51 protein-coding genes and 3 pseudogenes (1 of these 54 running past the window's edge) are annotated in these 55,406 nt (G+C 72.6%); 20 read left to right on the forward strand and 34 right to left on the reverse strand.

The window, feature by feature from the left end:
- A pseudogene (locus IE274_RS23425) lies at positions 1–818 on the reverse strand (hypothetical protein); the annotation flags it as partial.
- Between the two features lie 724 nt (positions 819–1,542).
- On the opposite strand from IE274_RS23425, the gene IE274_RS23430 reads away from it, so the two are divergent.
- Positions 1,543–3,660 (forward strand): PhoX family protein, encoded by a 2,118-nt coding sequence (locus IE274_RS23430; protein ID WP_190117840.1) that lies wholly within the window; start codon positions 1,543–1,545, stop codon positions 3,658–3,660.
- Positions 3,661–3,742: 82 nt separating this feature from the next.
- On the opposite strand, the gene IE274_RS23435 is transcribed toward IE274_RS23430, so the two are convergent.
- Positions 3,743–4,969 carry a hypothetical protein gene (locus tag IE274_RS23435; RefSeq protein ID WP_190117841.1) on the reverse strand — a complete coding sequence of 409 codons (1,227 nt, stop codon included), beginning with the start codon at positions 4,967–4,969 and terminating at the stop codon, positions 3,743–3,745.
- 176 nt (positions 4,970–5,145) lie between these two features.
- Positions 5,146–6,291, reverse strand: coding sequence for a LysR family transcriptional regulator (locus IE274_RS23440; protein WP_190117842.1), 1,146 nt, complete (start codon positions 6,289–6,291; stop codon positions 5,146–5,148).
- A gap of 209 nt (positions 6,292–6,500) precedes the next feature.
- Here IE274_RS23440 and snpA point away from each other — a divergent pair, with 209 nt between their 5' ends.
- Both snpA and IE274_RS23450 read left to right on the forward strand, forming a co-directional pair.
- Positions 6,501–7,175, forward strand: coding sequence for a snapalysin (gene snpA, locus IE274_RS23445; RefSeq protein ID WP_190117843.1), 675 nt, complete (start codon positions 6,501–6,503; stop codon positions 7,173–7,175).
- Positions 7,176–7,364: 189 nt separating this feature from the next.
- Positions 7,365–9,389 carry an FUSC family protein gene (locus IE274_RS23450; RefSeq protein ID WP_372446970.1) on the forward strand — a complete coding sequence of 675 codons (2,025 nt, stop codon included), beginning with the start codon at positions 7,365–7,367 and terminating at the stop codon, positions 9,387–9,389.
- 24 nt (positions 9,390–9,413) lie between these two features.
- Here IE274_RS23450 and IE274_RS23455 read toward each other — a convergent pair whose 3' ends face one another.
- Entirely contained in the window at positions 9,414–9,962 is a 549-nt protein-coding gene (locus tag IE274_RS23455) for a flavoprotein (RefSeq protein WP_190117845.1), read from the reverse strand.
- A complete protein-coding gene (locus tag IE274_RS23460) occupies positions 9,959–11,173 on the reverse strand; it encodes a helix-turn-helix domain-containing protein (RefSeq protein WP_190117846.1) in 1,215 nt (404 codons plus the stop codon). The genes IE274_RS23455 and IE274_RS23460 overlap by 4 nt, the downstream gene beginning before the upstream one ends.
- A 132-nt stretch (positions 11,174–11,305) precedes the next feature.
- Here IE274_RS23460 and IE274_RS23465 point away from each other — a divergent pair, with 132 nt between their 5' ends.
- Positions 11,306–11,773: a hypothetical protein gene (locus IE274_RS23465; protein ID WP_190117847.1), complete on the forward strand. Its 468-nt coding sequence runs from the start codon at positions 11,306–11,308 to the stop codon at positions 11,771–11,773.
- A gap of 290 nt (positions 11,774–12,063) precedes the next feature.
- On the opposite strand, the gene IE274_RS23470 is transcribed toward IE274_RS23465, so the two are convergent.
- The 4 genes from IE274_RS23470 to IE274_RS23485 form a co-directional block, all read right to left on the reverse strand.
- Positions 12,064–13,086 (reverse strand): endonuclease/exonuclease/phosphatase family protein, encoded by a 1,023-nt coding sequence (locus IE274_RS23470; RefSeq protein WP_190117848.1) that lies wholly within the window; start codon positions 13,084–13,086, stop codon positions 12,064–12,066.
- Positions 13,087–13,123: 37 nt separating this feature from the next.
- The gene (locus tag IE274_RS23475) at positions 13,124–14,104 is read right to left on the reverse strand and encodes a hypothetical protein (protein ID WP_229909751.1); all 981 of its coding nucleotides are present in this window, start codon (positions 14,102–14,104) and stop codon (positions 13,124–13,126) included.
- A 155-nt stretch (positions 14,105–14,259) separates the two neighbouring features.
- Positions 14,260–15,105, reverse strand: a complete 846-nt coding sequence (locus IE274_RS23480) for an ABC transporter permease (RefSeq protein WP_190117849.1) — start codon at positions 15,103–15,105, stop codon at positions 14,260–14,262.
- Positions 15,102–16,169: an ATP-binding cassette domain-containing protein gene (locus IE274_RS23485; RefSeq protein WP_190117850.1), complete on the reverse strand. Its 1,068-nt coding sequence runs from the start codon at positions 16,167–16,169 to the stop codon at positions 15,102–15,104. Before IE274_RS23485 ends, IE274_RS23480 begins: the two co-directional genes overlap by 4 nt.
- 342 nt (positions 16,170–16,511) lie before the next feature.
- Between IE274_RS23485 and IE274_RS23490 the strand changes: the two genes are divergently transcribed.
- Positions 16,512–16,916 carry a hypothetical protein gene (locus IE274_RS23490; RefSeq protein ID WP_190117851.1) on the forward strand — a complete coding sequence of 135 codons (405 nt, stop codon included), beginning with the start codon at positions 16,512–16,514 and terminating at the stop codon, positions 16,914–16,916.
- A gap of 129 nt (positions 16,917–17,045) precedes the next feature.
- On the opposite strand, the gene IE274_RS23495 is transcribed toward IE274_RS23490, so the two are convergent.
- Complete coding sequence (locus IE274_RS23495) at positions 17,046–18,350, reverse strand: SGNH/GDSL hydrolase family protein (protein ID WP_190117852.1); 1,305 nt, start codon at positions 18,348–18,350, stop codon at positions 17,046–17,048.
- A 189-nt stretch (positions 18,351–18,539) separates the two neighbouring features.
- Here IE274_RS23495 and IE274_RS23500 point away from each other — a divergent pair, with 189 nt between their 5' ends.
- A complete protein-coding gene (locus IE274_RS23500) occupies positions 18,540–19,448 on the forward strand; it encodes a LysR family transcriptional regulator (protein WP_190117853.1) in 909 nt (302 codons plus the stop codon).
- 67 nt (positions 19,449–19,515) lie between these two features.
- Here the strand turns inward: IE274_RS23500 and merB are convergent, their stop codons facing one another.
- The 3 genes from merB to IE274_RS23515 form a co-directional block, all read right to left on the reverse strand.
- Entirely contained in the window at positions 19,516–20,136 is a 621-nt protein-coding gene (gene merB, locus IE274_RS23505) for an organomercurial lyase (RefSeq protein ID WP_190117854.1), read from the reverse strand.
- A complete protein-coding gene (locus tag IE274_RS23510; protein ID WP_229909752.1) occupies positions 20,133–20,600 on the reverse strand; it encodes a DUF7144 family membrane protein in 468 nt (155 codons plus the stop codon). The genes merB and IE274_RS23510 overlap by 4 nt, the downstream gene beginning before the upstream one ends.
- A gap of 101 nt (positions 20,601–20,701) precedes the next feature.
- Positions 20,702–21,457, reverse strand: a complete 756-nt coding sequence (locus tag IE274_RS23515) for a TetR/AcrR family transcriptional regulator (protein ID WP_190117855.1) — start codon at positions 21,455–21,457, stop codon at positions 20,702–20,704.
- A gap of 156 nt (positions 21,458–21,613) precedes the next feature.
- Between IE274_RS23515 and IE274_RS23520 the strand changes: the two genes are divergently transcribed.
- Positions 21,614–23,230: an MFS transporter gene (locus IE274_RS23520; RefSeq protein ID WP_190117856.1), complete on the forward strand. Its 1,617-nt coding sequence runs from the start codon at positions 21,614–21,616 to the stop codon at positions 23,228–23,230.
- A 426-nt stretch (positions 23,231–23,656) separates the two neighbouring features.
- Here IE274_RS23520 and IE274_RS23525 read toward each other — a convergent pair whose 3' ends face one another.
- From IE274_RS23525 to IE274_RS23540, 4 genes are all read right to left on the reverse strand, one after another.
- On the reverse strand, positions 23,657–24,436 hold the full coding sequence (locus IE274_RS23525) for an SDR family NAD(P)-dependent oxidoreductase (protein WP_229909753.1): 780 nt from the start codon (positions 24,434–24,436) through the stop codon (positions 23,657–23,659).
- Positions 24,426–24,920, reverse strand: a complete 495-nt coding sequence (locus tag IE274_RS23530) for a cupin domain-containing protein (RefSeq protein ID WP_190117857.1) — start codon at positions 24,918–24,920, stop codon at positions 24,426–24,428. Before IE274_RS23530 ends, IE274_RS23525 begins: the two co-directional genes overlap by 11 nt.
- Before the next feature lie 199 nt (positions 24,921–25,119).
- Complete coding sequence (locus IE274_RS23535) at positions 25,120–25,941, reverse strand: hypothetical protein (protein ID WP_190117858.1); 822 nt, start codon at positions 25,939–25,941, stop codon at positions 25,120–25,122.
- Positions 25,942–26,159: 218 nt separating this feature from the next.
- On the reverse strand, positions 26,160–27,209 hold the full coding sequence (locus tag IE274_RS23540) for a hypothetical protein (protein WP_190117859.1): 1,050 nt from the start codon (positions 27,207–27,209) through the stop codon (positions 26,160–26,162).
- 225 nt (positions 27,210–27,434) lie between these two features.
- Between IE274_RS23540 and IE274_RS23545 the strand changes: the two genes are divergently transcribed.
- Both IE274_RS23545 and IE274_RS23550 read left to right on the forward strand, forming a co-directional pair.
- Entirely contained in the window at positions 27,435–28,028 is a 594-nt protein-coding gene (locus IE274_RS23545) for a dihydrofolate reductase family protein (protein ID WP_190117860.1), read from the forward strand.
- A 93-nt stretch (positions 28,029–28,121) separates the two neighbouring features.
- Positions 28,122–28,988: an LLM class flavin-dependent oxidoreductase gene (locus tag IE274_RS23550; RefSeq protein WP_190117861.1), complete on the forward strand. Its 867-nt coding sequence runs from the start codon at positions 28,122–28,124 to the stop codon at positions 28,986–28,988.
- 71 nt (positions 28,989–29,059) lie between these two features.
- Here the strand turns inward: IE274_RS23550 and IE274_RS23555 are convergent, their stop codons facing one another.
- Together IE274_RS23555 and IE274_RS23560 are read right to left on the reverse strand one after the other, a co-directional pair.
- Positions 29,060–29,728: a TetR/AcrR family transcriptional regulator gene (locus IE274_RS23555; protein WP_229909754.1), complete on the reverse strand. Its 669-nt coding sequence runs from the start codon at positions 29,726–29,728 to the stop codon at positions 29,060–29,062.
- Positions 29,729–29,830: 102 nt separating this feature from the next.
- Entirely contained in the window at positions 29,831–31,885 is a 2,055-nt protein-coding gene (locus IE274_RS23560) for an ATP-binding protein (protein ID WP_190117862.1), read from the reverse strand.
- A gap of 176 nt (positions 31,886–32,061) precedes the next feature.
- Between IE274_RS23560 and IE274_RS23565 the strand changes: the two genes are divergently transcribed.
- Positions 32,062–33,144 (forward strand): PP2C family protein-serine/threonine phosphatase, encoded by a 1,083-nt coding sequence (locus IE274_RS23565; protein ID WP_190117863.1) that lies wholly within the window; start codon positions 32,062–32,064, stop codon positions 33,142–33,144.
- 284 nt (positions 33,145–33,428) lie between these two features.
- Complete coding sequence (locus IE274_RS23570) at positions 33,429–34,382, forward strand: esterase/lipase family protein (RefSeq protein ID WP_190117864.1); 954 nt, start codon at positions 33,429–33,431, stop codon at positions 34,380–34,382.
- Between the two features lie 104 nt (positions 34,383–34,486).
- Here the strand turns inward: IE274_RS23570 and IE274_RS23575 are convergent, their stop codons facing one another.
- On the reverse strand, positions 34,487–34,849 hold the full coding sequence (locus IE274_RS23575) for a hypothetical protein (RefSeq protein ID WP_233102583.1): 363 nt from the start codon (positions 34,847–34,849) through the stop codon (positions 34,487–34,489).
- A 5-nt stretch (positions 34,850–34,854) separates the two neighbouring features.
- Positions 34,855–36,492: an aa3-type cytochrome oxidase subunit I gene (ctaD, locus tag IE274_RS23580; RefSeq protein ID WP_229909755.1), complete on the reverse strand. Its 1,638-nt coding sequence runs from the start codon at positions 36,490–36,492 to the stop codon at positions 34,855–34,857.
- Between the two features lie 106 nt (positions 36,493–36,598).
- On the opposite strand from ctaD, the gene IE274_RS23585 reads away from it, so the two are divergent.
- A complete protein-coding gene (locus IE274_RS23585; RefSeq protein WP_190117866.1) occupies positions 36,599–37,144 on the forward strand; it encodes an RNA polymerase sigma factor in 546 nt (181 codons plus the stop codon).
- The gene (locus IE274_RS23590) at positions 37,137–38,090 is read left to right on the forward strand and encodes a CU044_5270 family protein (protein ID WP_229909756.1); all 954 of its coding nucleotides are present in this window, start codon (positions 37,137–37,139) and stop codon (positions 38,088–38,090) included. Before IE274_RS23585 ends, IE274_RS23590 begins: the two co-directional genes overlap by 8 nt.
- A gap of 24 nt (positions 38,091–38,114) precedes the next feature.
- On the opposite strand, the gene IE274_RS23595 is transcribed toward IE274_RS23590, so the two are convergent.
- Positions 38,115–39,110: an SGNH/GDSL hydrolase family protein gene (locus tag IE274_RS23595; protein WP_190117868.1), complete on the reverse strand. Its 996-nt coding sequence runs from the start codon at positions 39,108–39,110 to the stop codon at positions 38,115–38,117.
- Between the two features lie 264 nt (positions 39,111–39,374).
- Here IE274_RS23595 and IE274_RS23600 point away from each other — a divergent pair, with 264 nt between their 5' ends.
- Complete coding sequence (locus IE274_RS23600; protein ID WP_190117869.1) at positions 39,375–39,752, forward strand: nuclear transport factor 2 family protein; 378 nt, start codon at positions 39,375–39,377, stop codon at positions 39,750–39,752.
- 87 nt (positions 39,753–39,839) lie between these two features.
- Here the strand turns inward: IE274_RS23600 and IE274_RS23605 are convergent, their stop codons facing one another.
- The 3 genes from IE274_RS23605 to IE274_RS23615 all read right to left on the reverse strand — a co-directional run bounded on the left by IE274_RS23605 (position 39,840) and on the right by IE274_RS23615 (position 41,223).
- A complete protein-coding gene (locus IE274_RS23605) occupies positions 39,840–40,172 on the reverse strand; it encodes a putative quinol monooxygenase (protein WP_190117870.1) in 333 nt (110 codons plus the stop codon).
- A 117-nt stretch (positions 40,173–40,289) separates the two neighbouring features.
- Positions 40,290–40,655, reverse strand: a complete 366-nt coding sequence (locus tag IE274_RS23610) for a PH domain-containing protein (protein ID WP_164322675.1) — start codon at positions 40,653–40,655, stop codon at positions 40,290–40,292.
- A gap of 82 nt (positions 40,656–40,737) precedes the next feature.
- Positions 40,738–41,223 carry a MarR family winged helix-turn-helix transcriptional regulator gene (locus IE274_RS23615; protein WP_190117871.1) on the reverse strand — a complete coding sequence of 162 codons (486 nt, stop codon included), beginning with the start codon at positions 41,221–41,223 and terminating at the stop codon, positions 40,738–40,740.
- Between the two features lie 242 nt (positions 41,224–41,465).
- Between IE274_RS23615 and IE274_RS23620 the strand changes: the two are divergent.
- A pseudogene (locus IE274_RS23620) lies at positions 41,466–42,809 on the forward strand (MFS transporter); the annotation flags it as partial.
- A complete protein-coding gene (locus IE274_RS39595) occupies positions 42,783–43,367 on the forward strand; it encodes a TIGR03618 family F420-dependent PPOX class oxidoreductase (protein WP_229909792.1) in 585 nt (194 codons plus the stop codon). The pseudogene IE274_RS23620 and the gene IE274_RS39595, both read left to right, overlap by 27 nt.
- A 41-nt stretch (positions 43,368–43,408) precedes the next feature.
- Here the strand turns inward: IE274_RS39595 and IE274_RS23625 are convergent, their stop codons facing one another.
- The 3 genes from IE274_RS23625 to IE274_RS23635 form a co-directional block, all read right to left on the reverse strand.
- Positions 43,409–44,095 carry a hypothetical protein gene (locus IE274_RS23625; RefSeq protein WP_190117873.1) on the reverse strand — a complete coding sequence of 229 codons (687 nt, stop codon included), beginning with the start codon at positions 44,093–44,095 and terminating at the stop codon, positions 43,409–43,411.
- 114 nt (positions 44,096–44,209) lie between these two features.
- Positions 44,210–45,841 (reverse strand): outer membrane protein assembly factor BamB family protein, encoded by a 1,632-nt coding sequence (locus IE274_RS23630; protein WP_190117874.1) that lies wholly within the window; start codon positions 45,839–45,841, stop codon positions 44,210–44,212.
- Positions 45,842–45,982: 141 nt separating this feature from the next.
- Positions 45,983–47,590: an outer membrane protein assembly factor BamB family protein gene (locus tag IE274_RS23635; protein WP_190117875.1), complete on the reverse strand. Its 1,608-nt coding sequence runs from the start codon at positions 47,588–47,590 to the stop codon at positions 45,983–45,985.
- Between the two features lie 89 nt (positions 47,591–47,679).
- Between IE274_RS23635 and IE274_RS23640 the strand changes: the two genes are divergently transcribed.
- A complete protein-coding gene (locus IE274_RS23640; protein ID WP_190117876.1) occupies positions 47,680–48,276 on the forward strand; it encodes a TetR/AcrR family transcriptional regulator in 597 nt (198 codons plus the stop codon).
- Between the two features lie 36 nt (positions 48,277–48,312).
- Here the strand turns inward: IE274_RS23640 and IE274_RS23645 are convergent, their stop codons facing one another.
- A complete protein-coding gene (locus IE274_RS23645) occupies positions 48,313–48,699 on the reverse strand; it encodes an STAS domain-containing protein (protein ID WP_190117877.1) in 387 nt (128 codons plus the stop codon).
- A 573-nt stretch (positions 48,700–49,272) separates the two neighbouring features.
- Between IE274_RS23645 and IE274_RS23650 the strand changes: the two genes are divergently transcribed.
- Positions 49,273–49,668, forward strand: coding sequence for a DUF5994 family protein (locus IE274_RS23650; protein WP_190117878.1), 396 nt, complete (start codon positions 49,273–49,275; stop codon positions 49,666–49,668).
- 95 nt (positions 49,669–49,763) lie between these two features.
- Here IE274_RS23650 and IE274_RS23655 read toward each other — a convergent pair.
- Positions 49,764–50,108: pseudogene (locus tag IE274_RS23655) on the reverse strand (MerR family transcriptional regulator); the annotation flags it as partial.
- Between the two features lie 175 nt (positions 50,109–50,283).
- On the opposite strand from IE274_RS23655, the gene IE274_RS23660 reads away from it, so the two are divergent.
- Positions 50,284–50,676: a GvpU-like protein gene (locus tag IE274_RS23660; protein ID WP_190117879.1), complete on the forward strand. Its 393-nt coding sequence runs from the start codon at positions 50,284–50,286 to the stop codon at positions 50,674–50,676.
- Between the two features lie 75 nt (positions 50,677–50,751).
- On the opposite strand, the gene IE274_RS23665 is transcribed toward IE274_RS23660, so the two are convergent.
- The 4 genes from IE274_RS23665 to IE274_RS23680 form a co-directional block, all read right to left on the reverse strand.
- The gene (locus IE274_RS23665) at positions 50,752–51,081 is read right to left on the reverse strand and encodes an SCO5918 family protein (protein WP_190117880.1); all 330 of its coding nucleotides are present in this window, start codon (positions 51,079–51,081) and stop codon (positions 50,752–50,754) included.
- Between the two features lie 137 nt (positions 51,082–51,218).
- On the reverse strand, positions 51,219–52,712 hold the full coding sequence (locus IE274_RS23670; protein ID WP_190117881.1) for a DEAD/DEAH box helicase: 1,494 nt from the start codon (positions 52,710–52,712) through the stop codon (positions 51,219–51,221).
- A 322-nt stretch (positions 52,713–53,034) separates the two neighbouring features.
- The gene (locus IE274_RS23675) at positions 53,035–53,238 is read right to left on the reverse strand and encodes a cold-shock protein (protein WP_030362120.1); all 204 of its coding nucleotides are present in this window, start codon (positions 53,236–53,238) and stop codon (positions 53,035–53,037) included.
- Between the two features lie 331 nt (positions 53,239–53,569).
- Positions 53,570–54,127: a tellurite resistance TerB family protein gene (locus tag IE274_RS23680; RefSeq protein ID WP_190117882.1), complete on the reverse strand. Its 558-nt coding sequence runs from the start codon at positions 54,125–54,127 to the stop codon at positions 53,570–53,572.
- A 233-nt stretch (positions 54,128–54,360) separates the two neighbouring features.
- Here IE274_RS23680 and IE274_RS23685 point away from each other — a divergent pair, with 233 nt between their 5' ends.
- On the forward strand, positions 54,361–55,406 hold the 5' portion of the coding sequence (locus IE274_RS23685) for a hypothetical protein (protein ID WP_190117883.1). It continues 562 nt past the right edge of the window; only the first 1,046 of its 1,608 coding nucleotides appear in the window; its start codon is at positions 54,361–54,363; the stop codon falls past the right edge of the window.

A 55,406-nucleotide genomic window follows, 5' to 3' on the forward strand; every position in this document is an offset into this window, starting at 1 on the left:
GGGGTGGTGGGCTTGGCCTGGGTGTTGGGTTCCGGGGTGGCCGGGGTGGTGGGCTCTGCCGGGGTGTCGTGTTCCGAGGTGGCCGGGGTGGCGGGCTCGGGCGCGACGGGTGCGGGAGCCTGCGGCTCGGTCTCGGGGGCTGCCTGCGGGTCGACGACGGTGGGCGGCTCGGTGGCCGCCTGTGGGTCGGCGTCGGTGGGTGCCTCGGTGGCTGCCGGGGTCTCGGCGGCGGTGGGCGCCGGGGCTGCCGGGGTCTCGGCGGCGGTGGGCGCCGGGGCTGCCGGGGTCTCGGCGGTGGCGGTTGCCTGGTCGGCTGGGGCCTCGGCGGTGGCGGTTGCCTGGTCGGCTGGGGCCTCGGCGGTGGCGGTTGCCTGGTCGGCTGGGGCCTCGACGGCGGTGGTTGCCTGGTCGGCTGGGGCCTCGACGGCGGTGGTCGCCTGGTCGGCCGGGTGCTCGGCGGTGGCGGTTGCCGGATCTGTGGAGGTCTCGGCGGCGGTGGTTGCCTGGGCTGCCGGGTGCTCGGCGGTGGCGGTTGCCGGGCCTGCGGAGGTCTCGGTGTCGGTGGCTGCCGGGTCGGCCGGGGTCTCGGTGTTGATGGGTGCCGGGTCGGCCGGGTGCTCGGTGTTGATGGGTGCCGGGTCGGACGGGGGCTCGGGGGCCGTCACGTCGGTGGGAGCCTCGGCGGCTGCGGTGGGCTGGGTGGGTGTTGCCGTGGGGTCACCCTGATGTTGGGAGTCACGGGTGGGCGGGTGGGAGTCATCCGCCGCGGAGCGGCGGGCCGGGACACGCACCGACACGTTGTCGAAGGCCTCGGCCACCAGCGCCTCCGCGGCCGAGCGCCGACCGACGGCCGACCTGGGCGCACCCTCCGCCGAGGCCCCCAGAAGCGCCCCCGAATGCGCCGCCGAGACTTCCGCCGGACTGGCCGACGCCGAAGCAGAAGCCGACGGAGCCCCCGAAGCAGCCCCCGACGTCAAGCCCTCCGCGGCAGCGGAAGCCTCCGTCGACCGGGCCGAGCCCGACGCCGAGCCCGACGCCGAGCCCTCCGCGGCAGCGGAATCCGCCGAGCCCGCGCCAGGCGTGGGCGAGCCGGACGCCGGTTCGCTCGGCGACGCGGAAACCGCAGAGGCCTCCGCCGACCCCGAGGCCGCTCCCGACCCCGAGGCCGAGTCGGCCTCAGAAACCGTAGAGGCAGAGGCGGACTTCCGTCGGAAGACAGCTCGCAGACGTCCCAGAATGCCCATATGCCCAACCCTTCGCATGACTTGTTCCCGGCGCCAGCCCCTGGCCATGAGGGACACGTAAGGTTAGCGGCCGCCTCCCGGGACGAGCAGACGGGCCGGACGGGGCGGCCTCCGGGGCCGGGCGGCCGGGCCGGTGCGGGCGGAGCCCGGGCGGGGTGGGTGGGCGGGAACGGACATGGATTCACCCTCCGTTCACCCGCAGTCCCCCAGCGGGCAGACCCCCACCCTTAGCCTCCAGCCGGAATCACCGGCAAAAAGAAGCCAAAGCGCCGTCAACCGGCCACCCATGGAGGACCCCGTGCGCAAGCTGCTGCCCCTGATCACCTCACACCCGGGCGGCTCCGGCGGCCGCTCGGCCATGACGTGCCGGTTCCGCTGTGGCGACGCCTGCTTCCACCCGGTGCCCAACACCAGCGACAACGAGTACTTGGGCGATGTCATAGCGGGCGCGCTGAGCCGCCGCTCGATGATGCGCGCCGCGGCCGTCGTCACGGTCGCGGCGAGCGCGACGGGCGGCCTCGCCCTGGCCCCGGGCGCGGCGGAGGCACAGGCGGCCCCCGCCGCCGAGGCGACCCGGAGGAAACCCGCGGCCAAGAAAGCGGCCCGGGGCCTCCGCTTCACCCCCGTCGCGCCCAACACCGCGGACACGGTCACCGTCCCCGGCGGCTACGGCCAGAACGTGGTGATCCGCTGGGGCGAGCCCATCCTGCGCGGCGCCCCGGCCTTCGACCCGGACAAGCAGTCGGCCAAGGCGCAGGCGGGCCAGTTCGGTTACAACAACGACTTCCTGAGCCTGCTGCCGCTGCCCGGCGAGCGGCACGGGGAGGACCACGGCCGCCAGGTCCTCGTGGCGAACCACGAGTACACGGACGAAATCCTCATGTTCAAGGGGTACGACGCCAAGAACCCCACCCGCGAGCAGGTGGAGATCGCGTGGGCGGCCCACGGCCTGTCCGTGGTCGTGGTCGAGGGCGAGCGCAAGAGCGGCGCGCTGCGCCCCGTGCCGCGTCACCACCTGAACCGCCGCCTCACGGTGACCAGCAAGTTCCACCTCACGGGCCCCGCCGCCCGCAGCGAGTTCGTCCGCACGAAGGCGGACCCGCGCGGCGTCACCGTCTTCGGCACCCTCAACAACTGCTCGGGCGGCACCACTCCGTGGGGCACGACGCTGCACGGCGAGGAGAACTTCAACCAGTACTTCGCCAACGCGGAGAAGGTCACCGACCCGACGCAGGCCGCGCGCCTGAAGCGCTACGGCGTCGCGGGCGGGGAGTCCGAGCGCAAGTGGGAGCGTTTCGACGACCGCTTCGACCTCACCAAGGAGCCGAACGAGCCCAACCGCTTCGGCTGGGTCGTCGAACTCGACCCGTACGACCCGGACTCCGCCCCGCGCAAGCGCACCGCGCTCGGCCGCTTCAAGCACGAGGGCGCCCAGCCGCGCCTGACCCGCGACGGCCGCCCGGTCGTGTACATGGGCGACGACGAGCGCTTCGACTACGTCTACAAGTTCGTCAGCAGCAAGCGCATGGCCAAGGGCAACTCCCGCTGGGCCCGCGAGCACAACCTGACGCTCCTCGACGAGGGCACCCTGTACGTCGCCAAGTTCACCGGTGACTCCCCGGCCGCGGAGATCGACGGCACGGGCAAGCTGCCGTCCGACGGCGAGTTCGACGGCGGCGGCAGGTGGATCCCGCTGGCCACCGCGTACGCGGGCGGCAAGGCCGTCTCGCACGTCGACGGCATGACCGCCGACGAGGTGTACGTCTTCACGCGCCTCGCCGGTGACAAGGTCGGCGCCACGAAGATGGACCGCCCCGAGGACATCGAGCCCTCGCCGGCCACCGGCAAGGTGTACGTCGCCCTGACGAACAACACCGACCGGGGCAAGCCCGGCAAGGACGGCGCCGACGAGGCCAACCCGCGCAACCTCAACAAGCACGGCCAGGTCCTGGAGCTCACCGAGTCCCGCAACCGCCCGGAGGCCACCCGCTTCGGCTGGAACCTCTTCCTCGTCGCGGGCGACCCGAACGACCCGGCCACCTACTTCGCGGGCTTCCCCAAGGACAAGGTCAGCCCCATCTCCTGCCCCGACAACGTCGCCTTCGACCCGCACGGCAACCTGTGGATCTCCACCGACGGCAACCAGCTCGGCTCCCACGACGGCCTGTTCGGCGTCGCCACGAAGGGCGGCCGGCGCGGTGAACTGAAGCAGTTCCTCACCATGCCGAAGGGCGCGGAGACCTGCGGCCCGCTCGTCCAGGACCGCCGCGTCCTGGTCGCCGTGCAGCACCCGGGCGAGGTCGACGGCGCGTCCGTCGAGAAGCCCGCGAGCGCCTGGCCCGACGGCCCCGGCAAGCTCGTCCGCCCGGCGGTCGTGTCGGTGTGGCGCGAGGACGGCTGCGACATCGGCGTCTGAGCAGGCGTTCTGTACGTGGCGTGAGTACGTGGTCGGGGCGCCCCTCCACCGGAAGGGCGCCCCGACCACGTATCAGATCCTGCTAGTTGCCCTGCTGCTTGCGCCGGTACATCGCGAAGCCCAGGCCCGCCGCGCCGAGCGCCGCCATGCCGCCGCCCGCGGCGACCAGCGGGGTGCCGTGCGAGGCGGGGGAGGCGTTCTCGGCGCCCGCGCGCACGCCGCCCTGCGGGACGGTCCGGTCGGCGCCGGTCCCCGCACCGGAGCCGGTGTGGTGGGTGGGGTGCGGCTTCGGCTTGGCGCCGCCCTCGACCCAGCCCTTCATGGTGCCGTCGGGGTTGAGGACGAAGTGGGCGCCGTTGTGCTGCCCGTACGCGGCCTTGTCGCCGCGCTGCTTCAGGGTGTCCCAGACGATCTTCTTGCCGCCGCCGGGCGCCTTGGCGATCAGGTCGGCCTCGTACCCGCCCTTGGTCCTGTAGACCTTGGCGTCGAAGCCGGTCTTTCCGAGGTTCGGGTACTCGCGCACGAAGGTGCGCTTCTTCGCGGGCCCCGGCTTGGGCTTCGGCGGGGTCGGCTTGCCGGTCTTGGTGAGCGTGCCGTCGGCGGTGAGGGTGAAGACGCAGCCGCCGATCTTCGTGGACGCGGGCTTGATGTACGCCTGCACGGAGCCCTTCGGGGCGCCCTTCCGGAAGATCTGGGCCTTGGCGCTGCGGGCGGAGGCGTTGACGTCGACCTTGGCGGTCCAGCCGTTGCCGAGGCTCACACTCCCCTTGGAGACCCAGCCGCCGGGAACCGGCTTGTCCTTGTCTTCGTTGTCCTGGTCCCCGCTGCCGGACCTGCTGACCGAGCCGTCCGACGTGAGCGTGAAGGCGTAGCCGTCGATCTTCGTGCTCGCCGACCGGCCCTCGGCGCTCAGCGAGCCCTTCGGGGTGCCGTCCAGGGAGATCTGCGCCTTGGCGGACCGGGCGGAGGCGTTCACCTCGACGTCCGCGGTCCAGCCGCCGCCGAGCGAGACAGTGCCCTTGGACTCCCAGCCGCCGGGGACGGGCTTGTCGGGGTCGGTCTTGTCGTCGGGCGTGGTCTTGTCGTCCGGGGTCGTCTTGTCGTCCGGCGTGGGGGTGACCTTGTCGTCCGGCGTGGGCGTCGGGTCGGGGGTCGGCGTCTGGTCGCCGTCGGCCTGGTCGCCCGGCGCGACCTGGGGCCGCGGGGCCGACGGCGCGTCCGCGAACGCGGCGGTGGTGGGGACGGCGAGCGCGGCGATCGCGCCGGTGGCGATGGCGGCGGTGCGGATGGTGCGTCGGGTGGCGCGCATGGCGTGGACTTCCCTCGTGGCTGGCTTGCGTACTGTCCGTCTTTGTGCCCCTTTGCGGTGGCGACGGATATGAAGCTACGGGCGCGATGTGTGCGTCATCCGTAGGGAACGTAACAACCGGCCGGATACCGTGACGCGGAACCGTAAAACGGTATAAACCGCAGGTCAGGTGGGGTTCAGAGGGGGGTGGGGCGAAGGTCCTGAGAAGGGGCGGGACCAAGGTCCGGGGGCGGGGCGGTGGCCGCGGCGGGGACGGGCGAGGCGATGGGGACGGGGGCGGCGATGGGGGCCGGTATCGCCAGGGGGGCGGGCGCCGGGGCCAGGCTCGGGACCGAGGACGAGGGGATGTCTCTGTTGCCGCGTCTGCCGCCGCTTCCCGCGTCGCCGCTGCGTCTGTTGCCGAGCAGCCAGTCCTGATAGGCCGGGGACTCTGCCGCGGCCTCCCAGTACGCGGCCTCCAGCTCGCCGTAGACCGCGTCCAGCTCGGCCGTCGTGCGGGCGGCGACGAGCAGCCGGACCCCGAGCGGATCACCGGCCAGGGGTCTGACGGCCATGTCGGGTCTCGCCACGGAGGTGGGCTGGCAGACGGTGACGACTTCGCCGGTGGCGACGAGGGTGGCGGCGGTGAGGTAATCCCCGTGCAGGACCCGCGGACTGAGTCCGGCCTCCCTCAGCACCCTTTGCAATCCGTCCCATTCGCCATCGACGGTCGGGTCGACCATCCACCGGTCGGCGGCGAGGTCGGTGAGCTGGACGACGTCCTTGCGGGTGGCGGGATGGTCGGCGGCGAGGGAGACGAACTGGGGCTCACGGTCGACGAGGACCCGTCTGCGGAGCCCGTCGGGGAGGCGGAGGGGGGAGCCCTCGACCTCGTGGACGAAGGCGATGTCAAGCTGACCGCTGGCCACCATTTGCAGGAGCGCGTTCGCGGAGACGTCCATCTGGAGGGAGGTCTCGATGCCGGGGCTGCGGTGCCGCAGCCGGCGCAGCCAGCCGGGTATGGCGCGGCTCGCGGTGGAGCCGATACGCAGCTGCGGGGTGCCGTCGTCGGCGCGGGTGGCCGCGGCCCGGGCCTCGCTGACCAGGGCGCGCATCTCCACGACGAGGGGCCGGGCCCGGCTGAGGACGATGCGGCCGAGCGGGGTGGGACGGCAGCCGGTGCGCTCGCGGGCGAACAGCTCGCCGCCGACGGCGTGCTCGATGCGGCGGAGCTGGGTGGTCAGGGAGGGCTGGCTCATGCCGAGTTGGCGGGCGGCCTTGTGCAGGCTTCCGGTGTCGGCGATGGCACAGAGTGCGCGGAGATGCCTGACCTCGAGCTCCATGGGCGTGAGACTAGAACGGCTGACGTGCTCACACCAGCCTCCCAAACCCCTACGCACCCCCATGAGTTGGCACGTATGACCGGTGTCCGGATGTGCGGCGATAGCACCGACCTATCGCCATCTGCCATCATCCGCAGGCGCCGTGGCTCCCCGACACTCACGGGTACCGAAACGTTCACCTTTCACCGAACGAGTAGGGAGCCCCCCACATGCACAAGCGTTACCTGTCCGTCGCCGCCGCCCTCGGCCTCGCCGCCGCCGCGCTCGGAACGTCGACCGTCGCCTCGGCCGCCGACTCCCCCCGGGCCGGTGCCGACACGGCCGCGGTGTCCACGTCGGCCTCCGTCGCCCGCTACCAGGGTTCCGGTGAAGAGGCCGCCGCGAACAAGGCGTTCTTCGAGGCGGTCGTGAAGGCCGTCGCCGAGAAGCGTGCCGCGAACCCGGGCGCCAAGGCCGTCACCGTGACGTACAACGCCGCGCAGGCTCCGACCTTCCGCCAGCAGATCGCGTCGTCCACCTCCATATGGAACGCCGCCGTCTCCAACGTCAAGCTCCAGCAGGGCACCAGCGGCGCGAGCTTCTCGTACCGCGAGGGCAACGACCCGCGCGGCTCGTACGCGAGCACCGACGGCCACGGTCGCGGCTACATCTTCCTCGACTACCGCCAGAACCAGCAGTACAACTCCACCCGCGTGACCGCGCACGAGACCGGCCACGTCCTCGGCCTCCCCGACCACTACTCGGGCCCCTGCTCCGAGCTGATGTCCGGCGGCGGCCCCGGCACGTCCTGCCAGAACGCCCAGCCCAACTCGGCTGAGCGCGCCCGCGTCAACCAGCTGTGGGCGAACGGCCTGGCCAAGGCCATGAAGCAGGTCCAGAAGTAGCCTGACCGGCTCCGCCCGGTCGCCCACGGGCGCCGGACGGGCCGACTGATGGTGCGGCAGCGCGTTCAGCGCTGCCGCACCATTCTGTTTCCGGCGTCTGTTTCCGGCGTGTGTTCCCGGTGTGCGCTCCTGGCCTGTGAACAGCGACGCGGGCCCCGCGTACGCGCAGGTCACCCCGCCCCCGCGATAATGGGTCACATGCGGAACCACTCCCTCAGGCCCCTCACCCCGCCCGACTGGCTGGTCCGCTCCCTCAAACCGCAGCCCGCCCCCATCCCCTGGGCAGCCGTGACCCGCGCGGCGATCGCCATGTCGCTGCCCCTGGCCATCGGCACGGCGGCGGGCAAACCGGCGTACGGCGCACTCGCCTCGATGGGCGCCCTCTCCGGAGTGATCGGCGACACCGCGGACGCGTACCGCATGCGCATCCTCAACATCGCGGTCCCCCAACTCTTCGGCGCCCTCGGCGTCACCCTGGGCGCCCTCGCCTTCGGCCACGGCTGGGCGGCGGTGGGCGCGGTCACGCTCGTCGCCCTGGTCTCCGGGATGATGTCGACGATCGGCGCCGTCGCCTCCGTATCGGGGCTGTTGCTGCTGCTCAACTGCGTGATCGGGGCGGGGCTTCCGCTGCCCGGTGAGTGGTGGCTGGCGCCCGCGCTCATGACGGGCGGCGGCCTGCTCGTCCTCGCCCTGGCCCTGCTCGCCTGGCCACTGCGGTCCGGTGTGCCGGAACGGGACGCGGTCGCGGCGACGTACCGCAGCGTCGCCGCGCTCCTGGAGGCCGCGGGCACCGGAGACGGCGACGACGAGGCGTACGACAAGGCCCGCGCCGACGTCACCGCCTCCCTCAACAAGGCCTACGACCTCGTCCTCGCCCGCCGCGCCCGCGACCACGGCCGCAGCCCCGACCTGGTCCGCCTCATCGCCGAACTCAACGCCATCACGCCCGTCGTCGAGGCGGCCCCCGCCGCCCACCAGTACGACGAGAAGCTGCCGCCCGAACTGGCGGCGGCGATGCGGAAGCTGGCGGACGCGGTGGCCCGCGGTGAACGTGGCACCCGTGGTGACCGCGGCGAACGCCCCGCGCGCGCCGCCTACCTGGACCTCGGCCTCCCCGACGAACTCCCCCAGCCGCACGGCGCCGCCGCCCGCGCCGTCCACCACGCCCTGCGGCACGCCGCCGACACCCTCGCCGACCCCGACCCCCTCACCGTCATCCACGCCGAGGACCGCCTCGGCCGCCCCGCCGCCCTGCGCGTCCGCGCCCGCCGCGCCACCCGCAACGTCGTCCTGTCCGGCGCGTCCTGGCGCTACGGCCTGCGCCTTGCCCTGTGCATCGGCATCGCGCAGTGCCTGGTCTCCCTGATCGACGTACCGCGCTCGTACTGGGTGGCCCTGACCATCACGTTCGTCCTGAAGCCGGACTTCGGCTCGGTGTTCTCGCGGGCGGTGCTGCGCGCGCTGGGCACGGCGGCCGGTCTGGTGGTGGCCGCCGCGGTCCTGTCCTCGGTGGAACGAGGCTGGTGGGATGTAACGGTCGTTCTAGTCCTTGCCACCCTCATCCCCGCCCTCACCCCGCGCGGCTACGGCTACCAGACGGCCGCCATCACCCCCGTCATCCTGCTCCTCTCCGACGTCCTCAACCACCAGGGCTTCGGCCTCGTCGTGCCGCGCCTCGTCGACAGCCTCATCGGCTGCGCGATCGCGCTGATCGCGGGCTACCTCCTCTGGCCCGAGAGCTGGCACACCCGCATCGGCGACCGCCTCGCCGACGCCGTCTCCGACACGGCCCGCTACGTCGAGTGCGCCTTCGGCGACGACCCCGAGGCCACGGCCCCCGCCGCCCGCGCCCGCATGCGCCGCCGCCTCTACCGCGACCTCTCCGACATCCGCACCGAGTTCCAGCGGGCCCTGACCGAGCCCCCGCCGACCGGCGCGCGGGCCGCCGCGTGGTGGCCCCTGGTCGTCGCCGTGGAACGCATCGTCGACGCGACGACGGCCGCGCGGGTGCGGGTGCGGCACGGAGCCCCCGCCCCCGGAGCCGGGGAAGTGGCCGAGGTGTCCCGGCAGTTGCGGGAGCTGGCCGAGGGCCTGCGCGAGGTGGAGGTCCTCGTGCCGGTGCCCGCCGATTTCACCGGGCCCGAGGAGAGCGTGCTCGCGCCGCTGCGGCAGGAGGTGGGCGCGGCGCGGGCGGTGGCGTCACCACGGGGGTGACCCTCCCGGGAGCTTCCCCGAGCGTCATGCGGGCCCGTCGACCAGGTTCCGCACCGCGTCGAGGGCCGACTGCCACGGGAACGCCTCCGGGTTCCCCTGCTTCGGTGCGTGTGACTCGTACCCGTCCGGGCCGTCGAGGAAGAGGACACCCTGACTGCGGAGCGCGGCGATCGAGCGCGCGCACGCCGGCTGTGCCCCTTGGGCCTGGTTGAAGTACGGCATCGCGGCGACGGGCACACCCATGTTCACGGCCTCCGACGGAAGGCCGATCGCGAGGGTGTCGCTGATGCCCGCGCCCCACTTGTTCAGCGTGGTGCAGGACATCGGAGCGACCAGCATCGCCGTGGCCTTCGGCAAGGAGTCGGACTCCCAGGGAAGTTTGTACTGGCTGCGCACAGGGTGCCCGGTCAGCGCGACGAGCTCACCCCTACGCGGCTCCCACCAGCGAGCCGCCGACGGCGACAGGACCAGGCACACGTCCCAGCCGTTCGCCTGGGCGACGCGCACGCCTTCGTCGATGTACTGGGTGGGCCCCGCGGCGCAGGCGATCACGTACAGAACCGGCTTCGTCATGCCGGGAGTCCACAACGCCGGGCCAGCGCACGCAACTGCCCGCCGGGATCCGGCGTCGCGCCCACCACGTCCTTGACCAGGTTCACCGCGTCGGGTCTGCCCTCGATCTCTTCAGGCGCGAGCTTGTCGGCTTTGAGGAGTTCCTCGACCGCGTCCGCTCTGCGCCGAGTCAGGAGCGAGGCGCGTGCGACGGCTATGTGATATCCGGCTCGACGCTCGCGCGTCATGGCGGCAAGCGACGCCCGGTCGAGGTCGTCCGCTGCTTCGAGTGCGGACCACCCGTCCTCGAACCGGATCAGCACGTCCACCCGGTGCAGCCCGACGTTGGTCGGGCCGAACATCGTCCAGTCCTCATTGAGTTCTGAGCCCTGTCGGTCGGCGACGTCGTCGGCCTCGTCCACGAATCCGACGGCCGCGCGGACTCGATCGGTGGTGCGTTCCTGCGAAGAGGCGGCCAGGGCGGCGGACAGGTGGAGCATGCCGAGGGTGGACAGCCCGAGTGTGCCCCGGTCGGCCAGCCCGTCGGCCAGGCGCCGGGCTGCCGATGTCGCGAACTCGACTGCTGTCTCCGGGCGTTGCTGGTACACCAGGCTCTTGGCCACTCGTCGGGATGCGGCTCCGATCTGTACGGGGTCACCGGACCGCTCTGCTGCGGCGAGCGCACGGTCGGCGGCGAGCGCGGCCGGAATCGCGGTCGCCTCGCCGTACTTGTGCAGGTACGAGGTCACCAGCTGGTACACGCGAGACAGCACCGCCTGTGCTTCCGAATACTGGTGCACCGGCGCGTTGCGCGCCGCCTTGCTGGCACCGACGACGAGTGCGGGCAATTCTCGGGCGAGCGCGGAGTAGTGGCACGCCTGAAACGCCTCGCAGCAGTAGAACAGCCTCTGTCGCAGAACCGTGAGCGTGGGCGGGTCGGTTGAATCCGGACTCTCGTAGAGGGCATCGACGACCCCGACGGCACCCGTCGGCGGGGTGCTGCCCGCAGTCGGCCCGGACGGGCGATCGGACAAGAGTTGCTCCAGGGGGATGCGCAGGACCTCGGCCGCGCGTACCAACACCGACAGGCGCGGATCCTGCTGACGCTTCCCACCCTCGAGGTCCTGCACCCACCGCTTCGTCTGCCCCATGAGGCGGCCGAATTCGGTTTGCGTGAAGCCCCGCCGCTGCCGCCAGAAGGCGATGCGGCGGCCGATGCGGGAAGAGTCCACGAGCCGTCCCCCGTAGCAGGCACGCGCTTTGCGTGCCCACCTCCGTTGTACCCGGATCTACGTTGTGTTGACCGGCGATCACCGATTGTCGCGACGTCCCTGGCGGGCGGACAGATCCAGCGGGAGGCAGGGATGACCAGTCCCAGAGGGACCGAAAGCCGAGCCATCGCGGAGTGGCTCGCGAAAGCTCACCCCCTACCGGACCAGGCCCGCGGGGAGTGGGCCAGGCAGGGCGTCGCGTTGCTGCCGCTCGGTCGCCGCTTCGACGCCGTGCGCGTCCCTGCCGAACGCGTCCACGCCGCAGTGGGCAGCGACAAGCCGACCACGGTGACCGTGGCTTTGGCCGATTGGCTGCACGGTCCGGTCATCCGGGACACACGGGGGTGCGATCGGCCGTACTACGTGCTCGTGGACCCGGCTGCCGACTGGGGCGGCGCCGAGGAACGTCTGAGCACGGACAGCTATCTCGGCGTCCCGCGAGTCGGCCCCTTGACGGTGGCGGCGGCCTGGGTGGTCCTGCCGCAATACCCCGGCGAGCTCTGCGCCACCGCACGCTTGCGCGCGCTGCTCTCCCTCGCCGACTGGAGGGTGGCGCCTTGACCGGTCTTGAAGAGCTGGCCTCGGAGTACTACGCGGCGTACATCGAGCACCTGAGTCACTGCCCCCTGAACCACCTCGACGCGTCCTGCGCCGAAGGCACGCGGTTGCGTAGGAAGTGGAAGAGGAATCAGAGCGAGTCTCTGCGAGGCTCTCCTCAGTCCCGCCCCTTCCCGGGTCCAGAGGGCTCCGCTCCCTGGACCCCCTCGACGGGCTGAAACGCGTGGTTGATGTGCCGACTGCCTCCCGAAGGGCAAGTCAGGGCGGGTGGGCGGGAAATAGCCTGACGGCGGTCAGCTCGGCTGGCGGTGCAGGGTCAGGTCAACCAGCAGCGCCCTGTGGTCCGTATCGCCGATTTCCAGGAAGCGGGCGTTGTGGGCCGCGAAGTCGTCCGTGGCGAGGACGTGGTCGATCTGGGTGCCGAAGGGGCGGGGGAGGGACGTGGGCCAGCTCGGGGTGCGGGCGGCGTCGGCCAGGCGGGCGGCGTCGCGGAGGCCCGTGTCGAGGATGTGGCGGAACGCGGCGTGGTCCTGGGTGGCGTTGAAGTCGCCGGCGAGGAGGGTGGGCTGCCCGTTGCCTGCGGAGGCGAAGTCGCGGAGGCGGCCCAGCTCCGTGCGCCAGCGGTCGACGTCGCCGGGCGTCGGCGGCATGGGGTGCGCGAGCTGGAGGCGTACGGGAATGCCCTTCACGTCGGCGACCGCGCCGGGCATGCCGAGTGTGCCGCGCACCCCGGCGGCCGGTTTCAGCGGCAGGTTGCTGAGGATCAGTGAGCCGTCGGCGCCGTTGCCGGAGACGGCCTGCCGGTAGGGGTAGGCGGCGTTCGGCAGCGCGGCGCGGAGCTTTCCCGCGCACGCGGCGTCGCACTCGGACGCGAAGACCAGGTCGGGCTTGCGCTCGCGGATCGTCTTGATCAACCCCGGTGCCCCGCGCCCGAATTCGACGTTGGAGGCGAGGACCCGTATCTCCGCGACCGGCGGCCCCTCCGGGTCGGACACCTTCCCGTACGGCTCGATGAACCACGCGAGACCGCCGAGCACGGCCACCGCCCACACCAGCCCGACGCGGAACCGCCCGAGCGCCGCGAGCAGCAGCGCCGCCACGCCTGGCGCGAGCAGCCACGGCAGGAAGGCCAGGGCCTGGGGGACGGGTGTGATGCCGTCGGTGTCGGCGATACGGCAGCCGAGTACGGCGCTCACCGCGGCGAGGAGGAGTCCGGCGGTCCACGCGGCGACCCGGTGGCTCCGCGGCCGCCGTTCGTCCGCGGAGAGATCGGGTTCGGCCTCGGGGGGCGTCGGCGGTGCCGTCACGTGCTCCAAGGGGCGCCCTCTCGTCGCCGGGGTGTGTTCTCGCTCGCTACAGATCTTCTCTCAAGGACGCGGGCGAGCGGGGGGCGGGTTGCGGAGGGGCAGGTTGCGGAGGGGTGGGGCCGGTCCCCGGCCGGAAGGGCCGGAAGGTGCCGAAGGGCCGGGACGGGCGGTGCGGACGCGGCACCCCCGGCCCGCCCCGCGGCAGCCGCCCACTCAGCCACGCCCCCAGCGCCACCACGAGCCCGACGCCGACGATCACCCAGGCCGCCGTGCGCAGCGTGTCGGTGAGCGCGTCGTAGACGGCGCCCGCGGCGGCGCGGGACACGTCGGGCGGCAGGTCGTCGAGGGTGAGCCCGCGGCCGACCGCGACGGCGGCGGCGAGTACGCCCGCGCCGAGGGCCGCGCCGAGCGCGGTGGCGGTGACCGCGCGGCGGCGGCGCACGGCGAGGAGGATGCCGCCCACGGCGAGCAGGACGGCGGCGACGGGCAGCCACAGACCGGCGACCTGGAGCATGCGGAACCCCTTCCTGAAGTGGCTGAGGTCCTGTGCCTTCATGACGGTGACCTCGGTGTGCCGCACCGGGATGCGGTTCGCGAACGGCGTGCCCTCTTCGGTGAGTTGGTGCTTCACCTGCTCGGTGATGGGCGCGAGGTCGATGGTGACGGCGCCGTCGGAGTCGTGGGTGAGGGCGGACTGGACGGCGTCGTGGGCGGCGCGGTTGGCGGCGTTCCACGCGGCCTGGAAGGCGCCGGTCTCGGTGAAGGAGTGCACGGCGTCGCGGAGGAAGGACTCGACGGCCGACTGGAGCGGGCCCGCGTGGATCTCCTTCGCCACGGAGTCGGTCACCGCGGCGGTGACGGCGTCGCGGACGGCGGGGTCGGAGGCGAGGGGCGCCATCGTGGCGACGTACGCGTCGGCGTCCTCGATCTCGTACTTCGCCCACGTCGAGACCGCACCGACCGGGACGAGCAGGCACGCGAGGACCAGCAGCACGGCGGACAGGGCGGCGCGAGGACGTCGGGGCACGCCCTCAAGGCAAGACCCCGGCGGCGTGCGGTGCGACCGGGGTCACTGCATATGGGGGCAGGAATCCCCGCCTTTGTGGGACGGCCTCGGCGCGCCGCGCGGCGGTTCCGTACGGCGCCCGTCGGGCGGCGGGCGCCCCCGGCCGCGTACAGCGACTACTTCCGGTTGTAGAGCCGCATCGTCACCGGCCCGAACACCGCCACGAGCAGCCCCGCCCACCCCAGGCTCCACGCGATGTCGGCGCCCGGCCACTCGCCCGCCATCAGGCCGCGGACGCCGGAGGCGACGTGGGTGACGGGATTGTTGTTGACGAAGGCCTGCAGCCAGCCCGGCATGGTCTGGGGCTTCACGAAGATGTCGCTGAGGAAGGTCAGGGGGAACAGGACCATCATGCTGACGCCCATGACGGACTTCTCGGTGCGGAGCAGCAGGCCGAACATCGTCCACACCCAGGAGAAGGCGAACGCGAAGACGAGCAGCAGGAGTACGCCGCCGAGCACGCCCAGCGCGTTGTCGGGGCGGAAGCCCAGGATGACGCCGACGGTGAGCATCACGGCGGACGCCATCGCGTACCGCAGGGCGTCGCCGAGGAGGTAGCCGACGAGCGTCGAGGGCCGCCAGATCGGCAGCGAGCGGAAGCGGTCGAAGACGCCCTTCTCGATGTCGGTGTTGACCGAGACGCCCGTGTACATCGTGATCATGACGACGGACATCACCAGGATGCCGGGGAGCAGGTACTGGATGTACTCGCGCGGGGATCCGGCGAGCGCCCCTCCGAAGAGGTACGTGTACATCAGCACCATCATGATCGGGAACGCCGTGACGTCGAAGAGCTGCTCCGGCACGTGCTTGATCTTGAGGATGGCGCGCCAGCCGAAGGTCAGGGACGCGGAGAGCGCGCTGGGCCGCTGCGGGCGGTCCTTGGAGATGAGCAGTTCGGCCAGGGACTCCGTACGGACGGGCGCGAGGTCCTGGGCCTCGGTGGTGGTCGCGGTGCTCATCGGGCGGCCTCTGCTTCCTTCAGGTCCTTCGGGGAGTCCGAGCCGTCCGGGCCGGGTGCGCCGGAGGGTTCGCTCGGGTGGCCGGTCAGCGCGAGGAACACCTCGTCGAGGCTCGGCTGGCCCAGGGAGAAGTTGTCGACGGTGATGCCGGTGCGGGCCAGTTCGGCGAGCGCCCGGGACGCCTGCTCGGCCGCACCCCGGCCGTCGGCCGGGCCGCCGCCGACGCGGGCGGTGAGCGCGACCGGGTCGGGTTCGAGCTGGACCCGGGCGCCGAGCACGACGCGCAGGACCTCCTCGGCCTGGGGGCGCTGCTCGGCGTGGCGCAGGCGGACGTGGACGGAGCCCGCGCCGACGGACGCCTTCAGCTCGCCCTTGGTGCCCTCAGCGATGACCTTGCCCTTGTCGATGACGGCGATGCGGGCGGCGAGCTGGTCGGCCTCGTCCAGGTACTGCGTGGTCAGGAGCACGGTGGTGCCGTGGCCGACGACCGCGCGGACGATGTCCCAGACCTGGTTGCGGCTGCGCGGGTCGAGGCCGGTGGTCGGCTCGTCGAGGAACAGCAGGTCGGGGGTGTTGAGGATGGACGCGGCGATGTCGATGCGGCGCCGCATGCCGCCCGAGTAGTGCTTCACCTGGCGGGCCGCGGCGTCGCCGAGGCCGAAGGCGTCGAGGAGCTGCTCCGCGCGGCTGTACGCGGCCTTCTTGGCGTGGCCGGTGAGGCGGGCGAGGAGCACCAGGTTCTCGGTGCCGGTGAGGTCTTCGTCGACGGAGGCGTACTGCCCGGTGAGGCTGACGAGGCCGCGGACGGTGTCGGCCTCGCGGACCACGTCGTGGCCGAAGACGTGTGCCTCGCCGCCGTCCGGGCGCAGCAGGGTGGCCAGCATCTTCACGGTCGTCGTCTTGCCCGCGCCGTTCGGCCCGAGCACTCCGTAGACCGTGCCGGCGGGGACGGCGAGGTCGACGCCGTCGACGGCGCGGTTGTCGCCGAAGGTCTTCACCAGGCCCGCGGTCTCGATGGCCAGGCCGCCGGGCCCGGGGTCTCGGTGCGGCTGCTTGCTGCTCATGTCCCTGCGCCCTCCGATGTGAGGATCGTCGGCTGCTTCGTCGGCTGCTTCGTCGGTCGCTTCTCAGCGGCTTCGTCAGCGGCTCGTCATGAGGGGAGACCGGGCCCGTGGCGAAAACTCATCGCTCCGGGCGCGGGGGAGCGAGTGGCTGTTTTCCGGCTGGTTCGCAACCGAGTACCAGCTGGTTCGCAGCCGAGTCCCAGCTGACTCGCAGCCGAATCCCGGCTGATTCCCAGCGTCGCACGGGCTCCGGTGGAGCGCGGGGTCGTACGGGTGTTTCCTTGATGGGACGCCGCAAGGCGTGAGCAGTACGCCGCAAGGCGTGAGCAGAGAGGAGCCGTCATGGCTCACACCGCACACGGCGCGCCCGGCGCACCCGGCACACACAGTCTTCCCAGCGTCCGCGCGCTCTCCGGCACCTGGGCGGGCCCCGTCCTCCTCGCCGTCGTCTACGGCCTCTGGGCCGCCGCGAACAACCGCGGCGGCGGGCCCATCACCAGCGGGAACGTCCTCTTCGGCGTGGTCTCCGGCGTCGCCTTCGGCGTCCTGTACGCGGCCGTGCGCCACCTCGCCCCCGCCCTGCCCCGCGAGCTGCGCGCCGCGGCCTGGGCGACCCTCGCGGGCGTGTCCTTCGGCTTCCTCTACAGCCTCACCGACGCGAGCGTGCTGCGGTCGGTGGGGATGGCGGGGGTGGTGGCCGCGAGCGTGTTCGCGGTGACGTTCTACCGCTTCTACACGCGGGAGTGACACGGGAACGGACCGGCCGCCCCGGTGCGGGGCGGCCGGTCCGTCGGTGTGCCGGTTGGTCGGTGATCCGGTCCTTCGGTGTGCCGGTCGGTCGGTGATCCGGTCCGCCGGTGCGGCGGACCGCCGGGCTCAGAGCGAGCCGAGGTCGACGGCCCGCGCCATCGCCGCGTACCCGGCGTCGTTCGGGTGCAGGTGGTCCCCGCTGTCGTACGACGGCCGGATCCGCTCGGGGTTCTCCGGGTCGGCGAGGGCCTTGTCGAAGTCGACGTAGCCGTCGTACTCACCCGACGTGCGCACCCACTCGTTGAACGCGTTGCTGACCGCGGCGGCGCGCTCGCCGTAGTGGTCGGAGCCGCCGAGCGGCAGCAGGGTCGCGCCGACGGCCTTCAGGCCCTTGTCGTGGGCGGCGCGGATCAGCTTGCGGTGCCCGGCGATGAGTTCGTCGGCGCTGACGACGGGCGCGGGCTTGTAGGTGGGCTTGTCGGTCTCGCTGTAGCCGATGTCGTTGAGGCCTTCGAGGATCACGACGGTGCCGACGCCGGGCAGGTCGAGGGCGTCCCGGCCGATGCGTCCGGTGCCCTTGGCGCCGTACCAGGCCGAGTCGTTGAGGACCATGTTGCCGCCGATGCCGGAGTTGACGACGGGCCGCGGCTTGCCGGACTTGGCGAGGCGCTCGGCGAGGGCGTCGGACCAGCGGCGGTTGAGGTCGGTGGAGGAGGCGAAGCCGTCGGTGATGGAGTCGCCGAAGAGGACGACGCCGTCCCGCTTCGAGGAGTGCCTGCCTTCCTTCCGGCTGTCGGCCACGTCCACGCCGGACAGGTAGTACCAGGACTCGGTGGACTCCTTGAAGGCGGCGGCGCCGGTGTCGCGGGTGTGGTCGCCGTCGGCCCGGTAGCTGGTCGCGAAGGACTGGGCGTGGAAGGTGGCGGGCCCGGTGGTGCGGGCCAGGTGCAGGGTGACGGTGACGGACTCGAAGCGGTCCAGGCCGAGCCCGGCGGCGTCGCTGGAGAGCTGGCCGCCCGCCGGGACGGTCACGGACTTCTTGCCGCCGAAGGTCAGCGGGCGCACCGAGCCGCGCTCGACGCCCGCGCCCTTGCCGCCCTCGGTGCGGGCGATGGTGGCGCTCGCGATCTCCAGCGGGGACGCGCCGTACGCGTTGGAGAGGCGTACGCGGGCTCTGTCGCCGCCCTCGGTCACGCGGACGACCTGCCGCACGGTCTGGTCGTCGAAGCCCGCCTCGGACCAGTTGGCCTTGAACCCGGTGCTCGGCCGCTGCGGTGACGCGGCCCAGGCGGCCGACCAGGCGGCCCCCTTCCCGGCGGCGTGGCGGCCTTGGGCGGCGGTGTGGTCGGAGGCCTGGGCGACGGTGACGGCGGTACCGGCGGTGACGGCGAGGGCGACGGCGACGGCGAGGGTGCGGGCACGAGAAATCATCGGAAGCTCCTGGGAGTTGGCACGGGGGAACCGGGGTTTCCCGGATCCGGGGGCCGGTGCGGCGGTTTGCCGCTCCGACTCCTCCAAGATCCGCCGATCTCGCTGGCCCATCAACGGCGATCCGTGCAACGATCGTCGCGCTGGGGCTTATCGATGCAGGTCAGCGGCTTATGCCAGGGGGAGCGCGTCGTGGAACGACAGGAACTTCAGACCTTTTTGACCCTCGCCGAGGAGCTGCACTTCGGCCGCACCGCCGAGCGGCTGCTGCTCTCGCAGGCGCGGGTCAGTCAAACCGTGAAGAGGCTGGAGCGCAAGATCGGCGCCCCGCTCTTCGAACGCACCAGCCGGGTGGTGCGGATGTCCCCGCTCGGACGGCAGTTGTACGACGAGCTCGCGCCGCTGCACCACCGGATGGAGGAGGCCGTGGCGCGCGCCAAGGACCAGGCGCGGGGCATCGACGGGGAGTTGGGGGTCGGCTTCCTCGGGTCCGGGGCGGGGTCGCTCACGCAGCCGATCCTGAAGCTGTTCCGGGAGCGGTGCCCCGGGTGCGAGGTGCGGATGCGCGAGACGCAGTTCCAGGACCCGCTGGGCGCGCTGCGCGCGGGCGACATCGACGTGCTGTTCACGTGCCTGCCGGTGGAGGAGCCCGACCTGACGGTGGGCCCGGTCGTCATCAACGAACACCGCGTCCTCGCCATGCCCCGCAGCCACCGCTTCGCGGGCCGGACCTCCCTGTCCTTCGAGGAGCTGGCGGGCGAGACGTTCTTCCGGGTGGCGGGCGGCGCGCCCGCGTACTGGTGGGACTTCCACGTGCCGCCGCGCACGCCGAGCGGCCGGGAGATCCGGCGCGGGCAGGCGGTGGCGACGTTCCAGGAGCTGATGACGCTCATCGCCACGGGGCAGGGGGTCTCCCCGGTGATCGCTTCCGTGGAGACGTACTACGCGCGGCCGGACATCGCGTTCGTGCCCGTGCACGACCTGCCGACGGCGGATGTGGCGCTGGTGTGGCGTGCCGGGGGGACGGGGTCGCGCGCGGACGCGTTCATCCGGACCGTACGGGACGTCCTCGCCGCGAACGGGGGACCGGCCGCGTTCTAGGCCGCCGCCCCCGCCCACCCGCCCCTGCTGTTCGGACTGTTCCGCCTTTTCGGACTGTTCAGCCTGTTCAGAACAGGTCGGCCAGCCGCTTGCCCACGGCCCAGGCCTCCGCCGTCGAGCACACCGCCAGGTCCGTGTCGGCGAGGATCGCGTCCGTGGCCAGGGCCTCGCTGGCGTAGAAGTTGACGCGGTCGCAGAAGACGTCGCGGATGTCGGCGCCGGTGGCCGGGGCGAGGGTGACGGCGGCCGTGGCGGGGTGGACGTCGCGCACTCCCGTCGGGGTGACGGTGGCGTGGACGGGCTCGCCGGTGGCGGCGCAGCGGGAGCTGATGCGGGAGACGGCCTCGTCGAGGACGACGGGGAACATCAGGGCGTCCAGGGCGCACCAGCCGCGTACGGTGCGGCCGCGCAGTTCCATGGAGTGCGGGCGGTCGGCGTTCAGGGAGACGCCCGCGCCGATGATGTTGCCGTCGGGGTCGGTCTCCAGCTTGAAGTCCATGGCCTCGAAGCGGGGCAGGACCTCGTGCGGCGGCCAGCCGAGCATGCGCCCGGCCCGCTCGTGGGTGAGCGGGCCGAGTGCGAGCAGACCGTCGACGATCTTCGCGCCCGCGGCGAGGAGCCGGGTGCCCTGCGGGGAGGTCCACTTGGCGACGAGCTCGTCGCTGAGGGCGGCGGCGGGCGGGTTCACAGGCCGGGGGCGGCGCCGGGCCGGTCCGAGGCGGGCCGGTCCGGGGCGGAGTCGCCCTGGCCCGTCCCGTCCGCGCACAGCGCCCAGATCACGAACATGCCGAGCGCGATCGACACCAGCGCCCACAGGGGTGTGTACGGCAGCCACAGGAACTGGGCGACGATGCCCACCGCCGCGAGCCCCACGCCCACCCCCCGCGCCCACTCCATGCCCTTGAGGACGCCCCACCCGGTGACGGCGACGACGATGCCGAGCACCAGGTGGATCCAGCCCCAGGTGGTGAGGTTGAACTTGTAGACGTAGTCGCCGAGGCGGGCGTACACGTCGTCCTTGGCGATGCCCGTGATGCCCGCAAGGACGCTGAGGACGCCGTTGACGAGCATCAGGACACCGGCGAACAGGGTGCTGCCGGAGGCGGCGGTGCCGGCGGCCGGGGAACCGGTGTCGCGCTGTGCAGAGTCCATGCCCCGAGCCTCCGGCGACCGCGGGCGGACGGCCACGTGGAGCGGGCCATTCGGGGCCCGGACACGCGCGGCGGCCACGGGCGGGGGGCCACGCGTGCGCGCTACTTCCCGCGCTGCGCCTCCAGGCCGTCCAGGATGCAGTCGAGCCCCAGGTCGAAGTTGCTGCGGCGCGTCTCGTCGACCGTGTCCCGGCTCAGCTGCGCGTGCAGCTTCCGCGTCCGCGGATAGGGCTCCATGGCCTGGACGGCGACGGCCGACACCTGCCGCACCCACTCCTCCTCGTTCTGCCCGCTGCGGGCGAGCGCCGTCAGCCAGGCGGCCTCGGTGGCGGCGGTGCCGAGGACGTACGACCAGATGGTCTTGAGGGCCGTCTCGCTCCGGACCAGGTCGAAGCCGCCGGACTCGAAGAGTTCGAGCATGTCCTCGGAGAGCCGCATCATGTTGGGGCCGAGGTACGACATGCCCATCTCGCCGAGCACGGAGGCGATCCAGGGGTGGCCGAGGATCGCCGCGCGCACGTTGTTGCCGCACTCCAGGGCGGCGGCGCGCCACTCGGCGCGGGAGGCGGGCTTCGGTACCTCGATCTCGCCGTAGACCCGGTCCACGACCAGCTCGATCAGCTCGTCCTTGTTGGAGACGTGCGTGTAGAGCGAGGTGGCCCCGGCGTTCAGGCGGGTGCCGAGCTTGCGCATGCTCAGCGCCTCGATGCCGTCGGAGTCCAGGAGCGCGATGGCCTCGGCCACGATCTGGTCGCGGCTGAGCGCGGGCTGTTCGCGGCGGGAGCGCTGTGGACGGGTCCACACGGACCCGGTCGACGGGTCGGACGACGGCTTGGTCGGCTGCGCGGCGCGTGGCATGCGGCCACCCCTTTACTGCTCGGCGTGTGCGTCTCGTCCCCGCCACTTTAGCGCGTCGACGCACGGCGTTCGGGGCTTGCGAACACTGTGCGGTCTCCGTACAGTGTGCGGAGGCGGCGAACGTCGTACGTAAACACTCGCTAGGGGAGGTCCGAGATGGACGGGTCGGAAACGAAGGCGGCGGCCGCGAAGGCGGCCGTGCGGGATCCGAAGCGCTGGCTGATCCTGGTCGTGCTCTGCCTGAGCACGCTGGTCCTGGTGGTCGACAACATGGTGCTCACCGTGTCGGTGCCGCCGATCGCGGAGGACCTGGACGCGAGCGCCTCGGACCTCCAGTGGATCCTCGACTCGTACATGCTCGTCTTCGCGGGCCTCCTGCTGACCTCCGGGTCGCTCTCGGACCGGTTCGGCCGGCGCAAGGTGATGGTCATCGGCCTGCTGCTGTTCGGCGCGGCCTCCCTGCTGGCCACGGTCGCCGAATCACCCGAGCAACTCATCGCCGGACGCGTCCTGATGGGCGTCGGCGGCGCGCTGATCATGCCCAGCACCCTGTCGATCCTCATCACCGTCTTCGACGAGGACGAGCGGCCCAAGGCGATCGCCGCGTGGAGCGCCGTGGCGATGGTCGGCCTGGTCGGCGGCCCGGTCCTCGGCGGTGCGCTGATCGGTCACTTCTGGTGGGGTGCCGTCTTCCTGATCAACGTCCCGATCGCCGTGCTCGCCATCGTCGCCGCCCTGGTCCTGATGCCCGAGTCCAAGGGCCCCTGGCGCAAGGCCGACCCGGTCGGCATGGTCCTTTCGGTGGTCGGCATGGTGGCGCTCGTCTGGACGATCACCGAGTGGCCGAAGGTGGGTCTTGAGGACCCGAAGGTGTACGTCGCCGCGATCGTGGGCGTGCTCAGCCTGGTCGGCTTCGGCGTCTGGGAGACCCGCGTGGCCGAGCCGATGGTGCCCCTCTCCCTCTTCCGCAACCGGGTCTTCACCGGCGCCAGCTTCTCCATCGTGCTCCTGACCTTCGCCAACGGCGGCCTGATGCTGGTCCTCAGCCAGTACCTCCAGTTCGTCCTGGACTACTCGCCGACCGACACCGGGTGGGCCTTCGCGCCCCTCGCCATCGCCTCCCTCGTCTTCAACACCCTCGCCGCCACGCTCGGCCAGAAGCTCGGCAACCGGGTGATGGCGGCCCTCGGTCTGACGATCACCGCCGCCGGCTTCTTCACCCTCACCACCCTCCAGCCCGGCGACGGCTTCGGCATGGTCACGGTCGCCATGGTCCTCATGGGCATGGGCGGCGGCCTCGCGATGCCCGCCGCACAGGCCGCCCTCATGGGCGCCGTCCCCGCCGAGCACGCCGGTGTCGGCTCCGCCCTCAACGACACGGTCCAGCAGGGGGGTGCGGCGCTCGGCGTCGCGGTCCTCGGCTCCATCCTCTCCAGCACGTACGGCGGCAACATGCCCGCCGACACCCCCGGCAAGGCCGACGAGTCCATCGTCGAGGCCTTCGCGGAGGCCGCGCGCACCGGCAACACGGCCCTGATCGACACGGCCCGCGACGCCTTCACGGAGGCGATGTCCGCGAGCTTCGTGGCAGGCGCTGTGGGTGTCCTCGTCGCCGCGGCCCTCTCCCTGCTCCTGATGAAGGACCGCGCCCCCGCACCGGACGGCGCCCCCGAGGACGCGGTGGTGGTCCCGGAGGCTGGACGCGAGACGGTGGGTGCTGCCGCGCCCGCCGCCGACGGGGCCGCCGGCACGGTCCCGAGGCCCAGCCTCTGAGACCCGCTGGCCCCAGGGTCCGCCCCGGCCCGAAGGCCCACCGCGACGACGGCCGCCCCCGCGCTCTCCCCGCGCGTGGGGCGGCCGTTGCCGTGTCCCTGCCGGGGGCTCCCCCATCCCGCCCCTTCTCCGATCCCGGGGCTCTGCCCCTGGACCCCGGGGGTGGGTGTCCCCTTCGGGTGGGACGGTCCGCCCCCGATCGGCGCTGCGCGCCTCGTCCTCAAACTCCCCCAAGCTCTTAAGGAGCAGGGGGACCCCCACGACGGGCTGGAACCTTGCCGGGGCGGGCCGGAGAAGTTCCGAGGCGTGGGTCGGGGAGGTGCTTCGGGCGTGGGTCGGAGAGACGCTGCGGGCGTGGGTTCGGGAAGGGGCGGGGCGGAGAAGTTCCGCGGTGTGGGTCGGAGAGGCCCTAGGTGCCCCGCGGGGTCACCACGTGTTGCGTGCGCTGACTCCGCCGTCCACCACCAGGTCCGTCCCCGTGATCCAACCCGCCGCGTCCGACGCGAGAAACACGCACGCGGCCCCCACGTCCTCGGGCCGCCCCAACCGGCCGAGCGGCGCGGCCCGCCCCCACCGCTCGACCCCCTCGGGCCAGTCCGAGGCCAGTGAGGGATGCCCGATCAACCCGGGGGACACGGAGTTGACCCGCACGCCACGCCCCCCGTACTCCACCGCGGCGGCCCGGGCGAACATGATCAGCGCTGCCTTGGCCGCGCTGTAGTGCGCATGCCCGACGGCGGGCTGATGCCCTTCGATGGACGCGATGTGCGTGACGCTGCCACCCCCGTCCTGCCCGGCCATGATCCCCGCGGCGGCCTGCGTACAGCAGAACGCACTGGTGACATTCGCGTCGTACAGCCGACGCCAGTCGTCAGCCGTCATCCCGTCCAGCGCCTGCACGGGCTGCACCCCGGCGTTGTTGACGAGGGAATCAAGCCGCCCCCGCCAACCGGCGGCCTCCGCCACCAGCCGTCGGCACTCCCGCTCCTCCGCCAGATCGGCGGCGACGACGAGGGCCTCCCCACCCGCCCTGCCAATCTCCTCGGCCACCTCCCGAGCCCGCTCGACCCCTCGGTTGCAGTGGACGACGACGGCCGCCCCGGCCCGCGCGAAGCTGCGCGCGATCCCGCCCCCGAGCAGCCCGCTCGCCCCGGTCACCAGCACCACCCGCCCCGCCAGCGACGGCAACCCACCCTCAGACGACACGGCACAACCTCCGGATCAGCTCGGCCTGTTGCGGATAGCGCGCCGCCAACGCGTCCGGATCCCCACCCTCGAAATCCGACTCCAGGAACCCGGGAGCCATGGTCGTCCCGAACAACGACCACTCACCCCCGTCCCGCACCCGCGCCCCCATCCACGTCCCCGCGCGCACGACGAGCTGGAACTCCTCCCCGTCCCCGTCGCCCAGTATCCGCAGCTCGTCGGCGCCGTCGGGGTGGAGGAGGAGCAGGTCGAGCGGGTCGCCCTGGTAGAAGTGCCAGACCTCGTCGGTGGGGAGGCGGTGCAGCGCCGAGAAGTCGCCCGCGGCGGACGTCAGGAGCATGATGATCGCCGTACCGGCGGGGTGGCCGGTCGCGGCGTCCGGTGGCCCGGCCCACATCTGGCGGAAACGCCCGCCCTCGAAGGGCAGCGGTTCGAGCCCGTACCGGGCGATCAGTTCCTCCGGCGTCACAGGGGATCTCGCCATGCCGTTCCCTCGCCTGCCTCTCCGTCGCCGCACTCGCACCAGGTGTTCTTGCCCGCGCGCTCCGCCAGCACGGTAACTCCCCACCGGTCCGTCACGGCCCCGACAAGCAGGAACCCCCGTCCGTCTTCAGCCAGTTCGCCGTCCGGGGTTTCAACCAGGGCGAGGGTGAGGGTGAGGGCGGCGGCGCCGGTGATCCCCTCTAGCGGCACCCCGGCCGACGGCCCAGGGGCCCGCTCACGTACTCGACCCGCACCGCCGCACTCTCCCGCACCGTCCACAACGTCCCCTGCGCCGGGCGCCACTTCCTCCCCACGAGGAAGATCCGGTCCCCGGACACATAGAACAGCCTGAGTCCCGAGTACCGGTACGCGTACGCGCTGCCCTTGGCGCTCACGCGCTGGTCGCAGACCCCGTCCCCGCGGATCATCAGGTCCTTCTCGCTGAAGACCACGACGCTGGGGAACGCGGGCGTGTTCACCGTCCGGGTGGCTTCCTCGGCGCGACCGCGGCCGACGATCCCGGCGTACGACGTGACCGCCCAGAACAGCGAGAGCACGCAGAGGACCACGGTCAGCGCCCAGATGTGCAGCCGATGACGCCGCTCGGCGGCGCCGGGTCCGGTGGACCGGGTGTGCGCGTACGCCGTCGCGAGGAGGCAGGGGATGGCGGTGAGGGGGATGGCCAGCTCGAAGAGGGCCGGGTGCAGGCGGTAGAAGGGGAAGAGGGCGACGGGCAGCAGCCAGCCCCACCGCAGGCGCGGCACCAGGGACTCGGCCCGGCCGGGGTGCCTCGTGAGCCACTCGCGCAGGACGACGGCCGCGAGCAGCGCCCCCACGACCAGCCAGGCGGGCAGGAACAGGGCCTGGACGCTGCGCAGCAGGTAGTCGCTGGTGGACAGGCGGAAGATGGAGTCGCGGAGTTCGAAGGCGCGCGTCTCGGCGTCGGTGCTGGCCCAGCCGAAGTAGAACAGGACGGCGGCGAAGAGGGAGACCAGGGAGCCGATGGTGCCGAGGAGCTCCATCCAGCCGGGGTGGGCGGGGCTGTCGGGGGCCGGGGCCGGGGGGTCCGGCGGGGGTGCTGGGGGTGGAGCGGGTGGAGGAGGGTCCGGCGTCGGGTCGGGGGCGGGTTCAGGGGCGGGTGCGGGCACGGGGGCGGGCGGCGGTGCCGGGCGCGGGCCCCGGAGGCGTGCCGTCAGGGAACCGGCCCAGGACCCGATGCGCGGTCGCGGCGGGGACATGATCAGAAGCGACTGAGCTCAAGCGGACCCGCGTCCAGGGTGATGCTCCTGGCCCGCAGGGTGACCCGTACCGTCCCCTCGGGCATGTCCGCCGGCACGTCGAACTTCACGGTGGTGTTGTGGCAGCAGGAGGGCCAGTTGGCGTCGGGGACGAGGGGCACCTCCCGACCGTCCAGGTGGGCCGTCACCTCGCTGGGCCAGGTCCCCCGCACCCATACCGTGTCCCCGGGCACCACCGTCTTGGGGCGCATCTCGGTGATGCCCGGGGGGCAGGCCTGCACGCTCGCCGGTGCCGGGCGAATACGGATCTTCCCTTTCGGGTGGGCGGCGCGGAATTCGGCCAGTTGTCCCAGGGTGCGGCGGCCGGCGACGTACTTGCAGTCCCCGGACGGCTGATTCCTGATGGCGTCGTACGCCTCGGTCACGGTCCGCCATTCGCTCTGCTGCCCGCCGACGGCGAAACACGCGCCGATCAGGCCGCTGATGAGTTTCCACCCGGCCGGATTCTGCTGCCGCCTCCCCGGCCCCGCCGTTTCGTACCAGTCCCTGGCCCGCTGGCAGTTCCGGTTGTGCACCAGGTCGTAGATGTGGTTGGTGTTCATCGCGTCGAAGGCGGGGGAATCGGGGCCGGGCGGCGTCCAGGAGAACTCCTTCTCCGGCTCGGGCTCCGGGCGGGGCTTGGGCGACCTGCCGCCCGAGCCGTCCCCGGGCTTCCAGGTGGAACCCCCGCTGCCGCCCCCGTCCCAGGTGGAACTGCCGGAGTCACCGGAGCCGTCGCCCTTCCTGGAGCCCCCGGAAGCGGCGGACCCGGGCTCCCCGCTGCCCGACGACGTACCCGACGAACCCCCGTCCGGCGAACCCCCGGAGCCGGAGTCCCCGGAGCCGTGGGAAGAACTGCCGCCGTCGTCCCCGAAAGTCCCCCCGGACGAATTCCCCGACCCGTTCGAGGACCCGTTCGGGGAGCCGTTGGGCGAACGCCCCTCCGAATCCCCGGCCCCGCAACCGGATATCACCAGAGCCCCGCACACCCCGAACGCGACAATCGTCGACAACGGCGTCCAGCGATACGAATGTGCCTGCCGCCGATACGACTGGGCTTGCCGCGACCGGCCGTTGAGAATCGTCCGCACCTGGCGCCCCTCACCCCCTGGCCCATCACGCTGACGCGTAAAAGGCTATCGGCGGGACGAGATCCATAGGGGAGATTCTGCGAGCCGCACGGCGCGCCGCGACGCCTGCGGACTTACTGTCGAACGCGTTGCCGAGGAGGACTGCTGATGCGCAGCGTGACCTATTCGATGAGCGTCTCACTGGACGGGTACATCGTCGGGCCGGACGGTGGGTTCGACTGGACGGAGCCCGACGCGGAGGTCTTCCGCTTCTGGATCGACGAGATCCAGGACGTCGGCGTCCACCTGCTGGGGCGGCGGCTGTACGAGACGATGCTGTACTGGGAGACCGCCGACCAGGACCCGTCGCTCGACGACGCGGGCCGTGAGTGGGCCGGGCTCTGGAACCCGCTGCCCAAGGTGGTGTTCTCCAAGACGTTGTCGGCGGTGCGGGGCCATGCCCGCCTGGCCTCCGGTGGTGTGGCCGAGGAGATCGAGCGGTTGCGGGCCGAGCCGGGGGAGGGCGACATCGCGATCGGCGGGGCGACGCTCGCCGCGGCGGCGGCCGCCGCGGGGCTGATCGACGAGTACCGGGCCGTGGTCTACCCGGTGTTGGTCGGCGGTGGCATTCCGTTCTTTCCGCGGAGCGAGCGCCGGGTGGATCTCGAACTCGTGGAGACCCGGATGTTCGGTTCCCAGGTCGTCTACCTCCGCCATCGGGTGCTGCGCGAGCAGGCGGACGCAAGCCCGCAGGCCGACTAGGGCCGTTCCGATGCGTCGGCGGGGCGTCCACGGCGACACGGCGGCCGGGCAATCCTGTTGCCGGACGCCGACGCCCCGCGCCACCATGCCGGAATGCGCTTCTCGATCAACATTCCGAACTTCGGTGACTTCGCGGACGCACGGGTCGTCGCCCGGGTCGCCGCCGCGGCCGAACAGGCGGGCTGGGACGGCCTGTTCGTGTGGGACCACGTCGTGCACGACAAGGAGGCGCAGCGGGGGAAGCCCTTCGGGGACCCCTGGATGCTCCTCACGGCGGCCGCGCTCGCCACGGCGCGGATCGGGCTCGGCACGCTGGTCACCCCCGTGGCCCGGCGGCGGCCGCAGCAACTCGCCCGGCAGGTCGCCACGTTGGACGCCCTGAGCGGCGGGCGGGTGATCTTCGGGGCGGGGCTCGGCGGCCCGGTCGAGGACGAGTACGCGAGCTTCGGCGAGCCGACCGAGCCGAGGGTGCTCGCGGAGCTGCTCGACGAGGGGCTCGGCCTGTTGAACCGGTACTGGTCCGGGGAGAGCGTCACCCACCACGGCAAGCACTTCCACGTCGACGACGTGCAGCTGCTGCCCGCCACCGTGCGGCGGCCCCGCCCGCCCGTGTGGATCGCGGGCTTCTGGCCGAACCGGCCGCCGATGCGCCGCGCGGCCCGCTGGGACGGCGCCGTCCCGCTGTTCGAGTCGGCCCGGCACGGGGAGATCCCGCCGCCGGCGGAAGTGCGGGAGCTGATCTCGTACGTGCGGGAGCACCGCGAGGACCCGGCGGCACCGTACGAGATCGTCCTCGGCGGCGCCACGCCCGGCGACGCCGCCCGCACCCGCGACCTCCTCGGCCCCCTCCGCGACGCGGGCGCCACCTGGTGGGACGAACGCCAGCTCCAGACCGGCCCCGGCCTCGACCGGCTCGACGCGGTGCTGCGCCGGATCGAGCAGGGCCCGCCGGAGCTGTAGCCCACCGACGTCCGGGCCCCTGCCGGATCCCGCGCCCCTGCCGGGCCTTGAGCCCCGGCAGCGCCCGCCGCCTAGGCGCCCCCGTCGGGGGGCTGCAGCAACCCCATGAACATCAGCATCAGCTCGTCCACGATCGTGTCCAGGCTCGCGTCGACGTACCCCGCCGTCCAGTCGTACAACAGCCCGTTGACCGCGGCGACGAAGCCCCGCGCCGCGATCCGGTAGTCCCGCGCGCCGATCTCGCCCCGCGCCGCGGCCTCGTCGAGGGCGGCGACCAGGAGGTCCACCCAGCCCTTGCGGGCCTCCAGGCGCTGCTTCTCCAGCTCCGGGCTGACGCCCGTGACCTCGACGAAGGCGATCCGCACGAGATGCGGATTGGCCGTCAGGACGCGGGCGTACGCGCGGAACGCGGTGTCGGCGCGCTCGCGGACGCTGCCCTCCGCCGCGGTGGCGAGGGCTTCCACGATGGCGGCCTGCGCCGCCTTCTGCACCTGGCCGTGGAGCACGGCGAGCACCTCTTCGAGGTTGCGGAACTCCTCGTAGAACTGCCGCGTCGACAGGTCGGCCCGCGCGCACAGCGTCGCCACCGACGCGGAGCGGTACGCGCCGGGTCCGGCGCCGAAGAGCTCGACGCCCGCCTCCAGGAGCCGCTGTCGCCGCTCGGCCCGGCGCTGCTCGGCGGACTTGCCCCCGTACGCGCGCGCGGCCCGCCGCGCGTCCCGTGCCTCGTCGGACAGCACCGATCCCGCTCCCCTCGCCCGGTCCACCGTCAACTTCCCGCCCCTACCCGGAAATTGTCGCGCAACCGGATCCCGCGCGCCGGGTTCCCCGGGGCCCCGCGGTCACACCGCCAACGCCTCCGTGACGACCGCGTCCACGTCGCCCTCGTACCCTGTGCGGAACGCGGCCCCGTACGCCTCGCCGCCGATGAGGCCGCGCGCCGCCGTCTCGCAGGCCCGGCGCGCGGCGGCGAACTCCTGGGAGCCGACGCGGTCGCTGCCGATGGTCTGCCAGAGCCGGTCGGCGCTGCCCAGCAGGCGGGCGGCCTGCCCGGCGTCCCCGGAGGCGACGGACGCGGAGGCGAGGAGATCGAGGGCGAGCGCCATGCCGAGGCTGTCGCGGAAGCGGAGCTTGCCCCGGACCGCGGCGCGTGCGTGCGTGACGGCCTCGGCGGACCGGCCCCGGGAGAGCTCGGCGAGGGCGCGCGTGTAGTCGCCGTACGCGTGCAGCCACAGCTCGCCGCCCCGGGCGCACTCGGCGCACAGCTCCGCCGAGACGGCCGCGGCCTCGTCGAACTGCCCGAGGCAGACGTGCGAGAAGGCGCGGGCGGTGCGGATCAGGCCCCAGGCCGCGTCGTAGCGGCCGGACGCGGGCCGGGCGTGCGGAACGGAGCCGAACGTCTCGATCGCCTGCGCGTGCCGCCCGCTGAGGCTGAAGGCGGCGCCGGTCAGATAGGCGGTGGCCTGCGGCGCGGTCGGGTCGTCCGTGTCGGCCGTCGCGTCCCGCAGGGCGCGGGCCGTGCGGAGGGTCGTCTCGGCGTCTCCCTGGAGCAGGGTGATCAGGCCGCTGGCCCACAGCGCCCTGCCCCGGACGTGGCCGGGCGTGTGGCCCAGGGCCAGGGACCGGTCCAGGTAGTGGCGGCCCTCCGTGGTGAAGCCGAAGGCGAACCAGACGAACCACAGGGTGCCGCTCACGTCCTGGGCGCGGTACCCGTCGCCGTCGGCGAGGCAGGTTTCGAGGGCGGCCCGGAAGTTGGCGTGCTCGGCGTTCACCCGCTGGTAGCAGGCCGCCTGGTCGGGGCCCGCCCAGGCGGCTTCGGCGGTGCGCGCGAGCGCCGTGTAGTGGTCGACGTGGCGGCGGCGCACCGCCTGCTCCTCGCCGAGTCCGCGCAGCCAGAACAGCCCGAACTCGCGGATGGTGTCCAGCATCCGGTAGCGCGACTCGGACCCGGCGGGCACCCACTCCACGATCGAACTCTGCACCAGCGACGCGAGCAGGTTCGACACGTCCGCGGCGGGCAGGCGGTCGTCCGCGCACACCCGGCGGGCCGCCTCCTTGTCGAAGGTCCCGGCGAACACGGAAAGGCGGGCCCAGGCGAGGCGCTCGGCCGGGGTGCACAGCTGGTGGCTCCAGCCGATGGCGGTGCGCAGCGCCTGGTGCCAGGGCGGGTCCGCCTCGTGCACGGACTGCCGGGTCTCGCCCAGGACCTCGAAGCGGTCGTCGAGCCGCCGGTTGAGCTCGGCCGGGGGCATCTCCCGCAGCCGGGCGGCGGCCAGTTCGATGGCGAGCGGCAGCCCGTCGAGCCGTCGGCACAGCGCCGCCGCCGCACTGTCGTCGTAGCTGCCGCCGGGGGCCGCCTCGCCGACGCGCAGGGACAGCAGCGCCCGCGCGTCCGCCTCGGGCAGCGGGGCGAGCGCCACGACGTCCTCGACGGACAGGCCGAGCGGGCGGCGGCTGGTGGCGAGCACGCGCAGCCCCGGGGCCGCCATCAGCAGGGCCGCGACCGCGTCGGCGCACTCCTGGACCACGTGCTCGCAGGTGTCGAGGACCAGCAGCAGCTCACGCCCCGCCACATACTCGGCGACCGCCTCCAGCATCGGCCGTCCGCTCTGGTCCACCAGGGGCAGCGGCTCGGCGATCGCGTACGCGAGCAGCGCGCCGTCCGCCAGCGGCGACAGCTCCACCCACCAGACGCCGTCGGGGAAGCGCGGGCGGAGGCCGAGCGCGGCCTGCCGGGCGAGGCGGGTCTTGCCGACCCCGCCGACCCCGCTCACCGTGACGAGGCGGTGCCGCTCCAACCGGCGGTACAGCTCCGCCAGTTCGTCCTGTCTGCCGACGAGCCCCGCGTCCCGCCCCGGTGGCAGGCCGCCCGCTTCCGGTCCCCGCAGCTCCGCCACGTTCGCCCCCCTTGAGTCGTGCCCGAGGCAGTCCGTCCCATGCTGCCGACATCGCACGGCCGCCGCGCAGGCTGTGGCGAATCGGCCACGGACCGTCATCGAAGCTGGCACAGTACCCCGCACACAGGGGCCGTGCGCGGAGAAACCGGACTTCGCCGAACGACCAGGGGGACGCAGTGGGAACACGGCGCAAATGGCTGGCCGCGGCAGCGGGCGCGGAGGCCGTCGCGGCCTCGGTCGAGCTCCTCGCGCACGTTCCCTCGTACGGGCTGCCGCTGATCGGGCCGCTCCTTGCCGTCCACCGCCTGTCGGCGCGCGTCACCGCCGCGCTCGGAGCTGTCGCCGTCACCGTGACGCTGCTCGGCGCCTCGTCCGTCCGACCGAGCACACTCGGCGTCGCCTTGAACGTCGCCGCGGTCTCGCTGTGGGCCGTGCTCACGGCGCACACCCGAGCGCGCGCCGAGCGCGCGCTGGACGACGTGACCCGCATCGCCGTCACCGCCCAGGAGGCCCTGGCCCGCCCCCTGCCCGACCGCGTCGGCCACGTCGACCTCGCCGTGCACACCCGTTCCTGCGACCCGCACGCCCTGCTCGGCGGCGACGTGCACGACGCCGTGCTCACCGCCGCGGGCCCCCGCCTGCTGCTCGCCGACGTCAAGGGGCACGGGGCGCAGGCGATGCGGGTGGCCGCCGCCGTCCTCGCGGCCTTCCGGCGCACCGCCGCCACCGAGCCCGACCCGGTCCGGCTCGCCCACGCCCTCGACGACCGGCTGCGCCCCGAGCTCGGCCCGGAGGACTTCGTCACGCTGCTGCTCGCCGACTTCCACCCGGGCGAGGTCCGCATCGTCAACTGCGGTCATCCGGCCCCGCTGCGCACCGGCCGCCGCTTGTGCCTGCTCACCCCGCCGCGGCCCTCGCCGCCGCTGGGCCTGTGCCCCGCCCCGTACGCGCAGCGGGTCCATCTGCCGGTGGGCCAGCGTCTGCTCCTCTACACCGACGGCCTCACCGACGCCCGCGACGCCGACCGCGTCCCCTTCCGGCTCGACGCTCCCCCGGTGCGCGCCGCGCTGGCCGAACCCGCCCTGCCCGACGCGCTGGACGGCCTGACGGGCCTGGTCCGCCGGCACACCGGCGATGCCCCGCTCGCGGACGACCTCACCCTGGTGCTCGTCCAGCCCACCCGCGCTCCCACGGTGGCCGCGCCGGAGCAGGAGCAGGACCCGGGCTCGTGGCCGCGATCGGCCCGGCCCTCGGCGTAATCGCGAGACCCCGCCGACCCGCCCTCCCCGTGCGCCGCGTGCGCCCCGCCCGGACCGCGTCGCCCCAGGTCAGCCGCGTCGGCGCCAACTCCCTTGGCGTGCGCGGAAATTCTCGTACGCGCATGTCTTGCGCGGCTGTTTCCGTGGCCCTACTTTCAAGTAACCAAATCTGAAGTGCTGTCGTTTCAGATTTCTGGACCCGGACCTGTCATGCCTATGACAATCCGGTGTCCGGTCGTCCCACTCGCGCCACCCCCACTCGTGCATCCGAAGGGACCGGAACCATGAACCGCACCTCCGCACCGGCCCGTTGGGCAGCGGCCTTAGCCCTGGCCGCCTCGGCGCTCACCGCCGCGGCCGTCCCGGCGCAGGCCGACGAACAGCCGCGCAAGCAGTACCCCGTCGGCGACGTCGCCGACGGCGTGCGCAACTTCTTGTTCAGCCCGAACGCCGTGACCGGCGTGAACGACTGGAACTGCAGGCCGAGCGCCGCCCACCCCAACCCGGTCGTCCTCGTGCACGGCACCGGCGTGAACCTCGGCGCCAACTGGGTCAAGATGGGCCCGACGCTCGCCAACGAGGGCCACTGCGTCTACGCCTTCAACTACGGCATGGGCAGCCCGTTCGACCTCGGCGGGCGCGTCGGCGGCCTCACCGGCGTCGCCAAGTCCGCCGGGACGATGAGCGCGTTCGTCGACAAGGTCCTCGCCGCCACCGGCGCCCAGAAGGTCAACGTCCTCGGGCACTCCCAGGGCGGCATGATGCCGAACTACTACATCAAGCGGCTCGGCGGCGCCCAGAAGGTCGACCGGCTCGTCGCGCTCGCCCCCACCAACCACGGCACCACCCTCAGCGGCCTGGTGAACCTGGGCAAGGCACTGGGGGTGCTCGGCATCGTCAACGGCGCCTTCGACCACCTGAACCTGCAGGGCCTCAAGGACCAGCAGGAGGGCTCCGACTTCCAGCGGGCACTGTGGGCGGACGGCGACACCGTCCCGGGCGTCCGCTACACCGTCATCGCCACCAAGTACGACCTGATCGCCAGCCCGTACCGCAACGGCTTCCTGAAGGGCGACCACGTCCGCAACATCGTCGTGCAGGACCAGTGCCCGAAGAACCCGGTCGGGCACGTGGGCCTCTTCACGGACGGGCCGACGACCCAGAACGTCGTCAACGCGCTCGGTGCGGACAAGGCGGACTTCAAGCCGAGGTGCGAAGGCTACGGGCTGCCGCTCTGACCCGTACCGAAGCGCGCGGGCCACGGGCACCCCGCTCCGACCCCTGCCGCGCACGGCCGCGCGCCCCGGCTCCGGCGGCCCCCCGGCTGCCGGAGCCGGACCGCTCAGGACAGCGCGAGCACCGTCCCGACCCCCACCAGCACCCCCGCCGCCAGCAGGCCGCCCGCCAGGACCCGCCGCCGCAGCGCCCGGTACCGCTCCTCGTACTCGGCGCGCAGGTCCAGGCAGCGGCCCGCGATGTGGCGCCAGGCCTGCCGGGTCACCGACAGGTGGTCCTCGGCGTACAGGCGCTCCACCTCCGCGCGCTCCGCGGGCGACAGCCAGTCGAGGCGCTGGGCGAAGCGCTGGGCGGCGGCGCGGCTCTCGGCGCGGGCGGCCTCGGCGAGCAGGTGGCCCTCGATCTCGCCGATCAGCGTGTCGGCGTCGACGGCGGGGCGTACCTGGGCGCGCACCGGACGCTCGTCCATGGCGGTCACCGGGCCGCCACCTCCGCCGGGGCGGGTGCCGTCCCCAACGCGCCGTCCTCGGCCGCGATCTCCGGGTGGTGCAGGTCGAACGCGGGCGACTCGCTCCGGATCCGCGGCAGCGACGTGAAGTTGTGCCGGGGCGGCGGGCAGGACGTGGCCCACTCCAGCGAACGGCCGTACCCCCACGGGTCGTCGGCGGTCACCCGCTCCCCGTACTTCGCGGTCTTCCAGATGTTGTAGAAGAACGGCAGCAGGGACAGGCCGAGCAGGAACGAGAAGATCGTGGAGAGCGTGTTCAGGCCGGTGAAGCCCTCCGCCGCCAGATAGTCCGGGATGCGGCGCTGCATGCCCGCCGTACCGAGCCAGTGCTGTACGAGGAACGTCCCGTGGAAGCCGATGAACAGCGTCCAGAAGGTGATCTTCCCGAGCCGTTCGTCCAGCATCTTGCCCGTGAACTTCGGCCACCAGAAGTGGAATCCGGAGAACATCGCGAACACGACGGTGCCGAAGATGACGTAATGGAAGTGCGCGACGACGAAGTACGAGTCCGACACGTGGAAGTCCATCGCCGGTGACGCCAGGATGACGCCCGTCAGACCGCCGAAGACGAACGTGATGAGGAAGCCGACCGCCCACAGCATCGGCGTCTCGAAGGACAGCGAGCCCTTCCACATCGTGCCGAGCCAGTTGAAGAACTTCACGCCCGTCGGGACGGCGATCAGGAACGTCATGAAGGAGAAGAAGGGCAGCAGCACGCCGCCCGTGACGTACATGTGGTGCGCCCACACCGTCACGGAGAGGCCCGCGATGGCGATCGTCGCGCCCACCAGGCCCATGTAGCCGAACATCGGCTTGCGCGAGAAGACCGGGACGACCTCGGAGATGATGCCGAAGAACGGCAGCGCGATGATGTAGACCTCGGGGTGGCCGAAGAACCAGAACAGGTGCTGCCACAGCAGCGCCCCGCCGTTCGCCGCGTCGAAGATGTGCGCCCCGAACTTCCGGTCGGCCTCCAGGGCGAAGAGGGCGGCGGCGAGCACCGGGAAGGCGAGCAGCGCGAGGACGGCCGTGAGCAGCACGTTCCAGGTGAAGATCGGCATCCGGAACATCGTCATGCCGGGGGCGCGCAGGCAGATGATGGTGGTGATGAAGTTGACCGAGCCGAGGATGGTGCCGAAGCCGGAGAACGCGAGCCCCATGATCCACATGTCGCTGCCGATGCCCGGTGAGTTCACGGCGCCCGACAGCGGGACGTACGCGGTCCAGCCGAAGTCGGCCGCGCCCTGCGGGGTGAGGAAGCCCCCGACCGCGATCAGCGAGCCGAACAGGTACAGCCAGTAGGCGAACATGTTCAGGCGGGGGAACGCGACATCGGGCGCACCGATCTGCAGCGGCATGATCCAGTTCGCGAAGCCCGCGAACAGCGGCGTCGCGAACATCAGCAGCATGATCGTGCCGTGCATCGTGAACGCCTGGTTGAACTGCTCGTTCGACATGATCTGCGTACCCGGGCGGGCCAGCTCGGCGCGCATGAACAGCGCCATCACCCCGCCGATGCAGAAGAACGCGAACGACGTCACCAGATACAGCGTGCCGATCGTCTTGTGGTCCGTGGTCGTCAGCCACTTCACGGTTGACCTCATGCCCCGTACGTGTCCGGAAGCCGGTCCTCAGTCACCGCTGCCCCCTGCCGTGAGAATCACAGCGGCCGGGTGTGAGGATCGGACCCATGCCGGACACCTACGGTCCATGAGCACGGACGATTCCTTCGCGGCCGCCTACCGCGAGCACTACTGGGCGGTGAGCCGGTTCGTCGCACGCCGGCTCGACGCGGGGGAGGCCCACGAGGTCGAGGAGGTGGTGGCGGACGTCTTCTCCATAGCCTGGCGGCGCCGCGCCGAACTCCCCGCCGCGCCGCTGCCCTGGCTGTACGCCGTCGCCCGCAACTGCCTGGCCAACACCGTGCGCGGGCTCGGCCGCCGACGGCGTCTGCTGCACCGCATCGGCCTGAACGAGAGCGCCCACGGCAACCAGGTCGTGGACAGCCCGGACACCGAACGCCCCGGCTCCTGGGTGCACGAGGCGCTCGCCCGGCTCTCGCCCGCCGACCAGGAGGCGCTGCGCCTCACCACCTGGGAGGAGCTGGGCGTCGACGAACTCGCGGTGGCCCTGGAGTGCAGCCCGGGCGCCGCCGCGATGCGGCTGCACCGGGCCCGCCGCAGACTCCGGGCGGAGATCGACCGGATGCAGATGAATGTACGAGCGGGACGAGCGGGAGCTGAGAGCCGTGACTGACCACCTTGACGACCGCGGCGACCTCGACCTCCTGCGCGCCGCCAACCCCGTCTCCGCCACCACCGGCCCCTGGCGCGACCGCCCCCTGGACCACGTCGCCGAGCGCGGCCTCAACCAGCTCCTGCACCGCACCCGCGCCCGGCGCGCCCGCCGCCGCGTCGTCCTGTGGGCCGAAGCCGCCGCCGTCGCCCTCGCCGCCGTGTTCGCGCTGACCATGCCCGACCTGGCCGCCGCGCCCGCCACCGCCGCCGCGCCCGGCGCCCTGCACCCGCGCGACGACGCGGCCGTGACGCTCGACCGGCTCGCCGACCGCGCCGAGTCCGCCGCCCGCGACGGCGGCCCGCGGCTGCGCGCGGGCGCCCACGTGCAGACCTGGAGCCTCGCCATGGACGAGGGGCCCGACGCCGACCGCCCCGTCACGCTGCCCGAGGAGCGGGAGGTCCGCTGGCGCCCCGACGGCAGCCGCACCGAACGCGTCGAGGCCGACGGCAAGTTCCTCAGCGAGCGCGTCTTCCCGCCGAGCCGGTCCGACGCCCCGCCCCGGGCCCGCCCGCCGCACACCGCCGCCGCCCTGCGCGCCTACCTCACCGAGGTCCACGACCCGGGCTTCCCGCGCCGCACCACCCCCGCCGGCACCCAGGAACTCCTCGACGCGCTGCCCTCGCTCCTCGACACCTGGACCCTCGGCGCCCGCGAGAGCGCCGCCCTGGCCCGGCTCCTCGCCGACAGCGGCGGCCTGCGCCCCGCGGGCACCGTCACCGACCGCCTCGGCCGCTCCGGGCAGGCGTACGTCCACGAATCCCGCGACGAGCACCTGCGCTACATGCTGATCCTCGACCCCGACACGGGCGAGGCCCTCGGCCTGGAGGTGCTGTTCACCAAGGACCAGCCGCGCTTCGCCGTCGAGGCGGGGGACGTCATGTCGTACAGCGCCTGGCGCCGCTAGGGCCGGTCCGGCGGGTCGGCGCGGTCAGCGGGCCGCATGTGCCCGCAGCGTGTCCGCGACCGCCTGCCCGATGCGCCGGATGCCCGGCGAACGCACCGGGCAGGGGCGGGACTTGGGGGTGGTCGGGGCCAGGCAGAAGTGCAGGGGGTCGTCGGCGCGGTGCAGGGCGGTGCGGTCGCGCTCCGGTTCGGTGCAGTACGTGCGGTGGGCGCGCTCGTACGCCGTGCAGGGCAGCTTCTCCACCCAGGTGTGCCGGGCCGCGGCGGGGCTGACGGCCTTGCCCGCGTCGGACACCAGGTCGCCGGTGGCGGCGGCCTGTTGACGGTAGAGCGCGTTGACGCGGCGCACCCGGTCCGGGGTCATCGGGTCCGGCCCCTGCGACACCCACACCACCCGCGGCCGCTCGCCGCCCGCTTCCCGCGCGGCGTCCGTGATCTGCCCCGTCAGACGGCGCGCGTCGGCCGCGTACCGCGCGAAGTACGTGTCCCGCGCCTTGTCGTACGTGATGCCCTTCATGCAGGGCGTGTAGCCCCACGCGTTCCCCCAGAACTGCAGCACCACATAGTCGGGCCGCAGCTTCCGCACGAGCGCCGCCGCCTTGTCCTTGTCCGGTACGAGGGAGTCCTCGCCGGTGCCCTCCAGGTAGTCGCAGAGGGTGGTGCCGGAGTAGGGGGCGCTGGTGTAGCGGGCGCCGAGCCGGGTGCGCAGGAGGCCGCCGAGGACGGTCTGGTTCTCCATGGCGAGGGAGTCGCCGAGGTAGAGGACCGCGGGGCCGGTGGCGGGGCGCGGGCGGTCGGGGCCGGTCCTGTCCTTGCCGGTTCCCGCGCGGGCCTCGCGGTCGCCCCGGTCCTTCGGCCCGTCCGCGCGGCCGCGGGTGGTCGGGGACGCGCTGCCGGTGGGGTCGCCGGGTGCGGGGGCGGGCGGCGCCCCCTGGTCGCCCCCGTCGCCGGAGCCGGGGTCCCCGCACCCGCCGACCAGCAACGCGCCGAGCACCACACCGACCCACCACGCCTTACGCATCCACAACTCCCGTCCCACCCCATGGAATTGGCCCCCCAGGCAAGCACACGTGGGGCGACGGCGAAAGTCATGCGCGCGCCGACCGCGGGGCGGGGGCCGGCCGGGGTCCGGCATTACCTCGGGCGTAATCGACCCGCCCGCGCCCGCCCGGCAGTCTGTGAGTCACCGGAGCCCGGGCGGCGCACTCCGCCCGGTCTTCGGGGGACATCCCCGATCTCCCGGGGCGCGAGCCCCGACCCACGACTCCGCCGGAGGCGAACACCCATGGCCGCACAGAACATCCACGAGACCGCCGTCGCCCGCTACTTCGAGGCCTGGAACACCGCCGACACCGCGAGCCTGGGCAAGGCCGTGGCGGCGGCGTGGACCGAGGACGGCACGTACACCGACCCGCTGGCGGACGTCAGCGGCCACGAGGGCATCGCGGCGGTGATCGCCGGGGCCAGGGAGCAGTTCCCCGGCTTCTCGTTCCGCCACACCGGTGAGGTGGACGGCCACCACGGCATCGCCCGCTTCACCTGGGAGCTGGTGTCCGACGCGGACGGCTCGGCGCCGGTGGCCGGGTTCGACGTGATCGTCCTGGCGGCGGACGGCCGGATCCGGACGGTGCACGGGTTCCTGGACCGGGTACCGGCCGCCTGAGGGAGCGGCGTACGCGCGGGGCCCCGGACCGTGCTGGTCCGGGGCCCCGCCGGCGTACGTACGACCGGGTGCGACTCGTCGCGTCGGTCAGGCCTCGCGCGGCGCGACCTCGCCCATCCGCCCCCACCCGTCCATGCCCGGGATGTCGGTGCTGACGATCTGGGGGATCTCGGCGATGGCGTACGACATGGTGTCCATCGCGGCCTGGAAGTGCGCGGACTCCACGTGCGCCGCGCCCGCCTCGCCGTCGCGGAAGGCCTCGACGAGGACGAACTGGTGCGGGCTGTCGACGCTGCGCGACCACTCGAAGAACAGGTTGCCCGGCTCCTCGCGGGTGGCGCGGGTGAAGTCGTCGACGAGGTCGAGCCACTCGTCGCTCCGCTCGGGGCGGACGGTGAACTTGACGGTGATGAAGATCATGGGGTCGTTCCCTTGTTGCCGTGCAGTGCGTCTATGAACGTACCCCGTCGCCCAGGGGCGGACGACTCGGCCGGGGCCCGGCCGGGACTCGTCCGGGACTCGGCCGGAAGCCGTCCGCTACCTGGCCACGAACTGGGTGAGTATCGCCTGCACCTCGTAGATGTCGACGCCCTTGGTGAAGGTCTTCTCGATCGGCACGGGGTTGCTGGAGATCCATATCTTCAGCTCCGCGTCCAGGTCGAAGTGGCCCGCGGTCTCGACCGAGAAGTGCGTGATGCTGCGGTAGGGCACCGAGTGGTACTCGACCTTCTTGCCGGTCATGCCCTGCTTGTCGATGAAGACCATGCGGCGGTCGGTGAGCAGGATGGTGTCGCGGATCAGCTTGTACGCGGCGTAGACCTGCTCGCCGTGGCCCATGAGCCGTGCGTAGTCCTGCTGCGCCGACGCCGGGTCGACGGTGTGGGCGTTTCCGAACAGCGCCATGTCAGGCCCCCTCGTGTGATGACTCCTCCGGAGCTCTCACCGTACGTGAGGCCGCTCGTGGACCACGATGTCCCCGCCCGCGTCAGGCCCGCTGCCGCGCCCTGCGGGCCGGGCGCGGGCTCTCCGCCGGGGTCGCCAGATGCCCGTCGACCAGCCGGTTCAGGGCCCGCAGCAGGGCCGTGCGGTCCGTCGCCGAGAGGGCGCCGAGCGCCCGCTCGTGCACCCCGTCGACGATCCGCTGACTGCGGGCGGCGGCCTTCGCGCCCTCGGCGGTGACCGCGATGATCCGGGCCCGCCGGTCCTGGCTCGACGGCCGCCGCTCGGCGAGGCCCGCCTCCTCCAGGGCGTCCACGGTCACGACCATCGTCGTCTTGTCCATGTCCCCGAGCTCGGCGAGCTGCGCCTGCGTGCGCTCCTGCTCCAGCGCGTGCACGAGTACGCAGTGCATGCGCGCCGTCAGCCCGATCTCGCCGAGCGCCGCCGCCATCTGCGTGCGCAGGACGTGGCTCGTGTGGTCGAGCAGGAAGGAGAGGTCCGGTTCCGTGCGGGCGGGTGCCATGGCGGTCATGGGGCCAGCGTAGCCGAGGCGGCGGATGTGCGCCCGAGATAGATAGTCTGCAACAAAACTATCTGCTACGGTCCTGGGCATCGGACGACCCCTCCCGCAGGCAGGAGATCCCCATGTCCACCACCGCCACCACGGCCACATCCGCCACCACCTCGGCGCCCCCGCCGCAGCCGACCCCCGGAACCCCGGCCGCGCCGTCCCCCCGCTCCCCACGGCTGGCGCTGGGGGTGATCGCCACCGGAATGCTGATGATCATCCTCGACGGCTCGATCGTGACGGTCGCGATGCCCGCGATCCAGCAGGACCTGGACTTCACGTCGGCGGGCCTGAGTTGGGTGGTGAACGCGTACTTGATCGCGTTCGGCAGCCTGCTCCTCCTCGCGGGGCGCCTGGGCGATTTGATCGGCCGCAAGCGGATGTTCCTGGCGGGCATCGGCGTCTTCACCCTCGCCTCGGTCCTGGCGGGCTTCGCGGCCGACCCGGCCACCCTGATCGCGGCCCGCTTCCTCCAGGGCATCGGCGGCGCGATGAGCTCGGCGGTGAGCCTGGGCATCCTCGTGACACTGTTCACGGAGCCGAAGGAACGGGCGAAGGCGATCGCGGTCTTCAGCTTCACGGGCGCGGCGGGGGCCTCCCTGGGCCAAGTCCTCGGCGGCGTCCTGACGGACGCCCTGAGCTGGCACTGGATCTTCTTCATCAACCTGCCGATAGGCCTGGCGGCGCTGCTCCTGGCGATCCCGGCGCTACCGGCGGACCGGGGCCTGGGCATCGGGGCCGGGGCGGACGTGCCGGGGGCGCTCCTGGTGACAGGGGGCCTGATGGCGGGGATCTACAGCGTGGTGAAGGTGGCGGAGCACGGCTGGGTGTCCACCCACACCCTGGCGTTCGCCGCGGCGGCGGCCTTGCTGCTCACCGCGTTCGCCATCCGCCAGACCCGGGCGCGCACCCCCCTCCTCCCCCTCCGCATGTTCCGCTCCCGCAACGTGACGGGCGCCAACGCGGTCCAACTCCTCATGGTGGCGGCCCTGTTCGCCTTCCAGGTCCTGGTGGCGCTCTACCTCCAGAACGTACGCGGCTACGGAGCGTCGGCCACCGGCCTGGCGATGCTGCCCGCGGCCGTGGCGATCGGCGCGGTGTCGCTGGCCGCCTCGGCCCGTCTGAACGCCCGCTTCGGCGAACGGAACGTCCTGCTGGCGGGCCTGCTCCTGCTGCTGGCGATGCTCGCCCTCCTGGCCCGGGTCCCGGTCCACTCCACGTACGCCCTGGACCTGCTCCCGGTCATGCTCCTGGCCGCGGGCTTCGGCCTGGCCCTCCCCGCCCTCACCACGCTGGGCATGTCCGGCGCCCGGGAGGACGACGCGGGCCTGGCGTCGGGCCTGTTCAACACGACACAGCAGATCGGCGGCGCGCTGGGAGTAGCGGTCCTCTCCACCCTGGCGGCGTCCCGCACGGAGCAGACCCTGGCCGAGGGCAGGACCCGGGCCGAAGCCCTGACGTCCGGCTACCACTTGGCGTTCACGGTAGGGGCGGCCCTGCTGGTGGCGGCGTTCGTGGTGGCGGTGACGGTACTGCGCCCCCAGCCCCGGCAGGACACCCAGCCCCGGCAGGACACCCAGCCCCGGCAGGACACCCAGCCCCGGCAGGACACCCAGCCCCAGCAGGACACGCAGCCCGATCCGGAGGCGCGGCCCAAGCCCGGAACGGGTCCGTCCCCCCGCCCCCTGACCGACGCCGAAGCCTCGGACATCCTCCGCGAGCACCCCTTCGGCACCCTGGCCGCGGTCCGCTCCACCGGCCACCCGCACCTCTCGACGGTCGCCCACCACTGGACCCCGGAGACCCGGACCCTGCGCGTCTCGACAACGGCCGACCGCCTGAAGCCCCGCATCCTCGCCCGCGACCCCCACGCGTCCCTGCACGTGTCCCCCGACCCCTTCACCTTCGCGGTGGCCGAAGGGGAGGCGGAGATCTCACCCCCGTCGACGACCCCCGGCGACGCGACCGGCCGCGAACTCCTCTCCATGACCCCGGGCTTCCCGGACCCCGAGGACGAGGCGGCCTACTTGGCCCAGATGGTCACGGACAGCAGAGTGGTCATCCGCATCCAGGTGTCCCGTATGTACGGCACGGCACTGGACGGGTAGGCAGCCGCTCCTCGGCGCCGTGCGACCGCACCCGGTCGAGGTCAGCCCGTCCGGAACTCGTTCGGTCTTCGGCGCTCCTGGATCAGGGCCAGGACGAGGACGAGCGTCACCGCGACCAGGTGCTCGCGGCCCGCCAGGTTCGGCTTGAGGATCGAGCCGACGATCGTCGGTACGACGGTCAGGAGGCAGAGGACGGGGGCGCGCAGCCGTACCGAGAGGTACGTGAAGAGGCCCACCACCGCCGCCGACGCGCCCGTGTCCACGTCGTGGGCGTACGCGGCCGGTACCCCCGCGAAGTGCTCGGGGCCGATGGCCACCATGACCCGGGCGCTGAGGGTGCCGGCCAGCGTCGCGGCGTACGCGATGAGCAGGGTGCGTCTGCAGCCCAGGAGCAGCTGGGCCAGGGCGAGGGAGAGGAGCAGGCGGGGGAGGCCGCCCCACACCGGCTGGTCGCGGGTCGGGACCAGGACGGAGAGCGGGGTGCGCAGGAGGGACAGCCAGAGGGGCTGGTCGGCCCGGACCTCGCTGAGCAGGCGGACGACGCGGTCGCTGGACGGGATCTGCTGGAGTTCGTGCAGGCAGATCATGGCGAGGGCGGCGCCGAGCGCGAGCCACACTCCGGCCAGGCGGCGGGTCCGCAGTTCGTGCCAGGCGGTGCGGCGGAGGGACCGCCACTCCGCTCGGAGCGCGGCGCGGACGCGGCGGACGGCCGGCACAGCTCGCGGCATCTGCTGACCGTCCTCTTTCCCCACCGCGTCGTACCGCCCGGCACTTCGCACACATATGTCCGTCGGAGCCAGGTTAGATCATGCTTGCGATCGGTCGGCCATTCGATGTGCTCGCTATTTCGCCGCGAATCCCACCGTCATGGTCGACTTCCGGTCCGAGACCGGGCGGGAGAGCAGGTCGGAGCTGATGTACAGCCTGCCGTGGGTGTAGAGCGTCTCCGACATGAGCATGGGCAGGCTGGTCGGCCGCATGCCGGCGTCGAGGAGCAGGGTCTGCTTCTGCGTGCGGCCGTTGACGGAGAAGATCCGGGTGACCGGGGAGCTCTTGACGATGAGCAGGTTCCCGCCGTCCATGCGGAGGGGGAAGATCGGGTACTCCTCGCCGCCCTTCAGGCGCTGCCCGGTGGTCTTCCCGGTGGCCAGCGAGAACACCACGATGTCGTTCGTCGACGAGTACTCCTTCGCGCCGTCGCGCCGTGCCGTCGCCACGTACAGCTTGCCGTTCCCGGCCACGACGGCCTTGCAGTCCTCGTTCGTCGACGACGTCCCGCAGGTGTGCATGTACTGGCCGTCCGGCAGCTCGAACTTCGTGCGCAGCTTGCCGCGCTCGTCGAGCGAGAAGATGTCCGAGGCGCCGGACGAGGTGACCTCGCCGGAGTCCGTGCCGACCACCACCGGCCAGGTGGAGATGACGTTGGGGCTGCGCACCCCCTGGGGCATCTTGTAGCTCCACTTGGGCTTGCCCGTGGCCGGGTCGAGCAGTTCGACCTTGAACGTCGGCGTGCTCAGGTCACCGCAGGAGCGCACCGCCACCAGGCGGTCGCCGCCGCCGTAGCCGACGTCCCGGCACTTCTCGGCCTGCTTCGGCTTCCACAGCAGCTTGCCGGTGCGCACGTCGAAGGCCGCGCCGCCGTAGATGCCGGAGAGGGCGACGGTGTTCCCGCTGATGGTGGCCTGGCCGAACTGCGTCTTCTCCTCCTGGTAGCCGATGGTGATCGACTTGGTCCAGAGCTTCTTCCCCGTGTTGACGTCGAACGCCATGATCTCGGTGCAGGGGGCGTAGCCGTTCTCGTCGTCCCCGGGCTTCGGCGCGGGCTGGGTGACGACCACGGCGATGGAGCCGTGGCCGAGGTTGGTGGAGCCCGCGCAGGACATCCCGGGCTTCGGTATCTTCCACAGGTCCTTGCCCGTGTCCGGGTCGAGGCCGGTGATCCGCTTGACCGACGCCTTCGCGTACACCTTGTCGGTGAGCCAGGACCCCTTCACGCGGTAGGTGCTCGACCCCTTCGGCAGCTTGGGCTGCTCGGCCGCGCCCTTGAAGAAGACCTTGGGCTCGGCCGGTACCGGCTCCTTCGGCTTCTCGTACGCGGGTCCGGCGCCGTCGGCCTTCGGCTTGGCCGCCGTCTTGTCCTTCGAGCCGTCGTCATCGCCCCGCTGGGCGGCGTACCAGACACCGCCCCCGACGATCAGCGCGATGGCGAGCACCGCCGAGCCCACGATCGCCATCCGGCCCCGGGACCGCCCGCCCCCACCCGGTGTCCCGCCGGGCTGGGTCACCGGCTGCGGCGGGCCGAAGCCGCCGGGCGGGCCGAACCCGCCGGACGGCGGCTGGACGGGCGGGCCGAACCCCGCGGGCGGCGGCTCGACGGGCGGGCCGAAGCCACCCTGCGGGGCCCCCTGCGGAGGCGGCGGGCCGAAGCCCTCCGGCTGCGGCGGAGGCGACTGCGGCGAGGGCGGGTTGGTCATCGTGGCTCCAGGAACGGCTACAGAAACAGCGACAGGGACGGCAGCGGCGGGGGCGGCTACGGCAACAGAGCAGGCAACGGGAAGCGGGCGGGTCGCGCCGTCGGCCCCCGAAGCCCGGCCGCGCGGGCGGCACGGCGGGCGTCATGGTCCGAACGAGAGCATCCGCCCGTCCCCCTCCTCCCCCTTGGCGCCATGGCTCCTGCCGTCCAGGCGGGACGGCGTGATGTGGATCCGCCCGTCGAAGTACATCGTGTTCCCGGCGAACATGAACACCTCGATCTTCTGCGCGGCGGCGGTGTGCTTCAGGAGCACCTTCGGCTTGCCGCCGCCGGGCGGGAGCAGCAGGGTCCGCCCGGTCCTGTCCCGGTAGGGCCGCGCGTAGACGATCACCCCGGGCCCGTCCCGCTCGCTGCGGGTGACGGGCAGGAGCTGCCGTCCCCCGGCTCCGGCGGACCACTTGGCCTTCCCCGTACGGAGGTCGAAGGCGACGATCTTGTTGGGCCCGAGGATGTCGTCGGGTTTGCTCGCGAGGTACAGCGTGTCGTGGGCGACGACGCCCCCGGCGCAGTTCTGCACGCCCTCACCGGAGTCCCCGGCCCCGGTGCACTGCTCGAACTTCTCCTTGCGCCGGCCGAGGTCGATCCAGGAGCGCTGCCCGCCCCGCTCGTCGACGGCGGCGAGGGCCCACTTCTCGGGCTCGGCGCGGCTGCGCAGGGAGACCACGACGGGGTCGACGGAGTAGACCTTGTCGATGGTCCACCCCTTCCTGCTGCGGTAGACCCAGTCGACCTTGCCGGTACGGGGGTCGAGCTTGCGCAGGCGCCCGTTGGCGAGGTTCGAGCCCGCCGCGCAGGACTGCACCTGGATCAGACCGGCGCCGCCCGCGACCCCGTGCAGGAAGCAGGCGCCCTCGCGCTGGTGCTTGGTCGTGAACAGCCGCTTGCCGTCCCGCATGCGGTAGGCGTGCGCGATGGAGTCCTGGTCGACCATGACGGTGGAGCCGGAGATCGCCACGTGCGTGGCGGAGGTGCTGTCCAGCGTGTTGTGCTCGGCCAGCTCCTTGTGCCAGCCCTTCTTCCCGGTCCGCAGGTCGATCGACTGGAGCTGGTTGCACTTCGCCCCGACCCTGGCCTCGCTTTTGGTGTACGCGACGACGACCTTGCCGTCGGGCGAGGGGTTCACCGGGGTGTCGCACACCTCGCCGGGCAGCCGAAGCCGCCACGCCCTTGTGCCGTCCTTGCTCCTGAACGCGGTGACCTCGTCGTACTCGGCCTGGGCGACGAGGCCGTCCACCCGCCACAGGTCCTGCAACTGGGCGCCCTTGCCCGGCAGTCGCACGTCGTTGACGGCCAGCCAGGCCTTGGCGTCACCGGGCTTCCGGCCGGCGTTCACGTCGATCTGACCGGCCGACCCGGTGCCCTTGCCGCCGTCGTCGTCGCTGCCGTCCCGCTCCGGCGCGGACTCGCGGCCGCCCCCCGACGGCTTCCGCGAGTCCTGTGCGACCGGCTTGCGGGAACCGTCCTTGCCCTCGTCGCCGTCTCTCCGCGTGAGGACGAAGACGCCCGTGCCGACCAGGACGAGCGCGAGGGCGCCGACGCCGACGACGAGGGCGCGCTTGCGGGAGTTGGCGGGGCGCGGTCCGGGCGGGGGCGGGAACGGCGGCTGCGGTGGCCCCGGTTGGGCGTAGGGGTTGCCGGGGACCGGCTGGTGCACCGGCGGCCGACCCGACTCGGACTCATGACTGACCATGGCAGAGAGTGTGGCCCACCCAACGACATTTTTAGAGACTTTTTCTAGAAAAAGTTTTCGGTGCTGGAATCTGAACTACGCTGTTCCGCATGGCGCCAAAGCAGCAGCGTGGCGAGGCCACCGTCGACCTGCTCCTGGACACGGCCCTGCGGGTGTACGCGGATTCGGGGCAGCAGGGCTTCACGGTCAACGCGGTGACAGCGGCGAGCGACGTCAGCTTCGGCAGCCTCTACCACCACTTCGGCAGCTTCGACGGCCTCGCCGCCGCGCTCTACATCCGCTGCCAGGACCAGCTCTGCGACCCGGTGGTGGCCGCCGTCACCCGCTGCCGGACGGCCCGCACCGGCATCCAGGCCTTCGTCCGGTCGTACCTGGACTTCACCCGCGGCCACCGCGACATGGCCACCTTCCTGCACGCCTCCACGCACTCCCGCTATCTCGCCGCCCACGCCAAGGAGGTGATGGCGGCCAAGGAGGCCAAGTTCGCCGCCATCTCCGCCTGGATGTACGCCCGCGTCGCCGCCGGTGAAGTGGCCGCGCTGCCCGGCCAGATGATCGAGGTCCTGCTCCTGGGCCCGGTCGCGGAGACGGCCCACCGCTGGCTGTCCGGCACGTACGAGGTGGATCTGGACGAGGCGGTCCGGGTGCTTCCGGACCGGATCTGGCGGTCGCTGCGGGCGGACTAGGCGGTGGGCGCGCGGCCGCCACCTGGCTGTTCTCGACTACGCGGGCCGGTCCGCCGCCGCGGGGTGCCGTTCGGCCCGGTCGGCAGGCACCCCCCACCAGGCGTCCCGGGTGCTCGCGTACCGGGGAAACCGGTCGGCCAGACCGCTGGCCCGGAGCACGAGCGACGTCCCGGGACCGGTGTGGACGAGGCGGATCCAGCCGAGCCGCCGTCGGCAGTCCTCCCAGGCCGTGCAGAGCGGCGTGAGGACGCTGCCGTCCATGAACGTCACCCGGCTCAGGTCGACGATCAGGAAGAGGCGGCCGGTGCTCCGGTCGCGGGCACGCTCCAGGGCGCGGGTCAGGTCCGGGGCGGTGGTGAGGTCCAACTCGCCTTCCATGCGGACCACTTGGCACTCTTCGAACAGGGCGGGATGCGGGCCCATGGGTCCCCTCTCCTCTGGCTTCCAGGTGCTTTCGCCTTGCGCAGGGCCTCTGTTGCGCGGAGTGGGACTGTACGGAGAGGGCCGGGGTCACGGGCGGCCGTACGGCCAGCGTACTGCCGGGGACGGCGCGGATCCCGGCCGCTTCGGGTGTGCGCACAGGCCGTCCGCGCGGTGGTCGTACGTGACGCTTCCTGGTGGGTTTGGGGGCGGAGGGTGACCGGGGGAGCGGGGGTGCCGGGGGAGTGCGGGGAGCCCCGGTGCCGGGCTGCCGGGAGGCGCTCTTTCCGCCGGTGTCCCGCTGGTGTCCCGTCGCTGTCCCGCCGGGCGAGTACGGTGGGGGTACCGAGGGCACCTCGCACGCCGATGACCGGACCGGCCTCGTCCTTTGCTCGCCCGGACGGCTTTCCGCCCGTCGGCGCCCCGAGCCGCTTTCCCGCGGGAACCGTCGCGTCCGACGCCCCCGCCCCCCGCACGAGGACGGCCCGAGACCCCGGCCGCACGGCCCCCTATCCGAGGCCGAGGACCCCCGCCCGCCGCCTGGTTCGGCGAGCCCCAGACAGGAGTTGCCTGCTCATGTCCACCGTCCTGCAGCGCCCACCCGCCCAGCCCGTGGCCCGGCTGCGACTGGCCCCGCACGGCCCCCGGCCCCGCCGTATCGACGGGGCGTGGTGGCCCCGCTCCCGCGACCTCATGATCGAACTCCCGCTGCTCATCGGCGCGTTGCCCCCGACCTGGGGTCACGTCACCGGCGCCGCCGTGAACGCGGACATCTGGGCGGCGTCCCCCGGGCGGCTGCTCATCGCCGGCCACGTCCTACGCCTGCGCAGGGAGCCGGGCAGCCGCAACCGCCACACGATCTGCCTGCTCAGCCCCGGCCGGGGCCGCTGGGACCTGCTCGTGGTCCCGCCGGAGGTGGCCGCGTGCGACGCCGAGCGCCTGATGGCGGCAGCGGCGGCGGAGGTGTGCTGAGCGGTTCAGCGGGGGGCGGGTCCGGAGCCGGTGCCGGTGTCGGGCCGGGGGGCGGACTCGGCGTCGGCCCCGCTGCCGGACTCGGCGTCGGATGCGGACTCGGCAGCCCCGCCGCCCGCCGCCTCGCTCGCCGCGCGCCGGTACTCCGCGTTGATCCGCTGCGCCTCCTCAAGTTGGTCCTCAAGGATGACGATGCGGCACGCCGCCTCGATGGGGGTGCCCTTGTCGACGAGTTCACGGGCGCGGGCGGCGATCCGCAGCTGGTAGCGGGAGTAGCGCCGGTGGCCGCCCTCCGAGCGGAGCGGGGTGATCAGGCGGGCCTCGCCGATGGCCCGGAGGAATCCCGGGGTGGTGCCGAGCATTTCCGCAGCTCGGCCCATCGTGTAGGCGGGGTAGTCGTCGTCGTCCAGACGACCACTGAGGGGGATATCTGCTGTCATGTCACCTCGTTGTGCAACGCGTCGAAGGGCCCCGATGCCGTACGGCACCCGGGGCCCCGAACGAATTCAACACCATGCGCCCCCTCCGCCGCCCTGGCGACTTTCTGTTTCCACCGCCCGGCGGGGGCGGACGCGGGGTGGGGCCGGGACCGGCCGCTGAATAGAATCCGCTGTCATGTCGAACCCTGACGAGCTGCTCGCCAACATCTCCGCCATGGTCGAGTCGGAGCAGAGCAATCAGATGTCGCTCACCGTGGTCGTCGCCGGCGCCGTGCTCACCGGCCGCCTCGCCCCCGAAAGCGTGTGGCGGCAGCGGGTCTCCGAGGTCCTGAAGGACTCCGACCAGCTGGGCCCGTTCTCCGACGTCTTCGCCGGTCACAGCATGCCTGTCCGGTCCGCACCGGACCCGGACGACGGCGGCGGCACGGCGCCCACGCATCTCCACTTCCACCTCGCCCGGATCCTGCAGGGCAGCGTGGGGATCCCCGAGACCGGGGGCATGTACCGGGTCGCGATCAAGGACGTCAGCGCCTGGACCGTGGGTGACTTCAGCTACTCCGACCAGTGAGCACACATGCGTGAAGGGCCCCGCCGACCTGAGTCGGCGGGGCCCTTCACGGCTTTCGGACCTGTGTGCGGCGCCTTACGGCTCCAGCGTGGTGGGGCCGGGGAGGGGGCCGCCGAGCAGCGCCGAGGCGTTCTCGACCGGGGCGAGGGCCTGCTGGGGGGCGGGCTCCTGGGCGCTGCGGCAGGTGAAGCCGAGCCGGGTCATGGCCCGGGTGACCTCGCCGCTGGTGAAGTCGCGGCGGTCCTGGCGGGTGATGACGGCGCCCACCTGCTTGGCGGGGTAGTTGCGGCGGCCGATGATCACGTACTCGCCGCCGGTGACCGGCTCGGGATCTACGTCCTTCATCGTGGCCAGCACTTCGCTCTTGGAGAGGTCGAACGGGAACCTGGCGATGACGCAGCGCATGATGCCTCACAGACGGGGAGAGAAGGGGCTGAGCGGGGCTACGGTCTTGGCGGGCTGAGCGGGGCCACGGGGCTGTGGCGCTACGGGGCCCGGGAAGTCCGGGTGGGGCCCCGGGGCTACGGGGCCCTGAGGAGACTCTAGGACCTCGGGGTGGCGGACCGGTTCCGTCCGCCGCGACCGCGACGTCCCCGGGGCGAGGACGATGCGCTGCGGCGGGGCCGCTCCGGGGCCGGGGCGCGGATGACGACCGGCACCCCGGACGGCGCCTGGGCTCCGGTGATACGGCTCAACTCCGCCTCTCCCGAGCGTACTTCAGTGGTCTGCGCGGTGACGCCCGCGGACGCCATCAGACGGCTCATCGCCCGCCGCTGGTTGGGGGTCACCAGGGTGACGACGCTGCCGGACTCCCCGGCGCGGGCCGTGCGGCCGCCGCGGTGCAGGTAGTCCTTGGGGTCGGTGGGCGGGTCCACGTTCACGACCAGGTCGAGCTGGTCGACGTGGATGCCGCGGGCGGCGACGTTGGTGGCGACGAGCACCGACACATGCCCGTCCTTGAACTGGGCGAGGGTCCGGGTGCGCTGCGGCTGGGACTTTCCGCCGTGCAGCGCCGCGGCCCGCACACCGCTGCTGAGCAGGTGCTTCGTCAGCTGGTCCACCGCGTGCTTGGTGTCCAGGAACATGATCACCCGGCCGTCGCGGGCCGCGATCTCGGTGGTCGCCTGGTGCTTGTCGGCGGCGCGCACGTGCAGCACGTGGTGCTCCATCGTGGTCACCGCGCCCGCGGACGGGTCGACGGAGTGGACCACCGGGTCGTTCAGGTAGCGCCGGACGAGCAGGTCGACGTTGCGGTCCAGGGTGGCGGAGAACAGCATCCGCTGCCCGTCCGGCCGCACCTGGTCGAGCAGCGCCGTGACCTGCGGCATGAAGCCCATGTCGGCCATCTGGTCGGCCTCGTCGAGGACGGTGATGGCGACCTGGTCCAGGCGGCAGTCGCCCCGGTCGATGAGGTCCTTGAGCCGTCCCGGGGTCGCGACGACGACCTCGGAGCCGCCGCGCAGCGCGCCGGCCTGGCGGCCGATCGACATCCCGCCGACGACGGTGGCGAGGCGCAGCCGCAGCGAGCGGGCGTAAGGGGTGAGCGCGTCGGTGACCTGCTGGGCGAGCTCACGCGTGGGGACGAGGACGAGTCCGAGCGGCTGCTTGGGCTCGGCACGACGGCCCGCCGTACGGGCGAGCAGGGCCAGGCCGAACGCGAGCGTCTTGCCGGAGCCGGTGCGGCCGCGGCCGAGGGCGTCGCGGCCCGCGAGGGTGTTCGGCAGGGTCGCGGCCTGGATCGGGAACGGCACGGCGACGCCTTCCCGGCCGAGCGCGGTGAGGAGTTCCGCGGGCATGTCGAGGTCGGCGAACGCCTCGGCGGCGGGCAGCGCGGGGGTGATCGTCTTCGGCGGGGCGAACTCACCCTGCAGGGAGGGGCGTTGACGGCTGTAGCCGTTTCCGCGGGAGGGGCCGCCGGAACGGCCCGCGGAGCCGGAGCCGGAGTAATTGGGGCGACTGGAGCCGGTGCGGCCGGGGCGGCCGGAACCCCCGGTTCGGGTACGGGTGTAGCGGTCGTTTTCGCGCGTGCGGTTCATGCGGGGCCTTCCTTGATGTGGCACGTAACGGCAGGTATCAAGGAATTCCCGCAGCACATGGGCGGCGCAGAGAATCGCAAGAACTAGCCAAGAACGGCGGGATATTTCCCGCGGAATTCGCCGCAGGTGTTGATGCCTACGGCGATGTCAACGGTGCTGTCGACGTCTTCGTCGAATGCGGCGGACGCGGCAGTCGCGTCAGCGGTACTGAGGGTCCGGTGCCTGGTGTCCGGTGTCTGACGTCCGGTGCCCGGAAACGCAGCGAGCTGGGGCCCGCACCCCAAGGTGCGGGCCCCAGCTGCGAAGTGCGTGTAACCGCTGCTTAGGCGGGAACGATGTTCTCCGCCGTCGGGCCCTTCTGGCCCTGCGCGATGTCGAACGTCACCTTCTGGCCCTCAAGCAGCTCGCGGAAGCCCTGGGTGGCGATGTTCGAGTAGTGGGCGAAGACGTCGGGGCCGCCGCCGTCCTGCTCGATGAAGCCGAAGCCCTTTTCCGCGTTGAACCACTTCACGGTACCAGCAGCCATTTTATTTCTCCTTCGGGGCGGTGCTCGGAGTCCACCCTGTGCGGACTCCGTGTCGCCGTGATGATTGCCCCGCCGGAAAAAATGAACCGGAGATACCACAGCGCTGTACCGGCATCCTTCATCAGGAGCCGGTGTGGGCGCTTGCAAGTTTTCGGGAACCACAACTGCAACTGAGATCGACAGTAGCACGGCAGGATCGGCAGAGGGCGGAAAAGGAATTTGCTCCGGCTGTCGGGTAAGGAACCTTCATCGTGCCCCACCGCTATTCCTCATGTCGTCACGACAGATATTGTCCCGCCGGGGTCGCAGGAGCTCGGTCGGCGGGGGCGGCTCAGAGGCCGAACTCCTGCGGGGACAGGCCGAGTGCGGTGCACGCCTCGCGCAGGACCTGCTCCTCGGCCGGGGCGACGTACCCGTCCGCGCCCGCCACGACGAAGCCGGTCTGCACGACGGCCCGCGCCTCCGTCGGCTTCTTCGCCGCCTTGGCGATCTCCTGCAGGACCTCCGTCTTGCCCTGCTGGAAATTGAACGCGAGCTGGTCCACGTGCTTGTTGAACCGCTGCAGCAACTGGTCCGACGGGAAGTTCTTCAGCACGTCGTTCTGCAGGATCAGCGACTCCACGTGCTGCCGCTCGGCCGGGTCGACCTGGCCGTCGGCGGCCGCGACCAGGGCGCACATGGCCATGCTCGCGTCCCGGTACGAACCGCTCTTCAGCTCCGTCTTGAGGGACGTGAGCTGCGTCTTGAGCGTGCTGATGAGCTGCGCCTTCGAACTGCCGGAGGACCCGCCCGGCCGCCCGTGCCCGCTGCCGTGCCCGCTCGAACCGCGCGAACCCTGCGCCTGCTGCAGACCCTTGGCCTGCTCCTTGAGCTTGTCCCACATAGCCATCCGTGCCACCTCAGCTTCTGCCATGTAACCGCTCGTGCGCGCGCGTTCCGCGCGTCCTTCTGCCAACGCCCCCACGTTCCCCGAAGTTCCAGACTCCGTACAGTGCGGGACAGGACTCGGTACAGCTCAGGAAAAACACCTGACAGGGCGGACTCAGGAGTCGTACCATCCGTCGCGATGACGACTCACTCTGTTGACAGATGGGGGGTCCCGGCCGCGCAAGGTGAGTGCTGATGCTCACCGAGACCGCGAACGGGCACACCCGACGTTCCTTCCAGCGCCCTTCCTGGCGCCCTTCCTTCTGGCCGCGCGTACGCGAGTTCGCCGTGCCGCCCGCCATGATCGAGACCGCGACCGCCCGCCGCCGCGCCGGGGACTGGGCCGGTGCGTGCGCCGCCGCGGGCGTCGACGTGGACCTCAACCCGCGTGCCCTGACGGCCACCCACGGCCGCGAACTCGCCGCCCGCGTCCTTGACGACCTCCGCCACCTCGCCCCCGACCTGCTCCGCTGGCACCTGCCGAGGATCGCCCCCGACGGGCTGCTGCGGCCGGGACTCACGGTCGCGCTCGCCCGGTACGACACGGGGGCGCGGGACGGCGCACCGCACGCGGTGCGGTTGGTGGCCCGGACGCCGCCCGCGTGGGCCGACGCGGGGCAGCGGATCAGCCTCGCACTGTGGGACGGGTCGCGGCCGGGGGCCGGTGCGTTCGGCCACCGGGACCCGCATCCGCACCCCAGCCGACGGTTCCGGTTCGATCTGCACCGGCACTTGTGGGACGTGCGGAGGGCGGACGAGCTGCGCGTACGTTCCGGGGCCGATCGGCCGCGCGTCGACGGCGCCCCGGACGAGGGCGCGCCCGCCGAGGGCCTGCTCGCCCGGGGCTCGCTCGCGGCGGACCCGGACCTGCTGCGGGCGGTGCCGCGCGGGCTGCCCTGTGCCGTCGACCGCTGGGCCGCGGAGGCGGAGATCCTGCTGCGGGCCGAGGGGCGGACCGACGGGCTGTTCGCCGTACGGTTCGGGGCTCGGCGGCGGCTCGTGCTGCGGCTGGCCGGGGCGGGGGCCGTGGTGGTCGAGGGCGTCGCGGGTGTCGAGCGGGCCGATGGCCGGGCCGGGCGGCGGGCCGACGGCCGGGTCGATGGCCGGGCCGGGGGCGATGCCGGGGGCCGTGCTGTGGACGCCGCCGCGCTGCCCGTCCTGCCCGACGCGGCCACCTGGGTGCTGCCCGACCTCGGACTGCTCCGCACCGGTGCGTACGACGTGGACCGGCTGCACCCGCT

The organism is Streptomyces flavofungini (genome assembly GCF_014650815.1).
GTDB lineage: Bacteria > Actinomycetota > Actinomycetes > Streptomycetales > Streptomycetaceae > Streptomyces > Streptomyces flavofungini.

What these genes read in the sequence shown, in the direction of transcription:
- IE274_RS23435 (WP_190117841.1), bottom strand. Translation starts at nt 4,969, where the DNA reads ATGCGCGCCACCCGACGCACCATCCGCACCGCCGCCATCGCCACCGGC.
- IE274_RS23440 (WP_190117842.1), bottom strand. Translation starts at nt 6,291, where the DNA reads ATGGAGCTCGAGGTCAGGCATCTCCGCGCACTCTGTGCCATCGCCGAC.
- snpA (WP_190117843.1), top strand. Translation starts at nt 6,501, where the DNA reads ATGCACAAGCGTTACCTGTCCGTCGCCGCCGCCCTCGGCCTCGCCGCC.
- IE274_RS23450 (WP_372446970.1), top strand. Translation starts at nt 7,365, where the DNA reads ATGGGTCACATGCGGAACCACTCCCTCAGGCCCCTCACCCCGCCCGAC.
- IE274_RS23455 (WP_190117845.1), bottom strand. Translation starts at nt 9,962, where the DNA reads ATGACGAAGCCGGTTCTGTACGTGATCGCCTGCGCCGCGGGGCCCACC.
- IE274_RS23465 (WP_190117847.1), top strand. Translation starts at nt 11,306, where the DNA reads ATGACCAGTCCCAGAGGGACCGAAAGCCGAGCCATCGCGGAGTGGCTC.
- IE274_RS23480 (WP_190117849.1), bottom strand. Translation starts at nt 15,105, where the DNA reads ATGAGCACCGCGACCACCACCGAGGCCCAGGACCTCGCGCCCGTCCGT.
- IE274_RS23485 (WP_190117850.1), bottom strand. Translation starts at nt 16,169, where the DNA reads ATGAGCAGCAAGCAGCCGCACCGAGACCCCGGGCCCGGCGGCCTGGCC.
- IE274_RS23490 (WP_190117851.1), top strand. Translation starts at nt 16,512, where the DNA reads ATGGCTCACACCGCACACGGCGCGCCCGGCGCACCCGGCACACACAGT.
- IE274_RS23495 (WP_190117852.1), bottom strand. Translation starts at nt 18,350, where the DNA reads ATGATTTCTCGTGCCCGCACCCTCGCCGTCGCCGTCGCCCTCGCCGTC.
- IE274_RS23510 (WP_229909752.1), bottom strand. Translation starts at nt 20,600, where the DNA reads ATGGACTCTGCACAGCGCGACACCGGTTCCCCGGCCGCCGGCACCGCC.
- IE274_RS23515 (WP_190117855.1), bottom strand. Translation starts at nt 21,457, where the DNA reads ATGCCACGCGCCGCGCAGCCGACCAAGCCGTCGTCCGACCCGTCGACC.
- IE274_RS23520 (WP_190117856.1), top strand. Translation starts at nt 21,614, where the DNA reads ATGGACGGGTCGGAAACGAAGGCGGCGGCCGCGAAGGCGGCCGTGCGG.
- IE274_RS23530 (WP_190117857.1), bottom strand. Translation starts at nt 24,920, where the DNA reads ATGGCGAGATCCCCTGTGACGCCGGAGGAACTGATCGCCCGGTACGGG.
- IE274_RS23535 (WP_190117858.1), bottom strand. Translation starts at nt 25,941, where the DNA reads ATGGAGCTCCTCGGCACCATCGGCTCCCTGGTCTCCCTCTTCGCCGCC.
- IE274_RS23545 (WP_190117860.1), top strand. Translation starts at nt 27,435, where the DNA reads ATGCGCAGCGTGACCTATTCGATGAGCGTCTCACTGGACGGGTACATC.
- IE274_RS23550 (WP_190117861.1), top strand. Translation starts at nt 28,122, where the DNA reads ATGCGCTTCTCGATCAACATTCCGAACTTCGGTGACTTCGCGGACGCA.
- IE274_RS23570 (WP_190117864.1), top strand. Translation starts at nt 33,429, where the DNA reads ATGAACCGCACCTCCGCACCGGCCCGTTGGGCAGCGGCCTTAGCCCTG.
- IE274_RS23575 (WP_233102583.1), bottom strand. Translation starts at nt 34,849, where the DNA reads ATGGACGAGCGTCCGGTGCGCGCCCAGGTACGCCCCGCCGTCGACGCC.
- ctaD (WP_229909755.1), bottom strand. Translation starts at nt 36,492, where the DNA reads ATGAGGTCAACCGTGAAGTGGCTGACGACCACGGACCACAAGACGATC.
- IE274_RS23585 (WP_190117866.1), top strand. Translation starts at nt 36,599, where the DNA reads ATGAGCACGGACGATTCCTTCGCGGCCGCCTACCGCGAGCACTACTGG.
- IE274_RS23595 (WP_190117868.1), bottom strand. Translation starts at nt 39,110, where the DNA reads ATGCGTAAGGCGTGGTGGGTCGGTGTGGTGCTCGGCGCGTTGCTGGTC.
- IE274_RS23600 (WP_190117869.1), top strand. Translation starts at nt 39,375, where the DNA reads ATGGCCGCACAGAACATCCACGAGACCGCCGTCGCCCGCTACTTCGAG.
- IE274_RS23605 (WP_190117870.1), bottom strand. Translation starts at nt 40,172, where the DNA reads ATGATCTTCATCACCGTCAAGTTCACCGTCCGCCCCGAGCGGAGCGAC.
- IE274_RS23610 (WP_164322675.1), bottom strand. Translation starts at nt 40,655, where the DNA reads ATGGCGCTGTTCGGAAACGCCCACACCGTCGACCCGGCGTCGGCGCAG.
- IE274_RS23615 (WP_190117871.1), bottom strand. Translation starts at nt 41,223, where the DNA reads ATGACCGCCATGGCACCCGCCCGCACGGAACCGGACCTCTCCTTCCTG.
- IE274_RS23625 (WP_190117873.1), bottom strand. Translation starts at nt 44,095, where the DNA reads ATGCCGCGAGCTGTGCCGGCCGTCCGCCGCGTCCGCGCCGCGCTCCGA.
- IE274_RS23630 (WP_190117874.1), bottom strand. Translation starts at nt 45,841, where the DNA reads ATGACCAACCCGCCCTCGCCGCAGTCGCCTCCGCCGCAGCCGGAGGGC.
- IE274_RS23635 (WP_190117875.1), bottom strand. Translation starts at nt 47,590, where the DNA reads ATGGTCAGTCATGAGTCCGAGTCGGGTCGGCCGCCGGTGCACCAGCCG.
- IE274_RS23640 (WP_190117876.1), top strand. Translation starts at nt 47,680, where the DNA reads ATGGCGCCAAAGCAGCAGCGTGGCGAGGCCACCGTCGACCTGCTCCTG.
- IE274_RS23645 (WP_190117877.1), bottom strand. Translation starts at nt 48,699, where the DNA reads ATGGGCCCGCATCCCGCCCTGTTCGAAGAGTGCCAAGTGGTCCGCATG.
- IE274_RS23650 (WP_190117878.1), top strand. Translation starts at nt 49,273, where the DNA reads ATGTCCACCGTCCTGCAGCGCCCACCCGCCCAGCCCGTGGCCCGGCTG.
- IE274_RS23660 (WP_190117879.1), top strand. Translation starts at nt 50,284, where the DNA reads ATGTCGAACCCTGACGAGCTGCTCGCCAACATCTCCGCCATGGTCGAG.
- IE274_RS23665 (WP_190117880.1), bottom strand. Translation starts at nt 51,081, where the DNA reads ATGCGCTGCGTCATCGCCAGGTTCCCGTTCGACCTCTCCAAGAGCGAA.
- IE274_RS23670 (WP_190117881.1), bottom strand. Translation starts at nt 52,712, where the DNA reads ATGAACCGCACGCGCGAAAACGACCGCTACACCCGTACCCGAACCGGG.
- IE274_RS23675 (WP_030362120.1), bottom strand. Translation starts at nt 53,238, where the DNA reads ATGGCTGCTGGTACCGTGAAGTGGTTCAACGCGGAAAAGGGCTTCGGC.
- IE274_RS23680 (WP_190117882.1), bottom strand. Translation starts at nt 54,127, where the DNA reads ATGGCTATGTGGGACAAGCTCAAGGAGCAGGCCAAGGGTCTGCAGCAG.